Annotated in this window: 49 protein-coding genes, 3 pseudogenes and 1 other annotated feature (1 of these 53 running past the window's edge); of the genes and pseudogenes, 43 read left to right on the top strand and 9 right to left on the bottom strand. The window is 45.3% G+C overall.

Annotated elements, in window-relative coordinates; all coding sequences use genetic code 11:
- Nucleotides 1-440, bottom strand: a pseudogene (locus tag AN618_RS06735) (IS200/IS605 family accessory protein TnpB-related protein) (its annotated part extends 350 nt beyond the left edge of the window); the annotation flags it as partial.
- Between the two features lie 588 nt (nt 441-1,028).
- Here AN618_RS06735 and ilvB (AN618_RS06730) point away from each other — a divergent pair.
- The 11 genes and pseudogenes from ilvB (AN618_RS06730) to AN618_RS06680 all read left to right on the top strand — a co-directional run bounded on the left by ilvB (AN618_RS06730) (nt 1,029) and on the right by AN618_RS06680 (nt 13,491).
- Nucleotides 1,029-2,699, top strand: coding sequence for a biosynthetic-type acetolactate synthase large subunit (ilvB, locus tag AN618_RS06730; RefSeq protein ID WP_245628435.1), 1,671 nt, complete (start codon nt 1,029-1,031; stop codon nt 2,697-2,699).
- A complete protein-coding gene (gene ilvN / locus AN618_RS06725) occupies nt 2,671-3,171 on the top strand; it encodes an acetolactate synthase small subunit (protein ID WP_066353382.1) in 501 nt (166 codons plus the stop codon). Before ilvB (AN618_RS06730) ends, ilvN begins: the two co-directional genes overlap by 29 nt.
- Nucleotides 3,172-3,230: 59 nt before the next feature.
- A complete protein-coding gene (ilvC, locus tag AN618_RS06720) occupies nt 3,231-4,223 on the top strand; it encodes a ketol-acid reductoisomerase (protein ID WP_066353381.1) in 993 nt (330 codons plus the stop codon).
- A 20-nt stretch (nt 4,224-4,243) separates the two neighbouring features.
- Nucleotides 4,244-5,770, top strand: a complete 1,527-nt coding sequence (locus AN618_RS06715) for a 2-isopropylmalate synthase (RefSeq protein ID WP_066353379.1) — start codon at nt 4,244-4,246, stop codon at nt 5,768-5,770.
- 33 nt (nt 5,771-5,803) lie between these two features.
- Nucleotides 5,804-7,072 (top strand): 3-isopropylmalate dehydratase large subunit, encoded by a 1,269-nt coding sequence (leuC, locus tag AN618_RS06710; RefSeq protein ID WP_066353377.1) that lies wholly within the window; start codon nt 5,804-5,806, stop codon nt 7,070-7,072.
- Nucleotides 7,069-7,569, top strand: a complete 501-nt coding sequence (leuD, locus tag AN618_RS06705) for a 3-isopropylmalate dehydratase small subunit (protein WP_066353375.1) — start codon at nt 7,069-7,071, stop codon at nt 7,567-7,569. Before leuC ends, leuD begins: the two co-directional genes overlap by 4 nt.
- A 40-nt stretch (nt 7,570-7,609) precedes the next feature.
- A pseudogene (leuB, locus tag AN618_RS06700) lies at nt 7,610-8,637 on the top strand (3-isopropylmalate dehydrogenase).
- Nucleotides 8,638-8,694: 57 nt separating this feature from the next.
- Nucleotides 8,695-8,957: a binding site (T-box leader), on the top strand.
- A 68-nt stretch (nt 8,958-9,025) separates the two neighbouring features.
- On the top strand, nt 9,026-10,705 hold the full coding sequence (gene ilvB / locus AN618_RS06695) for a biosynthetic-type acetolactate synthase large subunit (RefSeq protein ID WP_066353372.1): 1,680 nt from the start codon (nt 9,026-9,028) through the stop codon (nt 10,703-10,705).
- Nucleotides 10,706-10,803: 98 nt separating this feature from the next.
- A complete protein-coding gene (locus tag AN618_RS06690) occupies nt 10,804-11,877 on the top strand; it encodes a M24 family metallopeptidase (RefSeq protein ID WP_066353371.1) in 1,074 nt (357 codons plus the stop codon).
- Between the two features lie 182 nt (nt 11,878-12,059).
- Nucleotides 12,060-12,686 carry a molybdenum cofactor guanylyltransferase gene (gene mobA, locus AN618_RS06685; protein WP_066353370.1) on the top strand — a complete coding sequence of 209 codons (627 nt, stop codon included), beginning with the start codon at nt 12,060-12,062 and terminating at the stop codon, nt 12,684-12,686.
- Between the two features lie 37 nt (nt 12,687-12,723).
- On the top strand, nt 12,724-13,491 hold the full coding sequence (locus tag AN618_RS06680) for a tRNA (adenine-N1)-methyltransferase (protein WP_066353369.1): 768 nt from the start codon (nt 12,724-12,726) through the stop codon (nt 13,489-13,491).
- A 49-nt stretch (nt 13,492-13,540) separates the two neighbouring features.
- Here the strand turns inward: AN618_RS06680 and AN618_RS06675 are convergent, their stop codons facing one another.
- Nucleotides 13,541-13,834, bottom strand: coding sequence for a putative Se/S carrier protein (locus AN618_RS06675; RefSeq protein WP_066353368.1), 294 nt, complete (start codon nt 13,832-13,834; stop codon nt 13,541-13,543).
- A gap of 411 nt (nt 13,835-14,245) precedes the next feature.
- On the opposite strand from AN618_RS06675, the gene selD reads away from it, so the two are divergent.
- The 13 genes from selD (at nt 14,246) to dhaM (ending at nt 26,404) form a co-directional block, all read left to right on the top strand.
- The gene (selD, locus tag AN618_RS06670) at nt 14,246-15,304 is read left to right on the top strand and encodes a selenide, water dikinase SelD (protein ID WP_083515095.1); all 1,059 of its coding nucleotides are present in this window, start codon (nt 14,246-14,248) and stop codon (nt 15,302-15,304) included.
- 100 nt (nt 15,305-15,404) lie between these two features.
- A complete protein-coding gene (plsY, locus tag AN618_RS06665) occupies nt 15,405-16,001 on the top strand; it encodes a glycerol-3-phosphate 1-O-acyltransferase PlsY (protein ID WP_066353363.1) in 597 nt (198 codons plus the stop codon).
- Between the two features lie 259 nt (nt 16,002-16,260).
- A complete protein-coding gene (locus AN618_RS06660; protein ID WP_066353362.1) occupies nt 16,261-16,827 on the top strand; it encodes a glycerol-3-phosphate responsive antiterminator in 567 nt (188 codons plus the stop codon).
- Between the two features lie 168 nt (nt 16,828-16,995).
- Nucleotides 16,996-17,394, top strand: coding sequence for a Lin0368 family putative glycerol transporter subunit (locus tag AN618_RS06655; protein ID WP_066353361.1), 399 nt, complete (start codon nt 16,996-16,998; stop codon nt 17,392-17,394).
- A complete protein-coding gene (locus tag AN618_RS06650) occupies nt 17,394-17,744 on the top strand; it encodes a Lin0368 family putative glycerol transporter subunit (protein WP_066353360.1) in 351 nt (116 codons plus the stop codon). The genes AN618_RS06655 and AN618_RS06650 overlap by 1 nt, the downstream gene beginning before the upstream one ends.
- A gap of 30 nt (nt 17,745-17,774) precedes the next feature.
- Nucleotides 17,775-19,268, top strand: coding sequence for a glycerol kinase GlpK (glpK, locus tag AN618_RS06645; protein WP_066353358.1), 1,494 nt, complete (start codon nt 17,775-17,777; stop codon nt 19,266-19,268).
- A gap of 139 nt (nt 19,269-19,407) precedes the next feature.
- Nucleotides 19,408-20,877 (top strand): NAD(P)/FAD-dependent oxidoreductase, encoded by a 1,470-nt coding sequence (locus AN618_RS06640; RefSeq protein ID WP_083515094.1) that lies wholly within the window; start codon nt 19,408-19,410, stop codon nt 20,875-20,877.
- Nucleotides 20,867-22,147 carry an NAD(P)/FAD-dependent oxidoreductase gene (locus tag AN618_RS06635; protein WP_066353356.1) on the top strand — a complete coding sequence of 427 codons (1,281 nt, stop codon included), beginning with the start codon at nt 20,867-20,869 and terminating at the stop codon, nt 22,145-22,147. The genes AN618_RS06640 and AN618_RS06635 overlap by 11 nt, the downstream gene beginning before the upstream one ends.
- Nucleotides 22,140-22,496, top strand: coding sequence for a DUF1667 domain-containing protein (locus AN618_RS13985; RefSeq protein WP_066353386.1), 357 nt, complete (start codon nt 22,140-22,142; stop codon nt 22,494-22,496). The genes AN618_RS06635 and AN618_RS13985 overlap by 8 nt, the downstream gene beginning before the upstream one ends.
- A complete protein-coding gene (locus AN618_RS13870; RefSeq protein ID WP_281176814.1) occupies nt 22,468-24,195 on the top strand; it encodes a sigma 54-interacting transcriptional regulator in 1,728 nt (575 codons plus the stop codon). Before AN618_RS13985 ends, AN618_RS13870 begins: the two co-directional genes overlap by 29 nt.
- Nucleotides 24,196-24,333: 138 nt before the next feature.
- Entirely contained in the window at nt 24,334-25,332 is a 999-nt protein-coding gene (dhaK, locus tag AN618_RS06620; RefSeq protein WP_066353353.1) for a dihydroxyacetone kinase subunit DhaK, read from the top strand.
- Nucleotides 25,333-25,353: 21 nt separating this feature from the next.
- Nucleotides 25,354-25,992, top strand: coding sequence for a dihydroxyacetone kinase subunit DhaL (gene dhaL, locus AN618_RS06615; RefSeq protein ID WP_066353352.1), 639 nt, complete (start codon nt 25,354-25,356; stop codon nt 25,990-25,992).
- 16 nt (nt 25,993-26,008) lie between these two features.
- The gene (dhaM, locus tag AN618_RS06610) at nt 26,009-26,404 is read left to right on the top strand and encodes a dihydroxyacetone kinase phosphoryl donor subunit DhaM (protein WP_066353351.1); all 396 of its coding nucleotides are present in this window, start codon (nt 26,009-26,011) and stop codon (nt 26,402-26,404) included.
- Between the two features lie 77 nt (nt 26,405-26,481).
- On the opposite strand, the gene AN618_RS06605 is transcribed toward dhaM, so the two are convergent.
- The 3 genes from AN618_RS06605 to AN618_RS06595 all read right to left on the bottom strand — a co-directional run bounded on the left by AN618_RS06605 (nt 26,482) and on the right by AN618_RS06595 (nt 28,330).
- Nucleotides 26,482-26,721, bottom strand: coding sequence for a thioredoxin family protein (locus AN618_RS06605; protein ID WP_066353349.1), 240 nt, complete (start codon nt 26,719-26,721; stop codon nt 26,482-26,484).
- A gap of 90 nt (nt 26,722-26,811) precedes the next feature.
- Nucleotides 26,812-27,984, bottom strand: coding sequence for a permease (locus AN618_RS06600; RefSeq protein ID WP_066353347.1), 1,173 nt, complete (start codon nt 27,982-27,984; stop codon nt 26,812-26,814).
- Nucleotide 27,985: 1 nt separating this feature from the next.
- On the bottom strand, nt 27,986-28,330 hold the full coding sequence (locus AN618_RS06595; RefSeq protein ID WP_066353346.1) for an ArsR/SmtB family transcription factor: 345 nt from the start codon (nt 28,328-28,330) through the stop codon (nt 27,986-27,988).
- Between the two features lie 491 nt (nt 28,331-28,821).
- Here AN618_RS06595 and AN618_RS06590 point away from each other — a divergent pair.
- Both AN618_RS06590 and AN618_RS06585 read left to right on the top strand, forming a co-directional pair.
- Nucleotides 28,822-29,070, top strand: a pseudogene (locus AN618_RS06590) (arsenic resistance protein); the annotation flags it as partial.
- 304 nt (nt 29,071-29,374) lie between these two features.
- Nucleotides 29,375-30,007 (top strand): TetR/AcrR family transcriptional regulator, encoded by a 633-nt coding sequence (locus AN618_RS06585; protein ID WP_066353344.1) that lies wholly within the window; start codon nt 29,375-29,377, stop codon nt 30,005-30,007.
- A gap of 1 nt (nt 30,008) precedes the next feature.
- Here the strand turns inward: AN618_RS06585 and AN618_RS06580 are convergent, their stop codons facing one another.
- Complete coding sequence (locus AN618_RS06580; RefSeq protein WP_066353338.1) at nt 30,009-30,254, bottom strand: hypothetical protein; 246 nt, start codon at nt 30,252-30,254, stop codon at nt 30,009-30,011.
- Between the two features lie 376 nt (nt 30,255-30,630).
- Here AN618_RS06580 and AN618_RS06575 point away from each other — a divergent pair, with 376 nt between their 5' ends.
- The 10 genes from AN618_RS06575 (at nt 30,631) to AN618_RS06530 (ending at nt 45,467) form a co-directional block, all read left to right on the top strand.
- Nucleotides 30,631-33,405, top strand: coding sequence for an S-layer homology domain-containing protein (locus AN618_RS06575; protein ID WP_066353336.1), 2,775 nt, complete (start codon nt 30,631-30,633; stop codon nt 33,403-33,405).
- Between the two features lie 124 nt (nt 33,406-33,529).
- On the top strand, nt 33,530-34,012 hold the full coding sequence (locus AN618_RS06570) for a MarR family winged helix-turn-helix transcriptional regulator (protein WP_066353334.1): 483 nt from the start codon (nt 33,530-33,532) through the stop codon (nt 34,010-34,012).
- 6 nt (nt 34,013-34,018) lie between these two features.
- Nucleotides 34,019-35,398: a TolC family protein gene (locus AN618_RS06565; RefSeq protein WP_066353330.1), complete on the top strand. Its 1,380-nt coding sequence runs from the start codon at nt 34,019-34,021 to the stop codon at nt 35,396-35,398.
- Between the two features lie 18 nt (nt 35,399-35,416).
- Entirely contained in the window at nt 35,417-36,460 is a 1,044-nt protein-coding gene (locus AN618_RS06560; protein WP_066353329.1) for an HlyD family secretion protein, read from the top strand.
- A 23-nt stretch (nt 36,461-36,483) separates the two neighbouring features.
- The gene (locus tag AN618_RS06555) at nt 36,484-37,659 is read left to right on the top strand and encodes an ABC transporter permease (RefSeq protein WP_066353328.1); all 1,176 of its coding nucleotides are present in this window, start codon (nt 36,484-36,486) and stop codon (nt 37,657-37,659) included.
- A complete protein-coding gene (locus tag AN618_RS06550; RefSeq protein ID WP_066353327.1) occupies nt 37,641-38,780 on the top strand; it encodes an ABC transporter permease in 1,140 nt (379 codons plus the stop codon). Before AN618_RS06555 ends, AN618_RS06550 begins: the two co-directional genes overlap by 19 nt.
- Nucleotides 38,781-39,129: 349 nt before the next feature.
- Entirely contained in the window at nt 39,130-40,419 is a 1,290-nt protein-coding gene (locus tag AN618_RS06545; protein ID WP_066353326.1) for an efflux RND transporter periplasmic adaptor subunit, read from the top strand.
- Nucleotides 40,420-40,443: 24 nt separating this feature from the next.
- Nucleotides 40,444-43,590: an efflux RND transporter permease subunit gene (locus AN618_RS06540; RefSeq protein WP_066353325.1), complete on the top strand. Its 3,147-nt coding sequence runs from the start codon at nt 40,444-40,446 to the stop codon at nt 43,588-43,590.
- 66 nt (nt 43,591-43,656) lie between these two features.
- A complete protein-coding gene (locus AN618_RS06535) occupies nt 43,657-44,856 on the top strand; it encodes a TolC family protein (RefSeq protein ID WP_157081653.1) in 1,200 nt (399 codons plus the stop codon).
- A 29-nt stretch (nt 44,857-44,885) separates the two neighbouring features.
- Nucleotides 44,886-45,467, top strand: coding sequence for a TetR/AcrR family transcriptional regulator (locus tag AN618_RS06530; RefSeq protein ID WP_066353323.1), 582 nt, complete (start codon nt 44,886-44,888; stop codon nt 45,465-45,467).
- A 45-nt stretch (nt 45,468-45,512) separates the two neighbouring features.
- Here AN618_RS06530 and hydF read toward each other — a convergent pair whose 3' ends face one another.
- A complete protein-coding gene (gene hydF, locus AN618_RS06525; protein ID WP_066353321.1) occupies nt 45,513-46,757 on the bottom strand; it encodes a [FeFe] hydrogenase H-cluster maturation GTPase HydF in 1,245 nt (414 codons plus the stop codon).
- A 147-nt stretch (nt 46,758-46,904) separates the two neighbouring features.
- Here hydF and AN618_RS06520 point away from each other — a divergent pair, with 147 nt between their 5' ends.
- From AN618_RS06520 to AN618_RS06490, 7 genes are all read left to right on the top strand, one after another.
- A complete protein-coding gene (locus AN618_RS06520) occupies nt 46,905-47,750 on the top strand; it encodes a DUF8173 domain-containing protein (RefSeq protein ID WP_245628431.1) in 846 nt (281 codons plus the stop codon).
- 75 nt (nt 47,751-47,825) lie between these two features.
- Nucleotides 47,826-48,647, top strand: coding sequence for a diadenylate cyclase CdaA (cdaA, locus tag AN618_RS06515; protein WP_066353320.1), 822 nt, complete (start codon nt 47,826-47,828; stop codon nt 48,645-48,647).
- Nucleotides 48,640-49,845, top strand: a complete 1,206-nt coding sequence (locus AN618_RS06510; protein WP_066353319.1) for a CdaR family protein — start codon at nt 48,640-48,642, stop codon at nt 49,843-49,845. The genes cdaA and AN618_RS06510 overlap by 8 nt, the downstream gene beginning before the upstream one ends.
- Nucleotides 49,846-49,878: 33 nt before the next feature.
- On the top strand, nt 49,879-51,219 hold the full coding sequence (gene glmM, locus AN618_RS06505; RefSeq protein WP_066353318.1) for a phosphoglucosamine mutase: 1,341 nt from the start codon (nt 49,879-49,881) through the stop codon (nt 51,217-51,219).
- 330 nt (nt 51,220-51,549) lie between these two features.
- Nucleotides 51,550-53,379 (top strand): glutamine--fructose-6-phosphate transaminase (isomerizing), encoded by a 1,830-nt coding sequence (gene glmS, locus AN618_RS06500; protein ID WP_066353317.1) that lies wholly within the window; start codon nt 51,550-51,552, stop codon nt 53,377-53,379.
- Nucleotides 53,380-53,526: 147 nt separating this feature from the next.
- A complete protein-coding gene (locus AN618_RS06495) occupies nt 53,527-54,024 on the top strand; it encodes a hypothetical protein (protein ID WP_222926374.1) in 498 nt (165 codons plus the stop codon).
- 93 nt (nt 54,025-54,117) lie between these two features.
- Nucleotides 54,118-55,767 carry an NAD(P)/FAD-dependent oxidoreductase gene (locus AN618_RS06490; RefSeq protein ID WP_187694891.1) on the top strand — a complete coding sequence of 550 codons (1,650 nt, stop codon included), beginning with the start codon at nt 54,118-54,120 and terminating at the stop codon, nt 55,765-55,767.
- 87 nt (nt 55,768-55,854) lie between these two features.
- On the opposite strand, the gene AN618_RS13530 is transcribed toward AN618_RS06490, so the two are convergent.
- The gene (locus AN618_RS13530; protein ID WP_222926372.1) at nt 55,855-56,328 is read right to left on the bottom strand and encodes a PilZ domain-containing protein; all 474 of its coding nucleotides are present in this window, start codon (nt 56,326-56,328) and stop codon (nt 55,855-55,857) included.
- 69 nt (nt 56,329-56,397) lie between these two features.
- Complete coding sequence (locus AN618_RS06485) at nt 56,398-57,519, bottom strand: HD-GYP domain-containing protein (protein ID WP_222926370.1); 1,122 nt, start codon at nt 57,517-57,519, stop codon at nt 56,398-56,400.
- Between the last annotated feature and the right edge of the window lie 152 nt (nt 57,520-57,671).

Genomic DNA, 57,671 nt, shown 5'->3' with positions numbered 1-57,671 from the left:
CTAAGTACTGCACCATTTTCATCTATCTCGATTCTCGTATTCAGATTTCCTTTCTTGCTCTTATCTCCCCGTGAGTAGAGATTGCCTTTTCTTCTTTCTTGCCACTCTTGTTGCAGTTTCTTATATGCATTTCCGTTTATGTGCCGCTTCTTGAGCTTTTCAAACAAACTCCTGCCACCGAAAATAACCTTGCTTGGATTTTCTCCTCTTTCTTTGCATGACTCAAGAACGCTTTTTGCCTTAATTATCGCATCATCTACATACCTCGAATTTAAATTGAAAATCCCTTGAAGTTCTCTTTTGAGTTCATTTCTGCTTTTACCTTCTAAAAGCCTGTTATATGCGAATCTTGCGCAGGATGACCATCTTCTCATAAGGTCTAATACTTCCCGCTTATCTTCGGTGCTTTGGAAAATCAACTTTGCCTGAATTGTTAACATGCCTTTACGCACCTCATTGTCCGTTATTACCGCTATAAGATCTCCTGGTAGTGCCGTATATTGTTTTCTTTTTTACACACTCAATAGTGTTAATCATCATCTAATTGAAACTATACCCTTTTGCATTACTATCTTCAACTGTTGTGAACCTCCCTGCATCGTGAAATTTCAAAATAAAAACGGAATAGGACATTTTTTGATATTATATGAAACCAAGGAAAGCCTGTCAATAAAGTAATTTTTATAAAAAAACATTAAAAATTATAAAAACCCCCTTGACAAAAAAGAATTTAAGATGTTAAAATAACGCTCAAAATATAAAATAGCCAATTGTGATGAAGGAGAGCAGGACGGCTGGCCGGTCAAAGAGAGCCGGGGAAGGTGAGAGCCGGTACCGAGCTGGCGTTCTTTCTCGCTCCTGAACAGCCCGGGTGAAAAAAAGTAGCCCGGAGCCGCTTTAGAGCGTTAAAGAATGAGGCCCGAAATAGAGCGTTTCGGGTAAAGCAGGGTGGTAACGCGAGGAAAACCTCGCCCCTGATACGGCATGTATCGGGGGCGGTTTTTTTTTACCAAAAAAGGGGTGGGAAGATGATGCGGATTACGGCGGCCGAAGCTTTGGTAAGGAGTTTGGAAGAAGAAAAAGTGGAAGTGGTCTTCGGTTATCCGGGAGGAGCGGTGCTAGAAATATACGATGCTCTGTTTTTTAACAAAAAAATAAAGCACGTGCTCACCCGTTCAGAACAGGCGGCAGCCCATGCGGCTAGCGGATATGCCAGAGTTTCCGGTAAGGTGGGAGTCTGTATAGCTACATCGGGGCCCGGTGCCACCAACCTGGTGACGGGCATAGCCACGGCCTACATGGACTCCATCCCAATCGTTGCCATAACCGGCCAGGTGCCGTTAAGTCAAATCGGCGGTGACATGTTCCAGGAAGTGGATATAACGGGAGCTACTGCTCCTTTTACCAAACACAATTACCTCGTTAAAAACGCCGGCGATATACCCAGGATAGTTAAAGAGGCTTTTCACATAGCCTCCACAGGTCGGCCGGGGCCAGTTCTCATAGATTTGCCTCGGGATGTGGCCCGGGAAAAAATAGACTTTACTTATCCCGAGGAAGTGTCTTTGAAAGGCTATAAGCCTACGCTGCAAGGCCATCCGCTGCAAATTGTCAAGGCTGTGGAGGCCATCAATAGTGCGAAAAGGCCGGTAATATTGGCCGGCGGCGGGGTGATATCCTCCGGAGCTCATGACGAGCTTATGAGACTTGCCGAAACCGCCGATATTCCTGTAACGGTTTCCCTGATGGGAATAGGCTCCTTCCCCTCGGAGCACCCTCTGTTTTTAGGAATGGCGGGCACCCACGGCATGCCGTGGGCGAACGAAGCTTTGAAAAAGGCCGATTTGATAATTGCTTTAGGTTGCCGGTTCAACGACAGATTAACCGGTGGGGCCGGCGGATTCAATAAGAATACAAAAATAATCCACGTGGATGTAGACCCTGCCGAGATTGGAAAGAATGTAAAGGTCGATATCCCCATCGTGGGAGATATAAAAAACGTCCTCTGCGAACTTTTAAAGAGAATAGAAAAGCGGTCCAGGAAAGATTGGAAGGATTATCTGGAAGGATTAAAAGGCGAGGATGTTGTGGAGGGCTGCGGTGATATTTCACCCTTGGACATAATCGGTGAACTTTACAAACAAACGAGGGGCGAGTTGATAGTTACCACTGACGTGGGAGCTCATCAGATGTGGACAGCCAGGTGCTATAAATTTAAGCACCCCAGAAGCTTCATAACCTCCGGTGGGCTCGGCACCATGGGTTACGGCCTTCCGGCGGCTATAGGTGCGAAAATCGCAAACCCCAACAAACAGGTGATTCATATCACGGGCGACGGCAGCTTTCAGATGAATTTTGCGGAACTTGCGACGCTCAGGGAAAACGACCTTTCGGTGAAGATAATACTCTTCAACAACAGGGGTTTGGGGCTCGTAAAGGAACTGCAGGACATTCACTGCGGGGGAAGGTATAGCCAGGTGCATTTCGGATTTCTTCCCGATTTTGTAAAGCTGTCCGAAAGCTACGGAATAAAAGCGTTAAGAGTCGAGAGCAAGAAGGAACTTGAAGAAGCGATTTCCACGATGCTTGAAGAAGAGGGTAGTTTTCTCTTGGAATGCATATTGACGATGGATGTACGGGTAAAGAGTATGCTAGGGAAGGAGGAGGCTTATGAAAGCCACGCTGGCAGTCTTGGTTGAAAACCATCCTGGGGTCCTCTCCAGAGTGGCCGGCCTTTTTGCCCGGCGGGGGTTCAACATCGAAAGCCTCGCGGTCGGCCCTACGGATAATCCGGAAATTTCCAGGATGACGATTGTGGTGGATGGGGATGAGAGGGTAATCGAGCAGATAAAAAAGCAGCTCAACAAACTGGTGGATGTGATAAAGGTGAGTTTCATAGAACCCGAAAATTCTGTGAGCCGCGAGCTTGTGATGATTAAAGTGAACACGGAACCCGAAAAGAGGTCCGAAATAATCGGCATAGCAGAAATTTTCAGGGCAAACATCATCGATGTCAGCAGGGATTCGATGATTATCGAACTTACCGGGGATAAGGATAAAGTCAATGCCATGGAGGAGATATTGAGGCCTTTCGGGATAAAGGAGCTTGTTAGAACCGGAATAATAGCGATGAACAGGGGTAGTAAGTGCATCGAATCTCCAGAACAGTAAAGGCGCGCCTGAAAAGGCGCAGAACATAAATCATAAAAAAATTTAGGAGGGGATTACTCATGGCGAAGATTTATTACGACAGCGATGCGGATTTAAAGGTCCTGCAGGGCAAGAAAGTGGCGATAATAGGATACGGGAGCCAGGGACACGCCCATGCCCTTAACTTGAAAGAAAGCGGCGTGGACGTGATTGTGGGGCTCTATGAAGGAAGTAAGTCGTGGAAGCAGGCAGAACAAGCGGGACTTACAGTGAAAAATGTGGCAGAGGCGGCTAAAGAAGCGGATATCATCATGCTTCTTGTGCCCGACCACGTCCAGCCAAAGATTTACGAAGAGCATATAAAGCCGCAGCTGAAGGAAGGCAAAGCCTTAGCTTTTGCCCACGGCTTCAACATAAGGTTTAACCAGATCGAACCACCGGAATACGTGGATGTATTCATTGTGGCGCCTAAAGGTCCCGGGCACCTTGTGAGGAGGATGTACGAACAGGGAGCGGGAGTTCCGGCACTGATTGCAGTCCACCAGGACTACAGCGGAAAAGCCCTGGAAATAGGATTGGCTTATGCAAAGGGAATCGGGGCCACAAGGGCCGGAGTGATAGAGACGACCTTTGCCGAAGAAACAGAGACCGACCTTTTCGGCGAGCAGTGCGTGCTCTGCGGAGGACTCACCGAACTCATCAAAGCCGGTTTCGAAACCCTGGTGGAAGCGGGATATCAGCCTGAAATTGCGTATTTTGAGTGCCTCAATGAGATGAAATTGATAGTGGACCTTATATACGAGGGCGGCATAAAATGGATGAGGTATTCGATAAGCGACACCGCCAAGTACGGAGACATTACGGTCGGAAAAAGGATAATAACGGAAGAAACCAGGAAAGAAATGAAAAAGGTATTGGAGGAAATAGTGAGCGGGGAATTCGCAAAAAGGTGGATTTTGGAAAATCAAGCGGGAAGGCCCGTCTACAAGACACTGCTTGCAAAAGATGCTGAACATCCCATCGAAAAAGTGGGCGAAACCCTCCGCAGTATGATGCCTTGGTTGAAAAAATAAAACGATCTGGGGGTCTTATTATGACCAAGAGGGTATGGATATTCGATACGACTCTGAGGGATGGAGAACAAACCCCCGGTGTAGCGTTAAACGCGAGGGAAAAACTGGAAATAGCAAGACAACTTGCGAAAATGAAAGTGGATGTAATCGAAGCAGGGTTTCCGGTAGCTTCAAAGGGGGATTTTGAAGCGGTGAAGGGGATCGCGGAAAACGTGAAGGGCCCGGTTATAGCGGCCCTCGCCCGGGCGAATTTCAGGGACATAGACACGGCCTGGGAAGCGTTGAAGAACGGCGAAAATCCGAGGATACACACATTCATCGCTTCTTCCCCCATACACATGAAATACAAACTCAAAATGACACCGGAGCAGGTGCTCGAGGCGGCAGCTGAGGCTGTAAAAAGGGCCAAAAGCTACACCTCTGATGTGGAGTTTTCCGCCGAAGATGCAAGCAGGTCCGACTTGGAGTTCCTTTGCAGGCTTTTTTCCACTGCCGTGAAAAACGGCGCGACGGTGATAAACATCCCCGATACAGTGGGTTATTCAACCCCTGAGGAATTCGGTGAACTGGTAAGGGTGCTCAGGGAGAGGGTGCCGGAACTCAACAACGTGATTGTAAGCGTACACTGCCACGACGATCTGGGAATGGCGGTGGCCAATTCCCTCGCGGCGGTGAAAAACGGGGCAACCCAGGTGGAATGCGCGGTTAACGGCCTTGGTGAAAGGGCGGGAAATGCGGCTTTGGAAGAAATTGTCATGGCTCTCGTAACCAGAAAGGACGTCTACAAAGTGGATGTGGGAGTGGATACCAGACAGATTTACCGCACCAGCAAACTGGTGAGCTCTCTTACCGGAATATACATCCAGCCCAATAAGGCGATAGTAGGTGCCAACGCCTTCGCCCACGAGTCGGGCATTCACCAGCACGGGGTGCTCGCCGAAAGGTCCACCTACGAGATAATGACGCCGGAATCGATTGGCCTTCCCTCCAACAGAATAGTGCTCGGAAAGCACTCCGGGCGCCATGCCTTTTTCCACAGGTTAAAGGAATTGGGCTATGACATTCCAGAAGAAGAAGCTTTAAAAGCTTTCGAAAAATTTAAGGACCTTGCGGACAAGAAAAAGGAAGTCACCGACGAGGATATAGAAGCTATTCTTGGAGAACAGGTGGTCAAGATTCCAAAAGTAATCGAACTTGAATACTTTCTGGTTTCCTGCGGCAACCAGTCTATTGCGACGTCCACCGTGCGCGTAAAAAAAGAAAACAAAGTAGTGGAGGAAGCGTCCACCGGAGATGGACCGATAGACGCCACGTACAAGGCTATTGACAGGGCTTGCGGCATAAGCTGCAAGTTGGTGGACTATTCGATAAAGGCGGTTTCCGGCGGAAAGGATGCCATGGGTGAGGTTGTGGTAAAAGTGGAAAGGGATGGCAGGATTTTCACCGGTCGCGGCCTCAGTACTGACATTATTGAGGCAAGTGCGTTGGCATACGTGAATGCCCTGAACATAAGCTTTATGAGCAATGGGGAATCCAATTCGCAGTGAATGTGAGACCGGCAAAAAACGGAGGAGATATCTATGAAGATGACCATAAGCCAGAAAATAATAGCATACCACTCGGGAAGAGATTACGTCGAGCCGGGAGAGTTCGTCTTTGCCGATGTGGATCTGGCTCTGGCCAATGACATAACGGGTCCCGTGGCCATTTCGGAATTTAAAAAGGCAGGGGGAAGCGAGGTTTTCGATAGGGATAAAATAGCCCTAATTCCAGATCACTTCACACCGTGCAAGGACATAAAGTCTGCCGAACTTTGTAAGGCTCTTCGCGAATTTGCAAGGGAGCAAAGAATCACCCATTACTACGAAGTGGGCAGGATGGGAATAGAACACGCGCTTTTGCCCGAAATGGGACTGGTGCTCCCGGGGGATTTGGTAATCGGAGCTGACTCCCATACGTGTACCTACGGCGCCTTAGGTGCTTTTTCGACGGGAGTGGGGAGCACCGATTTGGCCTTTGCCATGATGACGGGCAAATGCTGGCTGAGGGTGCCTGAATCGATGAAGTTTGAATACGTGGGAAAGCCGAATCCCTATGTCACCGGGAAAGATTTGATATTGTACACCATCGGGGATATAGGGGTGGATGGAGCACTTTATAAATCCATGGAATTTGCCGGGGAAGCCCTGAAGTTTTTGTCGATGGATGAAAGATTTACAATGACCAACATGGCTGTGGAGGCGGGCGCAAAAAACGGTATAATGGAGCCCGACGAAAAGACGCTGGAATACGCGAGAAAAAGAGGAAAAAGGGAATTTAAAGTATTGAGAAGCGATGAAGGAGCGCCTTACGTCGATATCAGAACTTACGATGTATCGCAGATAAATCCGCAGGTGGCAAAACCCCACTCTCCGGACAACGTGGTGGACGTATACGAACTTGCCGATGTAAAGATAGACCAGGTGGTGATAGGTTCCTGCACCAACGGAAGGCTTGAGGACATGAGGATGGCGGCCCGGGTGTTAAAAGGAAAAAAAGTTCATCCCGAGGTGAGGTTGATAATTATTCCGGCTACGCAGGAAGTGAGCCTTCAAATGGTGAAGGAAGGCATAACGGAAGTATTTCTGGAGGCGGGAGCGGTGGTGAGCACACCCACTTGCGGGCCCTGCCTGGGCGGCCACATGGGAATACTGGCGAAAGGAGAGAGGGCTGTGGCGACCACCAACAGGAACTTCGTAGGGAGGATGGGGCATCCCGAAAGCGAAGTGTACCTTTCCAACCCGGCGGTGGCGGCGGCGTCGGCGGTGCTGGGGCGGATAGCCCATCCCGAGGAGGTAGTGAGAGGATGAAGTTTACCGGAAGAGCCTGGGTATTCGGCGACAACGTGGATACCGACGTTATTATTCCGGCAAGATACCTGAATACCGTGCAGCCGGAAGAACTTGCCCTTCACTGCATGGAGGATATCGACCCGGAATTTGCAAAAAAGGTGAAAAGGGGCGATATAATCGTCGCCGGGAGAAATTTCGGCTGCGGAAGTTCAAGGGAACATGCGCCTCTTGCCATAAAAGCTGCTGGTGTGAGCTGCGTAATCGCCAAATCCTTCGCCAGGATATTTTACAGAAATGCCATAAACATAGGACTTTCGGTACTGGAGTGCGAGGAGGCAGCGGAAAACATAAAAGAAAATGATCTGGTGGAGGTTGACTTAGAGAGAGGAATCATAAAAAACCTGACTTCTGGCAAGGAATTTGCCGCAAAGCCTTATCCTGACTTCATCGAAGAGATAATTAGAGCCGGAGGCCTTTTGAATTACGCCCGCCGGGGAGGTCAAGGCCGTGTATAATGTGGTCCTCCTCCCCGGGGATGGTATTGGCCCCGAGGTGATGGCGCAGGCGAAAAAAGTTTTGATGGCCGTTTCAGAAAAATTCGGCATAGCGTTTAACCTGAAAGAGGCGCTGGTGGGGGGAGCTTCGATTGACGAAATGGGGGTTCCCCTTGCTGATGAAACCTTAGAACTTTGTATGAAATCCGATGCTGTTCTTTTCGGTGCGGTGGGAGGTCCCAAGTGGGACCACCTCCCAATGGAACTGAGGCCCGAAAGGGCCATACTGGGACTAAGAAAGGAACTGGACCTTTTTGCAAACCTGAGGCCCGCCTTTTTAATTCCGTCGCTTGCCGCGAAATCACCGCTGAAAGGCGAAATTCTGTCGAAGGGCGTAGACATTCTCGTGGTTCGGGAGCTCACGGGTGGTCTTTACTTCGGGGAGCCTAAGGGCATAAAGGTCAGGGATGATAAAAGGATAGCTTACGATACACTGGTGTATACCGAGGATCAAATAAGAAGGGTTGCAGAAATAGGTTTTAGAGTTGCCCAAAATAGGAAAAAAAAGCTCTGCCTTGTGGATAAAGCCAACGTACTTGAAAGTTCCAGGCTTTGGCGCGAAGTGGTTTCGGAAGTCACAAAAGAGTTTCCGGACGTGGAGCTTTCCTATATGTACGTGGATAACTGTGCGATGCAGCTTGTGGCAAATCCAGGCATGTTTGACGTAATCCTCACGGAAAATACCTTCGGAGATATTTTGAGCGATGAAGCGGCGGCCATTATTGGCTCCATAGGACTCATGCCTTCGGCCAGCCTGGGAGATAAAAAGCCGTATCTTTACGAGCCGGTTCACGGTTCGGCCCCCGACATAGCGGGAAGGGGCTAGCAAATCCTATAGCGATGATACTTTCTGCAGCTATGATGCTTGAGCTGTCATTCGGATTGAAAGAGGTTGCCGTAAAAGTAAAGGAGGCAGTGATAAGAGCCCTAGATGCAGGATATGCTACGTCTGACATAGCTTTACCCGGATCCAAAATTGTATCTTGTGAAGAAATGGGAGATATCGTGGTTTCTTTTCTTGCAAAATAAAGATTTTTGTTGTATAATCAGACACAATAAATTATCTATAATATTTATGATAGAGCATAAACGGCGATGAAGAGGACAGTAGGTAACTTCCCGAGGTTACAGAGAGTCGGGCAAGGTGAGAGCCGATACCGAGGGATTTACCGAAAATCACCTCCGAGCTGCCGGGGTGAAACTGAGTAGCTCCGGTCGGGGCCCTTTTGTAGGGAATAGGCACCCGTTAAAGTGCCGGGTATCGGACCGTGAGGTCCCGTACCTGCCGAGGTCCGCACCGTGAGGTGCGGATGAAGAGGGTGGTACCGCGAAGGCCCTTCGCCCCTTATTTTATAAGGGGCGAAGGGCCTTTTTAATTTGGCAAAAACTTAAACTTTTTTAAGAGGTGGAAAAAGAGATGACTGGAGCGGAAGTACTTTTAAAAGCCCTTGAAGAAGTAGGGGTTGAGGTTATATTCGGATTTCCGGGAGGAGCTGTGCTTCCCATATACGATGCGCTTTACAATAACAGGAAGATAAAGCATGTAAGGACTGTCCACGAACAAGGGGCTGCCCATGCAGCGGACGGTTACGCCAGGGCGACAGGCAAAGTAGGGGTGGTTATAAGCACTTCCGGACCGGGTGCCACCAACCTGGTGACGGGCATAGCCAACGCGTACATGGACTCCGTACCTATGGTAGTGCTAGCCGGTCAGGTTTCTACCGATTTGATAGGGAAGGATTCCTTCCAGGAAGTGGATATCTGCGGAATTACCCTGCCGATAACAAAGCATAGCTTTATGCTGAGGGATAAAAGGGAAATTTTGAAAACCGTGAGGGAAGCTTTTCGCATAGCAAAATCGGGTAGGCCGGGCCCTGTCGTCATAGAACTGCCGAAGGATATTATGGCTTCGGAAACTAATATGGAAGAACAAAAAGAGGATTTTGACTTATCCTTTAGGGTTCTTTCTGAAAAGATAAATTCTTCACACGATGAAAAAGAAAACCTGGAAATAGCTGTCGAAATGATAATGAAGTCGGAAAGGCCGGTAATTTATGCCGGCGGCGGTGTGAAATTATCAGGCGCTTCTTCGGCTTTGAAAACTTTTGCAGAAAAAATATGCTGTCCCGTCACAACCACCCTCATGGGGATTGGGTGTTTTCCGCATAATCACGAGCTTTACCTTGGGATGCTGGGGATGCACGGCACTCCCTGGGCGAATCTTGCGGTTAGCGAATGCGACCTTTTGGTGGCGGTAGGAGCCCGATTCGACGACCGGGTGACGGGGAAGACAGATGAATTTGCAAAAAACGCAAAAATAATCCACATCGACATAGATTCAGCAGAAATAGGCAAAAACGTGAGGGTGGACCTTTCTCTGCACGGGGACGCTAAGGAGCTTTTGTCGAGACTCATTGAAATTGTTCCCGAAAAACGCCACGGTGACTGGCTAAAGAGGATAGAGTATTTTAAAAACAAGTATTTATTAAGAGATTCTAGAAGAGAATTGACCCCCAGATATGTAATAGAGGAGATAAACGAACTCACCGAAGGCAAGGCGATAATAGCGACGGAAGTGGGACAGCACCAGATGTGGGCTGCTCAATATTACAAATTTGAAGATTCTTCGAGTTTCATAACATCAGGGGGCCTCGGGACCATGGGCTTTGGGCTCCCTGCGGCCATAGGGGCAAAAGTTGGAAGACCGGATAAGGTTGTTTTCGATATAGCGGGTGACGGAAGCTTTGAGATGAACTGCCACGAGCTTTTGACCGCACTGAGGTACGATATACCGGTAATAGTAGTGGTTTTTAACAACAGGAGCCTCGGGATGGTCCGGCAGTGGCAGGAGATGTTTTACGGCGGCAGGTTTTCCCATTCGGACTTGGGGGATGTGGCCGATTACGCAAGAATTGCCGAAGGTTTCGGTGCCGCCGGATACAGGGTTACGAGGAGTGACGAGGTGCGCGAGGCAATAAAAAGGGCGATAAATGAGGAAAAACCGGCGGTGGTTGAGGTAGTGATAGATAAGGACGAAAAGGCCGTTCCCATAGTCCCTCCTGGGAAACCTATATACCAGATGCTGGGAATAGATTGATATGATAGAAAAAAAATTGATGTAATTGAGAAGGTTTCTGATATAATTAAACTGTCGGTATAGTGAGAAAAAAATAAAAGTACAAGGAGGGATATTTTTTGAACGAGGAGCGACTCAAAAAAATTCTAAAAGAGATGGAAAGGCAAAACGTACCGCAGCTTGTAATCTCCGAGCCCGCTTCGATATTTTATCTTACGGGAAAGTGGATACATCCTGGCGAAAGGATGCTTGCGCTTTATATCGACGCCGGTGGAGAGTGCAAGCTTTTTCTCAACGAGCTTTTCCCCGTCAGCGAAGATTTGGGACTAGAAAAAATATTTTTTAACGATGTAGAGGACCCCGTGGAGCTTCTCTCAAAGCACGTAAAAGAAGGGGAAACTTTGGGTGTGGACAAAAACTGGCCTGCCCGGTTTTTATTGAGGCTCATGGAATTTAAGAAGGGCTGCAAATTTGTCGTGTCGGATATAGTCGACAGGGTGAGAATGAGAAAAGATCCGTCGGAAATAAACTTGATGCGGGAATCTTCGAAAATCAACAGCGAAGCTGTAAAGAAAATTTTAGAACTGATACCGGGAGGGCATACCGAAAAAAAGATGGGACGGATGCTCCTTAAAATTTACGAAGATTTAGGGGCCGACGGCTTTTCCTTCGAGCCCATTATCGCCTACGGTGCGAATGCTGCAGACCCCCACCATGTCCCAGGGAACTCTACCGTAAAGGAAGGGGACTCTATCATAATAGATATCGGCTGCGTAAAGTATTCCTACTGCTCCGACATAACCAGAACGGTGTTTTATAAGAAGGTCTCAGAAGAAGCAAAAAAGATATATAATATAGTGCTGGAAGCCAACATGAGGGCGATTGAGGCGGTAAGACCCGGCGTGAGATTTTGCGATATAGATGCCGCTGCGCGAAACTGCATCGAAAGTGCAGGCTACGGCCGATATTTTACCCACCGAACGGGGCATTCCATAGGGATAGAAGTTCATGAGCCGGGAGACGTTTCTGCAGCGAATATGGAGAGGATTGAGGCCGGCATGATATTTTCGATAGAACCGGGGATATATATTCCGGGAAAGCTTGGGGTAAGGATAGAAGACCTCGTAGTCGTAACCGATGAGGGATGCGAAGTGTTGACGATGTGTGATAAGAATCTTACCGTTATTGAATAATTATTGACATCGGCTATAGTGGAGCCTATTGGGTTTACATATTTTCGAGAAAAAGACCTTTAAGTAAGAAAAGGGCGGGTACATACCCGCCTTTCGCCGTTTGGTCTTGAGCTTAGATAAGCTATTTTTTTCGGGAATATCTGCTATAATATAATAGAAGCTCTAGATAAAGGAAGGTGTCTATGGGGGAATATTCGGCGATTGTGTTAAACGGTGGGGAGTCATCGCGCATATCGGTGCAGAACAAAGGGCTGTTGAAACTTGGCGGAATTACTATACTGGAAAGAATCGTAAATGTGCTAGCACCACTTTTTCGCGAGGTACTGGTCATATCCAACAATCCCTGGCAGCTCGGTTTTCTAAAAGACCGGTGCCTTATATTTCAAGATGAGATAAGGGGATTTGGTCCGCTGGGAGGGATATATACCGGCCTTAAAAAAATGCAATCTGAGGTTGGTTTTTTTGTGGCCTGTGATATGCCCTTTTTAAATCCGGAGCTTATAAATTTTTTACTGGAAAATTCCCCGGGTTTCGATGCTGTTTGTCCGCGATGCGGCGAGTTTATCGAACCGCTGCACGCTGTTTATACAAAAAATTGCGTTGATTCCATTGAGGCTCTTATTAAAAGGGGAGATTCCAAAAGGGTCAGAGACCTGCTTTATATGGTCAGGACGCGGTATGTCGATATTGAGCCGGAGAAGTTTCATCTTGAATTTTTCAATATAAATACGTGGGAAGACTATAAAAGAGCACTGGCAGGTCCGATATTGTCGAATGATGCAAGGGGTAAAACGGTTCGCGAGATTTGAAGATATGGTTTATTTCGAGTAAGGAAGGAGGCGCAAAATGCAATCGGGATTTTCAACGAAAAGAGTCATAATTGGACCTGAAGGGTTCAAAAAAGTGGTCGATGTGTCATCGCCGAATAAAATAGGGCTGCCGAACGGCCAGATAGATTCCATGGAACTCGCCGATATTAAGCCGGGGGGCAGTTTCGAGGTAAAAGGCACGGTTTACCACGTCCTTACCTGCGATACGTTCGATTACGTCATGCACTACCTTAAGCGCCGGACCCAGATAGTCTATCCCAAAGAAGGGGCCTACATAATGATGAGACTTGATATCTCCCCGGGAAAACGCGTGGGCGAAGCAGGGACGGGCTCGGGGGCTTTTACGGTGTGCCTTTCCCGGGCGGTGGGACCGGAAGGGCGCGTATATACCTACGAGCAAAGGGAAGAATTTTATAAACTTGCCGAGAAGAATATAAAGGGTTTTTCTGAGTTTGATAATGTAATAATGCACAATAAATCCATCGCCGAGGGAATAGAGGAAAGGGATTTAGATGCCTTTTTCCTGGACGTAAGGGAACCGTGGGAAGTCATAGGCGAAGTAAGAAAAGCCATAAAACCTGCAGGGCACTTGGGAATCATTGTTCCCACGACAAATCAGGTGACCCAAACCATGGAATCTCTGGAAAACAAAGGGTTTTATATCGCCGAAGTCGTTGAAATAATGATGCGAAAGTACAAACTGGTCCCGGAAAGGCTTCGGCCCGAAGACCTTATGGTAGGACACACGGGGTATCTTATTTTTGCGAGAAAACTGGGCGAGTGAAAAAGGGCAGTTCAGGAAAACTGCCCTTTTTTACATGGCCCCCAGCGCGTTAATTACTCATCCCTGAGCGATCCTCCCACCTTTTCACCAGACGGGGCTTTTCTTTGGGTCGGTCGTAAATGTAAATCGAGTCGTATTCTAGCTGAAAATTGTCAACGGTATCGATTAAAACGCTTTCCTTGACAAAGTTAACTCTGGCCGCCACACCGCAGCTAGAGCTTATTTCCCTCGGCACTGGTACCAGCTGAAAGGATATGCCGGTCCCTTTCATCCTGGACTCGAACCTTAAGGCATGGTGAACCGAAGGAAAGGTTATCATGAAAAAGGGATAATTTTCCATCATGACTACCTACCTCGATATTCGAATTGTGAAATCGTTGCCTGAAATTATTATTTCCACATTGTAGCCCTTAGTCCATGAAAATTACCTCAAAAACTTGTGACAATATTCACTACATCTTAAGGAAATTATATTAAAGTTACGGAATGAAAACCAATAAGAATTAAAAATGATAAATTGATACTCGATAGAAAATTTCTATGACAATATTGTGCAGGTTTTTGCACAATTGGAACGACAAAAATTGAAGTTTTCGGTCGGTTTGGTATAATCAACATAGCGGTGATGCGTCCGACTTCTTTGGGCAGAGGCTATGGGAGTGCTTAAATACCGCCTGCTGGGAATGAGCACTCTCTGAAAGGGCGGAATACAAATAGCCCAGCCTTCTAAACTGGAGAGTTTGTCACAGTTTAGATGACCAGGTGTAAAACGGTGGAAAAGAAAATAAAACTTACAGAACTCACTTGTAGTTCGGGATGAGCTGCTAAACTTTCGCCTCTGGCGCTGTCGCAGGTGCTGCGGCAGTTACCCATAATGAAACACGAAAATCTGTTGGTGGGTCTTGAGACCTCCGATGACGCGGCGGTGTATAAAATAGACGACGAACTTGCCATTATCAACACCGTCGATTTTTTCACGCCTGTTGTGGACGATCCGTACCTTTTCGGGCAGATCGCGGCCTGCAACGCCTTGAGCGATATCTACGCAATGGGTGGAAAACCCCTGCTCGCCCTGAATATCGTCGGTTTCCCCGAGGATTTAGTGGAAAACGTGCTGCCGGTGGTTCTAAAGGGCGGGGCGGACAAAGTGATTGAGGCGGGAGCCATAATAGCGGGAGGCCATTCCATAAAAACTCCCGAGCCGGTATACGGCCTTTCGGTGCTGGGCGAGGTGCATCCCGCCAGAGTGCTGACCAATGCCGGGGCGAAGCCTGGCGACGTACTGGTCCTGACGAAACCACTGGGGACTGGCGTATTTGCTACGGCTGCCAAGGCCGGGATGGTTGATAACCGGGTCGAAGAGGAAGCGCTTGGGATTATGAATACCCTTAACAAAGCCGCTTCGGAAGCCGCAGTCCGGGTAGGTGTAAGTGCCGTAACCGACGTAACGGGTTTCGGACTATTGGGCCATGCGTACGAAATGGCGGCAGCTTCTGGGGTCACAGTAAAAATAAGGGCGGAAAATGTTCCGGTTATTTCAGGGATACTGGAATACGCAGCTATGGGACTTTTGCCAGCGGGCCTCTACGCCAACCGAAAGCACCTGGCGGATAAGGTGGTCCTATCGGAAGGTATCGGGGAAGAATTGGTCGACGTTCTTTTCGACCCCCAGACCTCGGGAGGACTATTGATTTCTTGTCCGGAACAAAAGGCTGCCTTTTTAATGGAAGAACTTGAAAACAACGGCGTGAAATGGGCGGCAATAATAGGACGGGTTGAAGAAAAATCCGATAAGGATATAATAGTGGAGTGAAAAATGGGTTATACTTTTATAGAAGATAACCCATTTTTTTTATTTTCTTAAATCAATATAATATGGTAAAATAGAAGTAAAGACGGGAGGTGGATACCGATTGCTTAAGTATGTACTTGCAGGAATAATAAGTTACTTAATAGGGTCCATATCCTCTGCACACTTGATTTGCAAAAAATATTACGGCATTGATATAAGGAAATACGGCAGTGGCAACCCGGGTACCACCAACGTGCTCCGGGTGGTTGGCGGGAGAGCTGCTGCAGCGGTGTATGCGGCCGACTTCCTGAAAGGATTTCTTGTTGCCACACTGGCTAAGTTAATCGGAGGCGACACACTGGCGCTTTTCAGCGGCCTTTTCGTCATTGTGGGTCACGATTGGTCTTTATTCCTAAATTTCCATGGCGGCAAGGGCATAGCCACCAGCATGGGCGTTGTGTTTGCCTTGGCTCCTAAGGCAGCGCTGTTTTCTTCACTGGTGGGAATAACTGCGATTATGCTGACGAGATACGTTTCCCTAGGGTCTATTCTCGGCAGTGGATCCTTCCCCTTGTTCCTTATGATTTTTGTTTATCCGCCCAAATACATTGTGTACGGAGTAATAATAGCAGCGATTGCGATTTACAGGCACAGGGCTAATATAGAAAGGCTAATGGCTGGCAAGGAGCATAAGTTGGGCGAGAAAATCAGGCCTTAAGAACGCGTATGTATATTTAAAATTAACCGAATATAAATAAGAGGTAATTTTTGTAGTAATAATTGACGAAATTCTGAAAAATTTAATTGAGGTAAGGTATCTTGGTAGAAAGTATCTACTGTATTCTATGAACTTGATACTTTTTCCCAACAGGATCGTCAATTACTAGGCCTTGCTACTGGCACAAATTTTGCAATTTAAAATAGACAGGAAAAGTAAGAATTTTAATTAGATTAACCGCAAATCGGGAGTGACATCGTTGAAGGATATACTGGCTGATCTGAAGGCTTATCCAGTTATAACGGCTGTAAGGGATATCGATGCTGTGGACCTGGCCCTAAATAAACCCGTTCGATGCATATTCATGCTTACAGGCGACATCCTCAATATAAAATACCCCGTTACCCATATAAAAAAGGCGGGGAAAAGGGTTTTTCTTCACATAGATTTGCTGGAAGGTGTAAGCAAGGACGCCGCTGGCTTGAGATACGTAGCAGAAGAAATAAAGCCCGACGGAATAATCACGACTAGGAGTAATTTGATTTCTTCGGCGAAGAGCGAGGGCATTTTTACCATTCAGCGAGCATTTTTCCTGGACAGCCAGGCAGTTGATACCGCAGTCCGCACCATACGGCAAGTAGACCCCGACGCGGTAGAGGTTCTACCGGGGGTAATACCGAAGATCATAAAGAGGATGCACAAAAACGTCCATCACCCGTTGATAGCCGGAGGCTTGATCGAGGACATAAAAGAGGTAACCGATGCTCTTGAAGCTGGAGCCTGGGCCGTATCCGTCAGCAAGGAGGACCTTTGGGATGCCTTCTGAAAAGCAATAGTTGAAAGACGGAGGACTCGGAGATGTGGAGAAGTCCTCCCGGAAGGTAATGCATTTGCCTTTTCCGGGAGGATTTTTATTTCAAATAGAGGAGGTGATAAAAATAATAAGCGAGACATGCTTTTTCACATGAAAATTTTAATAGGAGGGGTTTAAAGAATGAATTTAAGGCGGATTCTCATGGGCATGTGCACAGGGGCCTTTGCAGGCTTCGGAGTATTTACAATATGGCCCTCAAGTCTGGCTCGGTGGAACTGGCTGGGCGGTTGGCTCGCAGCCGGAATCATAATAACCACGGCCTGGTTGGTCAATCATTACGCCGGCAGTATGCCCAACAAGGGCAGCGGCGCTTGGGTGGATATGGCCCTGTCAATATGGCTTTCGGCCCTGCTCGGCGGGACCGTGGTATTGGATCCGGTAAAGGGCCTCGTCAGGGGGGCTTACGGTCTGTTGCACGGTGCGAACTTGGGCGGTGCACTGATGACCATAATCCTGCAGCTCGCCGGAGCGACGCTGGCTGGATATCTCCTATATGCTGCGAGAAGGAGTGATGTCTAATGTGGACATGGCAGCATGTGCTGACCACCGTCTTCGGGGGTCTTATTTTCCCGCTGGTAATCGGCCTGGTATGGGGCAAGCTGGCCGATGAATACAAGAGCTTTGGAGGAGTTCTGGCTGGTTTCTTCATAGTTGGTACCATATGGCTATTGAACCACGGCATCGGGCTGATGTATGAGCCCCAAATGAGCGGGAGTTTACCGGGTCCATGGAGCGATATGGCTCTGGCGGCCTTCTGGGGGCTCTTTGTAGCAGATCTGATGGAAGGCAAGAAGATAGACTGGGAACCGGTCCTGAGTGGTATCCTGGGCGGGGTGCTCGGGGGACTTTTGCTGTTTGCAATGGTTTAAAATTTTATTAAAACAGGGAGGGTATATTTTATGGCGAGATACGTGATGGCCCTGGATCAGGGGACTACCAGCTCAAGGGCGATAATTTTCGACGAAAACGGCTCCATAGTTAGCGTAGCCCAGAAGGAATTTACCCAGATATATCCCAAGCCAGGCTGGGTAGAACATGACCCAATGGAGATCTGGGGCACCCAAATAGGTGTCGCCAGGGAAGCCTTAGAGAAGGCGCGAATAGCGCCGGATGAAATAGCTGCTATAGGCATTACCAACCAGCGCGAAACCACCATTGTTTGGGATAAAAACACCGGTAAACCCGTGTATAACGCCATTGTATGGCAGTGCCGCAGGACAGCTCCCATATGCGATGATTTAAAAGCGAAAGGGTTGGCTGAAGTAATCCGCAGCAAAACTGGCCTGGTAGTAGATGCGTATTTCTCGGGTACCAAGATTAAGTGGATTCTGGATAACGTCGAGGGCGTGAGGGAAAAGGCGGAAAGAGGAGAGGTGCTTTTCGGCAACGTAGATACGTGGTTGATATGGAACCTCACCGGCGGCAAGGTTCACGTCACTGACTATTCCAACGCGTCGAGGACGATGATTTTTAACATCCATACCCTAGATTGGGATGAAGACATACTCAGGGAACTTGGAATACCTAGGGCGATGCTCCCCCAGGTAAAACCATCGAGCTTCGTCTACGGGCATACTGACCGCGAAATTTTTGGGGCCGAGGTTCCAATAGCCGGCGATGCCGGTGATCAGCAGGCGGCGCTCTTTGGCCAGGCTTGCTACAAGCCCGGTATGGCCAAAAACACCTATGGCACTGGCTGCTTCATGCTAATGAACACCGGGGAAAAGGCCGTGGAATCTCAAAGCGGACTTCTGACCACCATAGCCTGGGGCGTTAACGGCAAGGTTGAATACGCCCTCGAGGGGAGCATATTTATAGCCGGCGCCGTGGTCCAGTGGCTTAGAGACGAGCTCAGAATAATAGATAATTCGGCTCAGAGCGAGGAGTACGCTACAAAGGTAGAGGATACCAATGGTGTATACTTGGTGCCGGCCTTCGTCGGTCTGGGAGCGCCCTATTGGGATATGTACGCCAGGGGTGTGATAGTGGGGCTTACCAGAGGAACAAAGCGCGAACACATAATAAGGGCGGCTCTGGAATCCATTGCATACCAGACCAGAGATGTGCTTGAAGCCATGCAGAAGGATTCCGGCATAACGCTGACGAACCTGAAAGTTGACGGCGGCGCCGTTGCCAACAACTTCCTAATGCAGTTCCAGTCTGACATTCTTGGCGTTCCGGTTTCCAGGCCCAAGGTAACGGAGACCACGGCTCTGGGGGCGGCCTACCTGGCGGGTCTTGCTGTAGGCTACTGGAAAGACATGGACGAGATCGCAGCTAAATGGCAGATTGACAGGGAATTTAAACCGGCCATGGCGATGGAAGTCAGAGAAAAACTTTACGCCGGATGGAAGAAAGCAGTTAAAAGAGCCCTGGACTGGGAGAAGGAATAATTGAAATTTTGTCGAAATACTACATCAAAAAAATAAATTACTATTGAAAGTTGTGGTGGAGAAGAGGAGAACCACACCTTTAGGTGTGGTTCTCTTTACTTTTTTAAAGAGGTCACTTCAATTTAAGGAGGTCATTCAAGTGGTAGACGTGGTCATAATTGGCGGGGGTGTCGTAGGATGCATGATTGCCCGCGAACTGTCCAGGTACCAGTTGAAAACGGTACTTCTGGAAAAGGAGGACGATGTGGCGAGCGGCACCAGTAAGGCCAACAGCGCTATCATCCACGCCGGCTACGACGCAAAGCCCGGCACCCTGAAGGCGAAGTTAAATGTGAGAGGCAACCCTCTTTTTGACAAAATTTGCAGCGAACTTGATGTACCTTTTAAGAGGATAGGCTCTCTCGTAGTGGCTCTAAACGAGGAAGAGATCAGGGTACTTGAAGAATTGATGGAAAGAGGGAAAACGAACGGTGTTCCAGGCCTCGAAATTATAAGCCGGGAAAAACTGCTGGAAATGGAACCCAATATCAACAGGCAGGCTCGGGCAGCGCTTTACGCGCCCACCGCAGGCATCATATGCCCCTACGAGCTGACGATTGCCCTGGCTGAAAATGCATGTCAAAACGGGGTAGAAATAAAGCTGAATTCCCCAGTTCTAGGTATAGGAGTGGAAAACGAAGGGGTGCTGGCCGTCAGGACCCCGGGAGAAACTATTTACACCCGGTATATTATAAACGCCGCGGGTCTTTTCGCCGATGAGATATCGAGGATGGCGGGGGCGGAAGACTACCGCATAACGCCGCGGAAAGGAGAATATTTGATCTTTGACAGAAGGTTCGGCGGCATCGTAAGCAGAGCAATATTCCCAACACCTACAAAAATATCCAAGGGAATTCTCGTATGCCCAACGGTGGACGGCAACTTTTTTATCGGTCCCAATTCCAACGATGTCCGGGAAAAAGACGACGTCGCCGTTACACAACAGGGAATTGAAGAAATAATAAAAGGTGCCCGCAAGCTAGTTCCCGACCTACCGTTAAAGCACGTGATAGCTTCTTTCGCCGGATTGAGAGCCGTGTCGGATACCGATGACTTTGTCATAATGGCATCCAAGAAAGTAAAAGGCTTTATCAATGTGGGAGGTATCCAGTCGCCAGGGCTATCCTCCGCACCCGCCATCGCCGAAATGGTTCTGGAAATTTTGAAAGAAGAGGGATTGGAGCTTAAAGAAAAGAGCGACTATAATCCCGAAAGGCCGCGAATTTTCAAATTCCGCCATCTCAGCAGTGAAGAAAAAAGGGAACTGATAAGAAAAAATCCGGCGTACGGCCGGGTAATTTGCAGGTGCGAGACGGTGACCGAAGGTGAAATAATTGATGCAATCAGAAGGCCGGTAGGAGCCCGGAGTCTTGATGCCGTAAAGCGCCGAACCAGAGCAGGGATGGGCAGGTGCCAGGGAGGTTTTTGCTTGCCCAGAGTGGTGGAAATCTTGGCCAGGGAGCTCGGCATAAGTCCCCTGGAAGTCACCAAAAGCGGTAGCGGCTCTGAAATATTGAAGGGAAGGACGAAAGAATTTATTGAGACTGGTGGTGTTGTCGATGCAAAATAGAGAACTTGTTATAATTGGTGGAGGGCCTGCCGGGCTGTCTGCTGCAGTAGAAGCCCGTAGGCTGGGGATAAAAGATGTGCTCGTCATAGACAGGGAGTCGGAGCCGGGCGGGATACTGAAGCAGTGCATTCATACCGGGTTCGGACTACACGTCTTCAAGGAGGAACTCACTGGCCCTGAATACGCTGAGCGCTTTATAAGAGAAGCCGAAAACCTTGGCGTGGAAATAATGCTGGACACTATGGTGATAGAGCTTACAGCGGACAAGCGCATAGTCGCAGTTAACAGCCGGGAAGGGCTGGTAGAAATCCAGGCGAAAGCGGTTATCCTTGCTATGGGATGCAGAGAGAGGACGAGGGGTGCCATCAATATTCCAGGCTTCCGGCCGGCGGGCATTTTTACCGCAGGCACGGCGCAGCGGTTTGTAAACATCGAAGGCTATATGCCCGGGCGGGAAATAGTAATATTGGGTTCCGGAGATATAGGGCTTATAATGGCAAGGCGTCTCACCTTGGAAGGAGCCAAGGTCCAGTGTGTTGTGGAAATAATGCCCTACTCTAACGGCCTAACTAGAAATATAGTGCAGTGTCTGGAAGATTTTGACATACCCCTGCTATTAAAGCATACGGTTGTCAACATTCACGGTAGAAAAAGGGTAGAAGGGGTTACCATCGCCGAAGTCGACGACGACGACATGAAGCCAATCATGGAGACCGCGAAATTTGTACCCTGCGATACGCTGCTTTTATCCGTCGGACTGATACCGGAAAACGAACTCTCCAGGATGGCTAATATTCAAATCGACGAGGTCACCGGAGGTCCGGTGGTAAACCAGCGGATGGAGACGTCGGTTCCCGGAATTTTCGCGTGCGGCAACGTGCTGCACGTCCACGACCTAGTGGATTACGTCACTCGGGAAGCAATGCTGGCTGCAAAGGGAGTCGCCTCGTACCTCGCCGACGGAGGTAAAAAATACGAGCACATACCCGTTTCTCCGGGGAATGGATTGAGATACGTGTTACCCCAGAGGATAAACGTAGACGCGATGCCGGAGGAAAGGCAGAACTTCTTCATGCGGAGCGTCAAACCCATGGCGAAGGCAAGGCTTTTTATTGAATCGGAAAGGGGCGTAATAAAATCCAGGGTAATGAGATACGTCAAGCCCAGCGAAATGATAAGTGTCCAGCTGGATCGCGATGAAATGAAGGGGATTAAAATGTTAAAATTCAGCCTTCAGGAGGAAGGTGACAGCGTTGAGCGCGGTGAGTGAGGAAAAGAATGTAACCTGTATAGTATGCCCTAGCGGGTGCAGGATCAAGGTGAGTATAGAAGGAGGTGAGATAGCCGGGATCAGCGGCAACCTTTGCAAGAGGGGCGCCGATTACGCTAGGGCTGAAGTGACCCAGCCTATGAGGGTGCTTACAACCACAGTACGCCTAGAAGACGGTCACCTGCTACCCGTGAAGACAGCGCGCCCAATACCCAAAGCTTTGATCTTTGAAGCACTAAAGGAACTGAGCGGCGTGAGGGTTAAAACACCGGTAGAAATCGGCCAAGTGGTTTACTCCAACGTGGCCGGCACCGGTGTCGATGTGGTGGCTACCCGGAGTTGGAACTAAGATACCGGCGGTGATGAGGGTGTTTAAAAAGGAGGTCCTTTTTAAAAACAAGAAAGGTCTCCATATCAGAGCAGCCGCTATGCTGGTCCAGAAGGCCCACGAAATGCAAAAGGAGCTGGACGCCAATATTTTTGTGAGGAATCAGAGGGGCCACGAAGTGCCTGCAACGGCTCTCATGGCCCTTTATTCCCTGCACATAAAACCAGGAGATAAAATTACGGTGCTTGCTACAGGCGCCGATGCGGGGACGGCGCTGGAGAGGTTTTCGAGATTGCTGGAAGGCGATTTAACGCCCAAAGACCTCGATGAGAACGATAAAATAGACTCCATACTAGAAGAAAACGCTCTAACATCCGATGTAATCCTGGACAGCATAACCGACGGCCTCATCGTCGTGGACGCGGATTGCACAGTTACAGTCTTTAACAGAGCCGCGGAAGAAATTACCGGGATGTCCAGGGCGCTGGCTGTGGGGAAAAATCTCAATTTTCTGCTACCGGGAACCGGAATAGAGAAGATACTGGCTGGCGGAAAAGGCGAGTACGAAAGGAAAAAGGTCTTCAATGGTCGGCCGGTAATAGCCGACCTGGTGCCGATAACAATAGATAAGAAAATAATAGGGGGAGTGATAATTTTTCAGGACATTTCCCGCATGGAGAGGCTTTTAAGGGAAATGAAGGACTTCAATGAAGCCGTAGCTCGGGCCGAGTATCTGGAAGAGGAGCTCATAAGGAGTAAAAAGCTTGACAGGGCCTTCGACGAGATAGTGGGCAGGAGCGGGAAACTATTGGATGCTCTGGCTGTGGCCTCTAAAGCCGCCGCCACGACTTCTACGGTTCTCATAAGGGGCGAAAGCGGCACGGGGAAAGAACTGGTAGCCAGAGCCATCCATTGTGCAAGCAAGAGGAAGGACGGTCCGTTCATTCGGGTGAACTGTCCAGCTATTCCCCAGACGCTGTTGGAGAGCGAGCTCTTCGGCCATGAGAAAGGTGCTTTCACTGGAGCGCTATACCAAAAAATAGGCAAGTTCGAACTGGCCAACGGAGGCACGATTTTCCTAGACGAGATCGGTGAAATGGGCAAGGACATGCAGACCAAACTTCTGAGGGTACTCCAGGAAAAAGAGTTCGAAAGGGTTGGAGGAAATCAGACCATAAAGGTGGATGTCAGAATCATTGCAGCCACCAACAGGAACCTCGAGGAAATGGTAAGAAAGGGAGAATTCAGAGAAGACCTCTACTACAGGCTCAATGTGGTCCCCATTTTCCTACCCAGCCTCAGGGAGAGAAAAGAGGACATACCCCTTCTGGCGGAACATTTTAGGGAAAAATTATCAAAGGCACTGGGTAAAAATGTGACAACCATAACGCCCAGAGCTATGAAGTGCATGATGAGTTACGATTGGCCTGGAAACGTGAGGGAGTTGGAAAATATCATTGAAAGGGCTATCAACCTCACCGATGACGGAGAGATCGACGTGGACGACCTACCTTCTTATATAAGCGGGCAGGAGAGCAGTGATTCCGGCCACCTCATAAACTTGAGTGGAGACGGTGAAATGGCACCCTTCGAGGAATACGAAAAAGAGATTATCAGAAAGGCCTTAAAAAAGTACAAGAGCTTCAATGCTGCGGCTAAAGTACTGGGCATCACCCACAAGACCGTTGCCGCCAAAGCCCGTAAGTATGGGCTGGTATAGGCTTGGTAAAAAGGATCAACAATGAAAAAAAGCCGGAATGGATAACCCTGCGGAATCAGGCAGCGGGGTTATCCTTATTTATTGGCATGAGTTTTGCAAATAAAAAACTTTAAAAAAATACTTATGGAGGTGGACCGGATGAAAAAATTAATAAACAATCCCGAAGTCGTCGTTGAGGAAATGCTGGAGGGTATGGTCAGGGCATTCCCACAGTATGTTAGAAAACTTGAAGGCTACAACGTGATAGTGCGGGCCGATGCTCCAGTAAAAGGAAAGGTGGCGCTGGTTTCCGGCGGAGGTAGCGGCCACGAGCCTTCACATGCTGGGTATGTAGGCAAAGGAATGTTGGATGCGGGCGTAGCAGGTGCCGTATTTACTTCTCCTACTCCCGACCAGATATTCGAGGCGATTAAAGCTGTCGATGGAGGAGCTGGAGTACTCCTAATAATAAAAAATTATACTGGTGATGTAATGAATTTTGAGATGGCAGGAGATATGGCTAGGGATGAAGGTATAGAAGTTGCGAGCGTCATAGTAAATGACGATGTAGCTGTGGAAAACAGCACATATACAGTGGGAAGAAGAGGTATAGCAGGTACAGTCTTCGTGCACAAAATAGCCGGGGCTAAAGCTCAGGCCGGAGGGACACTGGAAGAAGTTAAGGCTGTGGCAGAAAAGGTTATCAAAAACGTGCGCAGCATGGGGATGGCTTTGACTCCATGCATAGTGCCAGCTGCAGGGAAGCCTACTTTTACCATCGGCGACGACGAAATGGAGATAGGTATGGGCATTCACGGAGAGCCTGGTACCATGAGGACAAATATAATGAAGGCTGACGAGATCGTGGATCACCTCATGTCGAAAATCCTTGCCGATTTGCCTTTCGAGTCGGGAGCTGAGGTTGCAGTTATGGTAAATGGCCTAGGAGGCACCCCACTTATGGAACTTTTCATATTGAACAGGAGAGTTAGCCAGATTCTCGACGAGAAGGGAATAAAAGTATATCGCACCTATGTGGGAGAATTTATGACTTCCCTGGAGATGGCAGGGGCATCAATTACGCTCTTGAAGTTAGACGATGAACTCAAATCTTTGCTGGATGCGCCTGCTGACACTCCTGCGTTCAAACAATTATGAGTAATTGAGAGGAGATGTAAAATGGCGGTGGATTCAGCAAAACTCGTTGAGATAATCAAGGCTATTTCAGAGAAGATAACAGAGAACAAGGAATACCTTACTCAACTAGACTCAGCAATAGGAGATGCCGATCACGGGATAAATATGAGCAAGGGGTTCAGAGCAGTGGTAGAAAAGATATCGGGTATGGAGGGAAAGGACTGCGGCACGATACTGAAGACCGTAGGTATGACGCTGATCTCAACTGTGGGCGGAGCTTCAGGTCCACTTTACGGTACGGCTTTTATGAAGGCAGGGCAGGCAGTAACAGGTAAAAGTCATCTGGATTTCAACGACCTAATTACTCTGATGGAAGCAGCTCTGGAAGGAATAAAATACCGGGGTAAAGCAGAGAAAGGTGAAAAGACCATAGTGGATGCTCTGGAACCTGCGGTAGAAGCTCTGAAAAGGCACAGAGAAGAAGGCGTTGAAGTTGCATTGCGGGAAGCGGTAGAAGAAGCAAAAAAAGGTATGGAATACACTAAAGATATTATAGCCAAAAAAGGAAGGGCCAGTTATTTGGGGGAGAGAAGTCTAGGCCACCAGGACCCTGGTGCTACCTCGTGTTATATAATGCTTGAGACCATGGCCGCCCAGCTACTGGATGGCAAGAAATCCTAAGGGGGGGGGCGGTTTTATGGTGGGCATAGTGCTCGTATCCCACAGCCCCCGTATAGCCGAAGGGACGCTGGACCTCGTCAAGCAGATGGTGGGCGATAAAGTGCCCATTGAAATTGCCGCAGGTACGGCCGACGGCAGGCTGGGTACCGACGCCGCGGCGATAGAGAGAAAAATAAGGAAAGTCCACGAGGGCGATGGAGTACTGGTAATGGTAGACCTTGGAAGTGCAGTATTGAGTGCCGAATTTGCCATTGAAAACCTGGGAGAACCGCTCAAGTCAGCAACTGTTATAGCCGATGCACCCTTCGTGGAAGGCACGGTGGCGGCAGCCATAGAGGCCAGTTTCGGGAAGAGCCTGGCCGAAGTCAGAGCTGCAGCCGAGGGGGTAAAGGCGTACAGCAAGCTGGGCTGAGTTTTATCACTACAAATAGACGTCCCTTTACAGGACAAAAAAAGAGGCGGATTATCAATATCCGCCTCTTTCGATTTTTAAACACACTGCCGCAAGATTTCTTTAATCTCCTCTTTTGACGGTACTTTGCCCGCCACCTTTATTTCGCCATTAACGACTAATCCTGGGGTGAACATAATGTCGTATTCCATAATTTTGTTTATATCCTGGACCTTTTCGATGTCTGCGGTAATACCTAGTTCCTGAAGAGCTTCTCTCGTATTCTGTTCAAGAGCCTTGCATTTGGGACAGCCTGTGCCTAAAATTTTAATTTTCATGATTTTTACCTCCTTGAATTTTTGATTTTTTATCTTCTTTAAACCGGCGTAATTATTCTATCATTTGCCGGTTATTGACGCTCGAGAGTTTTATGCCAATGCGCCAAATGCATAGCCCGTCAATGTGGCCATTATAATTACCAAAGATACATAGGTTATAGTCTTTTTTGGACCGAGCACGCTGTTAATGACCAGCATACTGGGAAGGCTCAAAGCGGGGCCGGCAAGCAGCAGGGCGAGAGCTGGGCCTTGCCCCATGCCAGAGCCAAGAAGACCTTGAAGTATAGGAACTTCGGTGAGCGTGGCAAAGTACATGAACGCTCCTACGACCGATGCTATGAAGTTGGCCAAAAGTGAATTGCCACCTACAACCGACGAGATGTACCTGGCGGGTATTATTCCCGCATCTACATCCGGACGTCCCATGAGAAAACCGGCAACAAGCACTCCGCCGAAAAGCAGCGGTGCTATTTGTTTTGCAAAGCTCCAGGTTGATCCCATCCAAGAGACGAGCTCTTCCTTTTTAAACCAGCTGTATAGGATGATCCCTAGAGTTACCAGCAGGAATGCGGTGATGTACCATTTTACGGTATAAACGGTGCTGAAAAAGCCCACCGGCTGGGCGGGTTTTCCCCACGCGGCAAAAATCAAGATTAAGACGAGATTGAGAAAGAAAATTGCTTCCTGATATAATGTTCTCCCTTTTTCCTCATCGGAAGGAAGGTTCATACTGATCTTTTTAGTCCTTTCCTTATCTTCCTTGCCGAACAATAGCTCCATTATAAGTCCGATGACCACGGCAAAAACTACAGCACCTATTGCCCTGGCAACTCCCAATTTCCATCCGAGAACGCGGGCGGTCATGATTATTGCAAGCACGTTTATAGCGGGCCCAGAGTAGAGGAAGGCCACGGCGGGTCCTATTCCCGCACCCCTCTTATAAATTCCTGCAAAAAGGGGAAGCACCGTGCAGGAACACACCGCCAAAATTGTGCCCGATACCGAAGCTACCGCGTAGGACAGCCACTTTTTGGCCTCACTGCCGAAATACCTTATGACCGCAGCATGAGAGACGAAGTTAGCTATGGCACCCGCTATGAAGAATGCCGGGACAAGGCATGTCAGGACGTGAAGCCTTGCGTAGTCCTGAAGCATATAAAGCGATTCGAGAACGGCACCGGTGAACCTGGGATTTGAAAGGGGCATGAAGTAGGCGAACAGGAAAACTCCAACTATGAGGAGAAACTTCTGCCATTCCTTCATTTTATTTTTCCTCCTTTATTTCAGCAATCATCTTGCGCGATAAAGCAAATTTATCATTGAGGTCTGCCTTAATGACCTCATTGGCGCATCTTAGAAAATCAACAACACAGGGCATCCTGATTTTGTAATTTACCGTGAGCCCCTGCTTTTTGCTTTCTATAATTCCTACGTTTTTCAGAACGCTAAGGTGTTTGGAAACCGAGGGCTGGTCTATGTTCAGTTTTTCGCCGATATTGCATACGCACATTTCGCCGTGGGTTGCAAGAAGTTCTATTATCTTTAGCCTTGTCGGATGGGCCAAAGCTTTGAATATTGAAGCGTACATATCGTATATATCATTGGACATTATGTTTACCCCTTTCTCGAGCTTTATTCCTGATTAACTATATTCCAATATTAGCATATAGGAAAAGATATGTCAAGTGCATTCAAAAATTTGTAAAAAATATTGACGTAACTGAAAAAAGTAATTTAAAAAAGATTTCAGCGGGGGTTCTTGACAGCGGGGATTTAGAGGAAGAAATTAAAAGACTCGAATATCTTGAAAAGCATCCGATAGTCAGTTGTAAAAGACCTACGGTTTCACGTGATAAGGAATGAACTATGATATATCACGATTTTATGGGGGTGATTTTGTGGCAGAACATAAGGTGGAAAGAAAAGAGCGGGACTTAGATTTTTTGAAAAGTATCTGACGATATGGGTAATCCTATGCATTATTGCGGGCATATTTATCGGTCAGAAATTCCCAGCATTTCCGGAATTTTTGTCCAGATTTACCTATGCCCAAGTATCGATTCCGGTGGATTCTTATTTGGTTCATGATATACCCGATGATGGGTAAAGCTTTGGAAGGTGGATAGATCCGTGGCAGCGCCGGCAGCGATGATAGGCGCGAGCAACTTTTTCGAACTGGCGGTAGCTGTGGCTGTATCCCTTTTCGGATTGGAGTCGGGGGCTGCCGTCGCGACAGTGGTGGGTGTTTTGGAAGAAGTACCGATAATGCTAAGCCTTGTGGCCATAGCCAACAGGACGAAACACTGGTTTCGCGAAGGGGAAAAAACTAATAGTGTCGATAATTTGTAAAGTTTCGTGCGTGGTTTTATTTATTCTGAAGCCCTACTACCAGGGCTACCATATTGCCCATCTAAGTTGACAAGAGTTCTTTTGAAAGATATCATATAGAATGAGTAATTGTTTTTTTATTATATGATTATTCTTTCTCTTAAACGAGAAAACAACATATTAGTGAAAAGTGATTTCCATTCATTTTCTTTTAATTAATAATACTACATTCCTTTTGGCTATCCTATGGGTTTTGAAATGGTGTGTCGTTGGGGATATAACGAGTTCTAAAAATTTCTAAAATATTTGTTCAAGCGAGGTATTAATGGCAATGGAATCAATCCGTGAATCTAGAGAGGCTGAGAAGCTAACAGAAAAAAGGAAGAGGCAGATATTAGAGGCAGCAATCGAAGTCTTTGCTGAAAAAGGATATAATGGGGCAAAAACAAAGGAAATCGCCGAAAGGGCTGGAGTTTCTGAGGGAACGGTATTTAAATATTTTAAAACTAAAAAGGATATTCTTTTAAGCCTATTAAATACTTCCACTATAGATACTCTGAACCAGATGGTGTTAGAGGCAGAAAGTGAAGGAAAGGATTTGCAGGAGGTACTTGAATTATTATTAAGGAAATATGCCGCTTTTGTTAAAGACAATTTTGAACTTATGAAACTTATATTTTACGAAAGTCAGTTCCATAAGGATTTGAGGATAGGATTATTGCAAAAAGTTTATAAAAAAATATTACGTTTATTCGAAGATTTAATAAGCCAAAAAATAAAGAAAGGAGAATTTAGACAGGTAGATCCAAAGGTTGCTGTTAGAGCTTTTATAGGGATGGTTATGGCCACGTTATTGTGGGTAAAGATGATGAGTCCGGAGGAGGGTAATATTATAGATGAGGAAAAGTTAATTCACCAGTTTATAGATATATTTTTTAATGGAATAAGGAAAAAATAGATCAATTTGCTTTCTGATTTTTTATGCCATTTAACCATAGATTTGCCAAATCCTTAATTTCTTTCTCATCTGGTACCTCACCGTATTCCAACTTTTCTAAAAGCAAATAAAAAAATGCACCGCTTAAAAGGAAAGATGCAAAAGAGATTTCGTTTTCCTTCCTACTTATGCTACCCTCTTTTTTTATGTACTTTCCAATAATCTTACCCATTTGCAAGATTAGACGTATAACAAACTCATTGTCCATCCTTTTTCCCCCAATTTTTTGGAAAATAAGTAACTACTTACTCATTGTAGCTAGTTTATATTTTACAAAATTGAATTTTAACTAGTCAACATAGCTTTTACGTAAATATTACAAATAAATTACAAATCAAAAAACATATTGACTTAAAACAAAGAACCTAGTATATTAAAAAGTGAGCACTTACCTAATAAGTAAGTGCTCACCCAAGCTTCATACCCAAATTCTCCTTATTTGCCCCCTCCCCTCATGAGGGGAGGGGATCTTTAGAGTAAAAACCATCTGATAAGGTAATTTCTAAGGAGGTGAAAATTGTCAAACACGATATGCTATTACCAATAAATTAAAACAAAGAACAATTTAATAAGGAGGTTAGTCTATGTTAAAAGGTCAAAGAGCAAAAAGATTGCTCGCGATGTTGACCGTATTCTTCTTCATCGCCGGTAGCGTTTTTGCTGGAGCTGCCACTAAATCTAAAGTAGCATACGCCGCCACAAAAAATGAATTTCCAGCTGTAGACTTGACCAAGCTCACATCAGATGTATCAGACAAAAACACAAAAGATGCCGTAATGAGGCTTGCAGCATTCGGAATTGTAAACGGCATGGAAGACGGTAAATACCATCCCGATGAAAAGGTCACGAGGGAACAGTTTGCAAAGCTTTTAGTAACTGCACTGGGCATGGAATCGGCGGCTAAGGCTGGAGCAGGGCATGTAAGTTTTAAAGATGTTGCACCGTCTAGGTGGTCTGCCGGATACATAAGTGTTGCGGCGGGCCAGGGATTAATCAAAGGATACCCCGATGGCACCTTCAAACCTGATAAAGAGGTTAGCTACGCTGAAGCTATAACAATGCTTGTGAGGGCTCTAGGTTACAAGGATGAGTTCCTGCCGGGGAAATGGCCGGGCAACTATCTTGCAAAAGCTGCTGAAAAGGAAGTAACAAAGTACGTAAAATTTACTGATGTAAACGGCTTTGCAAACAGAGGAGAATGTGCGATATTAGTGAACAACACCCTCGATGCAAAGGTTGTAAAAGTAGATACCTATGAAAGTGGAAACGTAAAATACTATGAATCAGAAAAGACATTGCTTGAAGATAAACTTAATATTACAAAACTTGAAGATAAGAGAATAATTGCAAACAACAGGCTTGATGATTCGCTAAATGAAGATAATAATGAAGTTACTGTAGTCGATGCAAAAGACAATAGCAATGCAAAAGATTATGATGTTGTAGCAGGTTATAATGTAGAGCCAGTATTGGGTGAAGAAGTAACCATTTACTTAAACGACGATGACGAAATCGTATACGCTGAAAGAGAATATGAAGACAAAGCGATGTTCGACTATGCTTCTTCCGCTAATGATGATAAAACATTGAGCCTCGTTAAATTTGATGATGACTATAAGTTTGACGAGAATGCAGTAGTATATGTTTCTGACGCTGATGGTGCTATTAAATACGAAGGAGAAGATGAGATAAATGCCAACCTATCAAAGTTAGTTGGCAAACCCGGTAAATTTGTAGTCAAAAACAGCAAAATAGTATTTGCCGATTTAATCAACCCCGATCAAACCGATGACGGCTGGATGGTAGTAACGGAAAACAACAGCGGTGTTATCAAGGGTATTACTCCAAACACCGACAAACTTGACAATGTAAGCGAAATAGACTTAAGAGAAGATGAAACCTTTGACAAGGTAGTAGTCCTTGATACCAACGGCAATGCCCTTACAGTTAATGATATCCAAAATGGCAATGTGATTTACGTAGGAAAACAGGACATTGATGGCGATACCTATGCTGTAGTAAGGGTTGTAAAGGATAACGTTATAACCGGAGAATTTACAGGATATAAGCTGAGCAGCTCTGAAAGGAAAATTGGAATAGACGGCAAATATATAAAGGCATCTGTTCATGAAGCCAAATACAGCACAAATGGTGGCGATGATATCAAATATTTCAATACTACCAATAGCGATGTAGATAATGACATGGAAGACTTAGATGAAGTAAGTATAACCGCATACCTCGATGGAGCAGGAAGGATTGCATACTTTGTTGGAAGCACCACAGAGTCTTCAGGCTATAAATACGGTATCGTTACAAAGATTTACGAAGAGAGCGAAAAGATTAAGATTTACACCGTTACAAACGACGGCGAAGGCGACGAAATCGTATATCCTGTAGAAGAAACAAAGAATCTGACAAAAGATAAAAACGGTAATCCAATAGCAGCAGGTAGCCTTGTAAAATTCAAGCTCAACAAAAATGGTGAAATTGCTGAAGACGAAATTTATGTAGTGGATCTCTCCAATTATTATGTAATGGATGACGACTTTGGCAAAGACAGTATTAAAACAACAAGCGGAAAATCGATCTCTGTTGACAGCAAGACGGTAATATTTGATTTGAGAAATGTTAAAGCATATACAGACATAAACACCGATACTGATTCAATCAATGAAGTAGTTTATTCTAAAGATGCTACAAGATATAGCTTAGATATAACAGCTGCAGATACAGACGATGACTTTGATGTGGTAAAATGGAGCGACCTTGCAGAGGACGACAAGGTTGATGTACCGTTCTACGTAATCCTTGACGACAACGGCGTAGACGCAAAAGCTATATTCTTCGTAAGCAGCACCAGCACAGGCGTAACAGATTCTTCAAGCGATGAAATACCTGTATACGTTGTAGACATGTGGAAGAAGTCCGGAGATGTATATGTAACTATTCATCCGTATGGTGAAGGCACAAAAGACGTAAAAGTTGATTCCACGTGGAAGAACAGCATTGAAGATGAAAGACCATATGTAGTAAAGATTCAAGCTGACGGAGAATTAGAGATTGTAACAAGCAGCAATGACTATGAAGAATACTACGGAGTAATTACAGCAAAATCTGGTGACACAGTAACTGCTGATGTTTATAAAGTTGGTACTTCAACATTAGAAACAAAGAAATTCAAGCTGCCTGCAAATGCTATCGTCTACGAAGAAGACGAGAAGAAGTCTGCTTCAAGCATCCATACTGGAGATGCAGTATACTTCATAGTTGAAGACGGTGTGAACATTAGAGTAATCGAAAGATTAATTGATGATGAAGCAAAAGCTGTTTTAACTGACAAAAAGAGTCCATATTAATCAAAAATTAAGCGGATGGGGAAATTTAACCCCATCCGCTTACTGCTTAAACAAAAGGTTAATATGTTAAATATCCACATATTTAAATTTAATTAGTTTACGACGCTTTGCTGGAGATGATTGCATGGGTGAAAACCTTACTTTCAATGCCGTTTCTCCTAATGATAGAAATTCAAAGGATTCAGACGACATATTGGTGGAACTCAGTAATTTTTTCAGGGTTATTGTGGAGTCCTTCGATAAAATATTTAAAAAATACGGTGTTTCGAGGACAAAGTTCAACGTGCTTTTAATTTTGGGAAAAGGGAAGGAAGAAGGTCTCAGCCTTTCTCAAATAGGAGAAAGGATAAGGGTGAGCAAAGCAAATATAACAAAACTCATAGACAGGATGGAAAAAGAAAATCTTGTGGAAAGGAGGTACGATAAAAAGGATAGGAGAATAGTGAGGGCAAAGCTCACTTTGAAGGGGGAGGAGCTTTTTAAGGAAATTTTCCCTAAGTATAAAGAACAGTGGCAGAAGATAATTTCTGCTCTGGAAAATGAGGAAAAGGATCATTTGATAATGATACTAAGAAAAATAGAAAAAAGAATATTTGAAAACGGGTGATAAACGATGAAAACGAGAAAATGCATTCAAAGGATTTTAGCATTTATTGCTTTAACCATTTTCACAATCGTAGGAACAAGCGCAAAGGCTTCGACTTTACAGCCGCCTGACGAAAAATTAGAGAAGCTGAGCCTTTTAAAGTGCATAGAAATGGCATTGAAAAATAACATAAACCTCAAATTAGTTCAAGATGAGCTCGATATGGCCAAGCTGCAGGAGGAAAAAGCGGATTTTATGTCAAGAAAATTGGGAAGTGGGGAAGATACAATTAGCGAGGGCAAAGAACAGCTTTCGGAGGCGAAAGAACAGCTTTCTGAAGTGGAAAAAGAATTAGAAGACCCGAACCTTCCTCCCGAAAAAAGGGCTTATCTTGAAGGAATGAAAAAACAGCTTGAATCTGCCATAACGGAAGGCGAAGCCCTTTTAGAAAAAGGGGAGGAACTACTGGACAAATCCCTTGACCAGATTATAGCGGGTTTAAACAATGTTAAGTCAGCGCAGGATTTGATAAATATAAAAGCGGGAGTGACGTTGGATGTAGCGTCTACTGCAAGATCCCTTGCAGACAGGCAGATAGCGCTTCTGGTGCAAAAGCAGTACTACGACGTTTTAAAGGCTCAAAAAATCCTCGAGGTGAAACAAAAAGCATTGGAAAGGGCGGAAGGGCAGCTTAATATTGCCCAAGCAGGGTATAATGCCGGGATGGTGGCAAAGGACGACGTGCTGCTTGCCAAAACACAGGTCTCCTTAATGAAAGCTGACCTGGAAAAGGCAAAGATGGATTTAAGCAAGGCAAAAATTGAGCTTAAAAAGAGTATAGGATACCCTTTGGAAAAAGATATAGAGATAGAGGATGTTTTCACGACAGAAAAATATTTTCCAAATTTGGAGGAAGGGATAAAGCAAGGGCTGAACAACAGGCTTGAAATAAGAAAAGCAAAAGGAGAGTATTTGGTTTACAAACTCAACTTTGACATAGTAAAAAGGATTTACCCTGAGAATACTTTTCAGTACCGGGAAGCACTCTTGCAGGTAAATAAAGCGTGGGACAACTACCAGAAAGCCATTATTGATGTAGAAGGCGATATTAGAAACGCTTACGATTCCCTTATGTACGCCCAAAACATGCTCGATTATATTCAAAACTGTGTAAAGGATGCCCAGGAAGTATTAAAAATAGCGGAGTACAAGTACCAAAAAGGCTTTCCTTATCCAACCAAGAACCTTAAAACTATGGATCTGGAAGATGCATCCGGCACAATACTAGAGGTCCTGGCAGCCCAGGAAAGGCTTGCAGATGTAGAAGAAAAAGTAGTGGAAATAGTGCATAGCTTCAACCTGGCAAAGGCGAATTATGACAATTCCATAGGGCTACCTTTAAAATAAAGCGGGAGAGTAGGGACTATGGGGAGGAAGTTAAAAATAAGGAAGTTAAAAATTTTTACGGTTTTAATTTTAGTTTTTTCTCTTGTGCTTCAGGGATGCTCGACAAAAATCAACGAGAACAATTCTAAGGCAGACAGCCTTGAAATAAGAGGGACGGTAGAAGCAAAAGAAGTGGATATAAACACAAAAATACCGGGGAGACTTGCTAAGATTCTAGTTGAGGAAGGCCAAAAAGTAAAGGCGGGACAGGTTTTGGCAGTAATTGAAAGTGATGAGCTCGTGGCCAAAAAGGCTCAAGCAAAAGCTTTAGCCGATGCTGCAAAAGGACAGGTGGATATGGCTTATGCTGCTCTAAAAGCAGCAGAGGCAACCCTTGAAAAGGCAAAAAACGGTGCGAGGCGTCAGGAAATTCAGGAAGCCCAGGACTATTATGATCTTACCGTGAAAACATACGAAAGGGTTAAAGACCTCTACGAGCATGGGGCAGTGCCTGCACAGAAGCTGGATGAGGCCTTGACCCAGATGAACATAGCAAAGCAAAAGCTTGATATGGCAAAAGAAGGAGCGCGAAAAGAAGATATAGAGGCGGCGCAGGCAGTTGTGGAACAGGCAAGGGCTGCCTATGAAGCCGCAAAAGACAAGTACCAGCAGGCTATCGCAGGGGTTCAGGAAGTAGACAGCTATCTCAAAGATACAAAAGTATTGTCACCAATAAATGGTACAGTAACGGAGATTTATTGCGACGAAGGTGAAATTGTTTCTACAGGGATGCCAATTGCAACTGTTACAAACCTTGATGATGTTTGGGTGAGGGTGAATGTCAGCGAAAAGGATTTATCAAAGGTGAAAGTAGGTCAGGAAGTTGTGGTAAGAGTCATTGCTTATCCTGAAAAATCTTTTAAGGGCAGGGTGAAAAGAATAAGTGAAAACCCCGATTTCGCAGTAAAAAGAGCAACAAATGACAACGGATCCCAGGACATCATGACTTTTGAAGTAAAGGTTGAATTATTGGAAGGCAGAGAATTGATGAGGCCAGGGATGACAGCCTTTGTGAGATTTTAATGGATTCCAGGGGGTTATTTGAGTTGTTATATTTTATAAAAAGTTTAAAAGAAGAATTTTTGAGGATATTTAAAGACCCAAAATATATTTTGATAGTCGTTTTAATACCCACTTTGGTTTCACTGGCACTCTGCTACATGTATCTTCCCGGTGTAGTAAAGGGTGTAAACACAGCAATAGTTGATATGGATAATACTTCGCTCAGCAGGAAGATAATATGGTATTTTGAAAATAATGAGACTTTTAAAGTGAATTATTACCTTAATGACGATAAAAATTTAGAAGGTCTAATAAAAGCCGGGAAAGTGGATGTGGTTGTTTTTATCCCTGAAGGCCTTGAAAAAGATGTAAAAAATCAAAAGTCGCCAAAAGTTCTTTTAGTTGTCAATGGCACAAATATGTCTGTCTCCAGCATTTGCATTGAAAAAAGCGCAGAAATCTTGATGACGGTAAATGCCGAGATCACGGTAAGTTATTTAGAGGCAAAAGGTGTACCGCCGGATAAGGCAAAAAATTTTGCATTGGGGCTGCCCTTTGAAAAAAGGATATGGTACAATCCGACCCGAAATTACGGGAAGTTTTTAATGCCCGGTGCAATAGCTTCACTTTTTCAAATTTCTATTGTTTTAGGGGCAGCCACTTCAGTTAATGGTTCAAAATACAGCGTATTTTCGAAAGAAATGTCGTTTTTAAATAGGCTTTCCTTTATTATGGGAAAAATCATTTTTCACGGCCTAATAGGAGCGTTCTTCTTGAATATGACCTACTTCCTTTCGATGAAATACTTCTTCCTTGGCAGAATTGAAGTATTAAAAAACGTAGCCATACTGTCCTTACCCTTTGCCTTAACCATCTCTGCTATTGGAGTATTTTCATCCCTAATCTTGCGCGAACAAATTGCCTCAACAGAAATTGCTATGTTTTTGGTGCTTCCCACCTTAATTTACTGCGGGTACACCTGGCCGACCCTTTCAATGCCTCCCTTACTCGCTAAAATTGCAAGGCTAATACCTTTATACTATTTTGCCGATCCTGCCAAAAGCATCATGATGACAGGAGCAAGTCTTAAAACATATTTTTACAACTTTAACGCCCTTTTAATATATTTTTGTGCAATTTTTACGTGCATTTGTATTGTTTTGATTTTCTGCAAAAGGAATAGGAAAGCGGTGATAGAACAATGCTTAAAAGAGAATTGATGCAGTTAAAGAAAGATAAATTGCTGTTTGCCGCACTTATCTTAGCGCCTGTTTTCTTCACAGTGCTTTTTTCATGGTACTACAGCTCTGGTGTTGTAAAGTCCATTCCTACAGCGGTTCTAGACTTTGATAATTCTTCATTGAGCAGGATGATCATAAATTATTTCGAGAATAATGAAAAATACGATGTAAAGTATTATGCAAAAGATGAGATTGAGCTGAAAAATTTGATAGAACAGGGTAATGCGAGAATGGCTTTAGTTTTTCCACCCGATTTTTCACGCAAAATAAAAAAAGGTGAGGACACGAGAGTGCTTGTGATATGCAATGAAACCAATCTAATTGTGGGCAACAACGCCCTTACAAGGGCCTCCGAAATATTGCAAAGCTTAGGAGTAGGGATTCTTATAAAAAAAATTGAATCCCTCGGTTACCCGCCTGAATACAGCGATAATTTGGCAATGCCTCTTGGTTTTGCGACAAGGGTTCTCGGAAACCCTGCATACAACTATAGTTATTTCCTGATTCCCGGTCTTATAGGGGTAGTATTCCTCGAAATATCGATTCTAAATATGGCAAGGACAGTTGCTGTCGATGCTTTGAAGGAAGAAAATGTTAAAGAACTTTTAGGAATTTACATAACAAGGATGTTTTTATATCTCATCTTGCTATTACTTGTCTTTATAATTTGTATTTTTGCGGTCAATAAATTTTTTAAAATTCCTATTCGAGGAAAGATGACAGATGTTATTGCGCTTGCGATTCCATTTATAACCTCATGCATTAACATAGGCGCATTTTTGGGAATTGTCACCAAAAATCCTCTATTTTCTGTTCAAGTTACAGCTTATTTGTCAATGCCGACTTTTCTTGCATCTGGTTTTACCTGGCCCTACCATATGATGCCCGAACCGATAAAAAAATTTGCAACGTTTTGGCCTTTGTATTCCTTTATAATTCCCCTTCGGAACATTATGTTGCTCGGCTCATCAGGAGAAGAAATACTGTTGGCTGTAAAGCAATTGGGCTTAATAAGTGTTTTTGGGTTTTTACTGAATATATTTATGATTTTACTTCGTTCAGGCTTCTCAGAAAAAGCAGGAATTGCTGGTGGTGAGTGATGGTGTAATGCGGTTCTGTAATGTTTTTTTTATTTTGAAAGAGTAATGTGATCGAAACTCTGGATTATCTATATTATAGCTTATTGACATGCGACTTTTAAATTGTTATTATGAAGAGTAAGCACTCACTCAATTTTCTTAATCCCCTCCCAAGTGATTAGCATAAATAACGAGGCAAGCCGAGGAGTGCATATTACCTCGGCCTGCTTTTTGCGATAACTGATTTATTGTTTGAGCAATCAAAGGGGGGATATTTTTTAAAAAGACAAATAGACCGAACGGTCAGTACTATTCTAACTAAAAAACAATTAAGAATGACAGTTGCGCAAAAGTAAAAGGGGTGCATTTTATGAAGTTTTGCAGAAAAAACACCAAAATAATAGCTTCGTTGTTTCTGATTCTCTTTGTGGCATCAATATTCCTTCTTGCTGGATGTTCAAAAAAGAAAGAAGAAGCAAAAAATGATACAGCAGTGCCGGTTAAAGTGATGAAGACAAAAAAGGATAAAATAGAAGACATAGCGACTTTTACAGGTCAGATTGAGGCAGGCGATGAGGTTAAAATTGTAAGTAAAATTTCTGGAAGGGTAAAAGAAGTCAATTTTGAAGTAGGGGACTATGTAAAAGAAGGAGAGCCACTAATAATACTTGAAACTGAAGAATTATACGACCAGCTTTCCCAGGCGGAGGCTGGTTTAGCACAGGCGAAGGCCGCCTTAGCATCGGCAAGGGCCAATCTTGCAGCCAATGAATCTGGGGCACTGCCGCAGCAACTTGAGCAGGCAGAGGCAGCGTTTGAGCAGGCAGAGGCAAACTACTTAAACACAAAGGCTGATTACGAGAGAATGAAGGCTTTGTATGAGGCGGATGCAATTTCAAAACAGGCATTCGACAGCATGGAACTGAAGTACAAAGTAGCAAAAAGCCAGTATGAAAGCGCAAAAGAACAATTGAGGTTGACTAAAGAGCGGTTGCCAAAAAATATTGAAGCCTTGAGGGCTCAGGTTGCTCAGGCGCAGGCTCAGGTTGCTCAGGCGCAGGCTCAGGTGGAGCTTATAAAAACAAATATAAGAAATTCGGTAATAAAGGCACCTATATCGGGCGTGATTTCATCAAAGCAGATAAATCCAGGCGAGATGTGCCAGGCAGGAGCAGCGCTAGGTTCAATAGTTAATATAGATAAAGTTAAGGTAGTTATTGATGTTCCAGAAGAGGATATTAATAAAATAAAGGATGGGCAGGAAGCAACAGTGAATATAGATGCCCTTGAGAATGAAGGTAAAATAAAGGGCAAAATAAGTAGTATTTCACCGGCATCGGGCCCAAGCAGGCTTTTTAAGGTAAAAATTGAGATGGAAAACAAAGATCACAAGTTAAAGCCTGGCATGTTTGCAAGTGTGAATGTCGTCAGGGGTATAAAGGAAAATGTGATTACGGTTCCAAAAGATGCTGTCCTGATTAGAAAACATGGTAATGTAGTTTATGTAGTAAATGAAGGTAAAGCCGAAGAGAGACTTGTAAAGATAGGAGTTACAAACGGCGATAAGGTGGAAATAACGGAGGGCCTGAAAGAAGGAGAGACGGTTATTGTAAGCGGCCAAAACATGCTGATGGAAGGGTCTACGGTGAAAATCCAGTGAAGATTTAGCAAGGGGGGTGAAATCATGAGAATTACGGAGACAGTTGTAAAAAGACCTGTTGCAACATTAATGGCTGTGCTTGTCATAATTATCCTCGGATTTGTTTCCTTGAGCAAGATGCAGGTTGATTTGCTGCCGGATATACAGCTTCCGACGGCTGTTATTGTGACAACATACCCTGGGGCAAGCTCCGAAGAAATAGAGACAATGATAACAAAGCCGATTGAAAAAGAAATAGCCGGGGTAGAAAACATAAAAAGCATATCTTCATCAAGTGAAGCCAATGTTTCCATGATTACGGTGAATTTCAACTGGGGAACAGACCTTGATACAGCGGTGACGGATATAAGAGAGAAAGTAGATATGGTTAAAAAAAGATTGCCGGACGACGCAGATGAACCAATTGTAATTAAGTTCGACCCATCTATGATGCCGGTGCTTATTTACGGCATGACAGGCGACAGGGATCCGCTTTTGATGAAGCAGATTGCTGAAGATATGATAGAGAAAAGGCTTGAGAGGGTAGCGGGAGTTGCAAGCGTCCAGGTTACAGGTGGAGTAGAGCGCCAGATAAGGGTCCTGCTTTCACCACAAAAGATGAACGGGTACGGAATCAGCTTTTCACAGGTTATACAGGCACTTGCAGCAAATAACCTGAACCTGCCAGGCGGAACTGTGGACTACGGCAGTAGGGAGCTTATAGTGAGGACTACTGGCGAATTTGAAAATGTGGACGAAATAAAAAACCTTCCTGTAGCTAATAGGCAGGGAGCTATAGTTAGATTAAGCGATATAGCCGATGTAAAAGATGCTACGGAAGACGTAAAAACCCATTCCAGAATCAACAAGTACGAAGGATTAAGAATACTTATACAAAAATCCAGCGACGCTAACACAGTGGCTGTGGCAAATGGAGTAAAAAAAGAACTCGAAGCGATTAAAAAAGAGCTTCCAAAAGGAATAGAACTGTATCAAATATTGGATCAATCGGACTTTATAAACAGGTCGATAAACAACGTGATATCAAGTGCAATACAAGGCGGTTTACTTGCGGTAATAGTTCTCTATCTTTTTTTACATAATTTCAGGTCAACAGTTGTTATTGCAATTTCCATACCGATCTCAATTATAGCCACATTTGTTGTAATGTATTTCAGCGGCATTACGCTGAACCTCATATCCCTCGGCGGCCTCGCCCTTGGGATAGGTATGCTGGTGGATAGCTCCATAGTTGTACTTGAAAATATATATCACCACAGGGAATTAGGTCTTGGCGGCATGGAGGCAGCGTGTGTGGGGGCAGAGGAAGTTACCCTCGCCATAGTAGCATCGACACTGACTACAATTGCCGTATTTTTGCCGATAGTCTTTGTAAAAGGTATGGCGGGAATATTGTTCAAGGAAATGAGCCTCACCATCACATTCTCTCTTCTGTCGTCCTTGATCGTCGCGATTACACTCGTACCTTTGCTGAGTTCCCGTCTGGTCAAAGTGACCTCTGCTGAAGAGAAAAAACAAGGGTTTCTTGCCAGAATATTCGAGGGAATGGACAGGTTTTACGACAGTGTAGATGAAAAGTATGGGAAACTTCTTGCATGGGCCCTGAGGCACAGGAAGATAGTAATACTTGCCATTGTTGGACTCCTTGTCATAAGCGTAATGGCGGTTCCTTTAGTGGGTACAGAATTTTTCCCGGAGACAGATGAAGGCAGGATATCGATAAAGATCGAATACCCTCTTGGTACAAAGGTGGAGAAAACCGACGAGTTGGTTAAATCTATAGAAAATATAGTTGCTTCAATACCAGAAGTTCAGATGTATTCGTCACAGGTTGGAACAGATACAAGAAGGAGCTTCCTCGGGACGACCGGAAGCGGCGAAATGGCCAGCATAGACGTGCGACTCGTTCCGGTCAGCGAAAGGAAGAGGTCAACTAAGGATGTAGTTGAAGAAATCAGGCAGAAAATTGGTGAAGTTCCCGGGGCAAAGATCGAGATAAACAGCGCGACCACTATGAGCACTATAGGGTCTGTTTCGGGGATGTCAGGAAGCAGTAAACCCCTCCAGATTGCTATAAAGGGGGACGATTTTGCTATACTTGAAAGCCTTGCTGAAAAAGTTAAAACTGTAGTCAAAAAGGTGCCGGGTACCAGGGATGTTGAAACATCCGTAGATGAGGGAAGACCGGAAGTCCGGATAAAAGTAGATAAGGACAGGGCTTCATACTACGGCCTGGATGCAAGCCAGGTGGCGCAAACAGTAAGAATTGCAATAAACGGCGTTGAAGCGACAAAATACAGGGTTGCCGGGACAGAGGTGGAAGTAAACGTCCAGCTCGATGAGCTTTCAAGGAAGACACTGGAAGACCTTGAAGGAATGACATTGATGTCTCCGTCTGGCGTCAATGTGCCGCTTAGAAGCATAGCTGAATTTACGATTACCGAAGGTCCAAATGTGATTAATCGTGTGGATCAGAAAAGAGTAGTATATGTGACGGCCGATATTTATAAGAGGAGTTTGGGAGAAGTAACAAATGACATCAAGTTAGCACTTTCTTCAATCAATCTGCCGGAGGGCTACAGTATAAGTTTTGAAGGCCAGAATAAAGAGATGATGGAATCGTTTGCGGATCTATTCCAGGCGCTGCTTCTTGCGGTTTTCCTCGTTTATGCAGTAATGGCAGCCCAGTTCGAGTCGCTCCTTCATCCATTTACCATAATGTTTGCAATACCGTTCTGCACGACGGGCGTTGTATTTGGCCTCCTGATAAGCAGGAGGGCGTTCAGCGTGCCTGCATTTATCGGTGTTATAATGCTGGCCGGTATTGCGGTTAACAATGCCATTGTACTGGTGGATTATATTAACCAGTTGAGGGCAAAAGGCAAGACGGTCAGAGAGGCGATAGTTGAAGCCGGCCCAAGAAGGCTCAGGCCCATCATGATGACAACACTTACGACAGTTCTCGGCCTTTTACCCCTTGCTCTTGGAATTGGTGAAGGCAGTGAAATCCAAGCGCCCCTTGCTGTTACCGTAATGGGAGGATTGTCCGTCTCAACCCTTTTGACCCTGGTGGTTGTGCCTGTGCTTTATTCAATATTTGAAGACCTGTCGGCAATGGTGGTAAGAAGAGTAAATATATTTAAGCAAAAACTCGGCAGAAATCTCATTTAATCGTAACAAAAAGCAGGGCGTTTTAATAGGAGGTCAAAATTGATAAAACTAGGGAGGGTCCTGAAAATGAGGAATAGAAAAATCATATCTTTCCTTGCAGCTGTCTTATGTTTTTTAATGCTGCTTGCAGGCTTTGCGGAATCCAAAGCTCGTGGAGATATTTCTGCTAATACGACCGAAATCGCAAACAGTGCATCTAAAAGTCCTGCTGCTGAAGAAAAAGTAAGCTTTTCACTTGAAGAATGCATAAATACTGCTCTTCAAAACAATATAAGCTTGAAAATTTCTCGGCAGGAATACGAAAAAACAATAGTGGAGCGAGAAGAAGCTGAATTTCAAGCAAAGAAGATAGAAGAGATTCGAGATGATAAGATATTGAGAAATTATGTCCCAACGGCTTTCAGTTTTGAGGGAGCACAGATCAAAGACCTCGCTCCCAAGTTGAAAGAAGCCAATGAACTGATAGTGAAAAAGAACCTTGCTCTCGATGAGCAAAACCTGAGGATAGAGGTAGAAAAAGCCTATTTTAATGTGCTTAAAGCTCAGGACAACCTGAAAAACGCAGAGGTACAACTTCAGCGAGCTAAAGAACAGCTAAAAAACGCCCAGGAAAGCTATAAGCAAGGTGTTGTGGCAAAAGATTCGGTTTTAATGGCAGAATCTGCAGTTGACAGCGCTGAAGCGAACAGAGTTTCGGCAGAAAAAAACCTCCAACTTGCAAAAATGAACCTCAACAAAATTATGGGCCGCAGCCTTACGGCTCCTCTGGAACTCACAACTACTTTCACTTATACACCTGCTGAAATCCCAGATGTTGAAGAAATGGTCAAAAGTGCCTTAGCGCTCAGGCCGGAAGTTATCAGTGTGAGAAAAATGAAGGAAGTTGCGGAACTCAACTGTAAGCTCGCACTAAAATACTACGCTGAAAACACTTTTACTTATAGAAAGGCAAAAATAGAGCTTGAAAAGGCTATATTAGGAGTAGAGGAAGCGGAAAACCAGATAGAACTTGCGGTAAGGTCGGCGCATTATTCATTGGTAGAGGCTGCAGAAAAATTGAAAGCTGCCCAAAAGGCTAAGGAGACAGCGCAGGAAGTATACAGAATAACAGAACTTAAGTATAAATCACAGGCTGCCACAATGGCGGAAGTGCTCCAGGCCATGGAAAATTTGAGGCAGGCAGAGCTTTTATATACAGCCTCAGTGTTCGATTATAATGTAGCAAGAGCACAGCTTGACAACTGGGCAGGCAAGGGCCTTGAATAGGCCTCTTAATTTTACAGAGGTGAAGTCCTTTGAATAAAGAAAAACAGGTAGAAAAGCGTTCATCGATACTTGAAGCAGCTGCTTCAATATTTTCCAATAAAGGCTATCCAAACACGAAAATGCAGGATATTGCAGAAAAAGCTGGAATAGGCAAGGGCACCATTTACCAGTATTTTAAGAGTAAAAAACACCTTTTCCAGCAGATAATAAAGGAAGGAATAGACCTTTACACGATTGGCCTGAAAAACGAGATAAAAGGTTATACCGGATTGGAAGAAATCCTTAAAAAGATTGTGAGATTCAGCTTTTCGTTTATGGAAAAGCACGGCGGTGTTTTGAAGATAATAGCAAGCCATCACACCCTGATTGACGAAAGTATGGTTAAATGGATATACGACAGGAAAACAAAAATAATAAACCTGCTTTCGAAAATAATCGATGAAAGCACTGAAAAAATCGCCCAAAACGCAAAAGATACAAATCTTGCCGCCTACTGCTTCTTCGGAATGATGATTTCCGTAATTGAAGAAAAGGTGTTCCACAACAGGGAATTCGATGTGGAAGAGGTTTCAGACCAGCTCGTCAAAATATTTTTATATGGGTATATGTGAAATGGGCAAGAAAGCCTCCCGCCTTATACCAGGCTGGGGGCTTTCTTAAGACTCCGATGAGAATAGCAAAGCAGCTTCCGGGATGGGCTCGAGAGCCCTTTCCAATATGCCCAGGGCGTATGCAATAAAGACCCCGTAGTTCACCACCGGGATGTTCCTGCGCTTTAAAAGCGAAAGCCTGTACAGCATCTCTTTTCTGTTTATCATGCACCCCCCGCAGTGAATCACCAGCTTGAAGTCCTCCAGGTTTTCAGGGAAGCCAAAGCCGCTGGACCATTCAAATTGTACATCAAAGCCAAGTATCTGCCTTAGCCACCTCGGTATCTTTACGGTGCCGATGTCGTCTTCCTGCCTGTGGTGGGTGCAGGCTTCGGCAATCAGTACCCTATCACCGGGCTTTAGGTTTTTTATGGCCTTCACGCCCTCCACGAGCTGCGCTAAGTCGCCTTTGTAGCGGGCAAAAAGTATCGAGAAAGAGGTCATGGGGATGTCCCTAGGTGTGTCCTGAGCCACTCGGGCGAAGGCCTGGGAGTCGGTCACGACTATTCGGGGCTTTCTGGCAAGGGAGGATAATGTATTTTTCAGCTCGGTCTCCTTGGTGACTACAGCAATGGCGTTGTGGTCCAGCACATCCCGTATAGTCTGCTGCTGGGGAAGGATTAGCCTGCCTTTGGGAGCAGCTTTGTCGATGGGCACCACCAATACCACGATGTCGCCCGGGGAAATAAGGTCGCCAATAAGAGGATGCTCCGAGATGCTCGATGGAGCTTTGTTTATTATCTCCCGCTTGAGTTCCTCTATGCCCTGCCTTTTCAGGGCGGACACTTCTATGAGGTTAATATTCAGCCTTTTTTCCCAGTTTTTCTTATCTTCAGGCGTGTATCCGGCAACATCGCACTTGTTTACAACTCCGACTACGGGTATGTTTTTCTCCCGGATCCTGCCCAGGATTTCCAGGTCATAGTCGGTAACTCCCGTCATGCCGTCTATTATTAAAACGGCAAGGTCCGTCTTATTGAGCACCTGGTAGGTCTTCTTCACCCGGAGTTCCCCGAGCTCGCCTTCATCGTCGATACCTGCGGTGTCGATTATGACGACGGGACCTATAGGCAAGAGTTCCATGGCCTTGAAAACCGGGTCGGTGGTGGTGCCGGCCACAGGGGACACCAAGGCTATATCCTGGTTGGTTATAGCATTTATTAAACTTGATTTGCCTGCATTTCTTCGGCCAAATATGGCAATATGGAGCCTGCTTGCTGTAGGTGTTTCGTTGAGGCTTGCTTTTTGCAATTTACATCGACCCCTCTACTAAGTAAATTATTACAGACTTTTTGCAAATCAATACTGCAAGTTAATTATATCACATATTGAGAATGACTACGATAAATGTTATTATCATATTAAGCAGCTTTTGTAATTTTCTGGAGAAGGAGGAGTTTGATTGCGGAAATATCTCGTTGCGCTCCTTGTGGTTTTTTCCTCTTTCCGGCCTTCGCCCGGGGAGACGGAGGTGAGATAACGCAAATAGGGGAGGATGTAGTGATAGGTGCCGGTCAGGTTTTAAACGGCGATGCGGTGGCGATTATGGGCGACGTGGTTGTAAATGGCAGGATTTCGGGCGACGCCGTAGCAGTAATGGGCGATGTGATTGTCAGCGGAATCGTGGAAGGTGACGCCACCGCTGTGGGCGGCAGGGTCATAGTCGAAGAAAACGGCAGGGTGCTGGGGAAGATAAACCAGGTGGGCATAGCAGGCGGCATCGGCGAAGTTTTGAGGAATCCGTGGAAGTACGAGTTTTACTGGAACCCCAAAATGCTAGCTCCCCGATCTATGGTATTTTATTTTTTACGATTCTTGGGCATTCTGGCCCTTGGAGCCCTGACGATAGCCCTGTTTCCCAACAATGTGGAAGTGGCCGCAAATGCCGTGGATAAAGACGCTGTCGGTAAATTAATCAAAGGGCTTGTTTTAATGCTGCTCATGCCGGTAGTTGCGCTGCTTTTGGTGTTCACGCTCATAGGCATTCCTTTGATACCAGCTGTCATGCTTTTGGCGGCTATAGCCGGATTTTTCGGGTATCTTGCCATAAGCGTGTTCCTGGGGAGAAAGTTAAATGTACACCTCCGCATAAATGAAAGTCTTTTTGCTGAATACCTGCTCGGGGCTCTGGTGCTCTGGCTGATACAGCTTGTGCCTTTCGCTGGAGGTATTGTTTCCCTGGCGGTCTTCATACTGTCCCTGGGCATCACTGCCGATACCAGATTCGGAACAAGGCAGGTATAGAAATTTCGTTAAAAATATAATTATTTTATTGCAACATGTTATAATTATTGATAGATTACGTCATGAGGTGGAAAAATGTCCTTACAGATTATTGAACTTTTCAAAGGCTTCAGGTTGATGGACCTTCTTGACATAGCTATAGTGGCTTACGTATCCTACAAGGCCATTCAGCTCATCCGGGGCACGCGGGCGGTACAGCTCATACGAGGAATCATAGTGTTCGTCGTTTTTACCAAATTGAGCGAATGGCTCGGACTATATACCATACACTGGCTTTTAAAAAATGCCATGACCGTAGGCGTCATAGCGCTCCTTGTGGTTTTTCAGCCGGAGCTCAGAAGGGCGCTGGAACAGCTAGGAAGGAGCAGGTTCTTTTCAAGCTCCCTTTTCGGATTGGGAGAAGAGGAGCTCAGCTTTCTCATAGATAATCTGGCACAAGCAGCGGAAGAGCTTTCGAAAAACAAAATAGGCGCTTTAATCGTATTGGAAAGGGAAACGGGCCTTAACGAATATATAGAAACCGGCATCAAGATAGAAGGGTATCTTACCGCAGAACTCCTTATAAACATCTTCATACCTAATACTCCCCTTCACGACGGAGCTGTCATAGTCCGCAACGATAAGGTAATGGCTGCGGGTTGCTACCTTCCGCTTACTGAAAATCCAAACCTCAGCAAAGAGCTAGGCACCAGGCACAGGGCGGCTTTGGGAGTTACCGAACAATCGGATGCGGTGGCCATAATAGTTTCGGAAGAAACCGGGGTAATTTCGGTGGCCAGGGAAGGCAAGCTCAGCAGGTACCTCGATGTAAAGACGTTGAAAAACGTGCTGAAGGAAGTCTACCAGATAGGTGATAAAAAAACAAATTTCCTGCACTGGAGGAGATTAAATGGGTAGGTATTTCTCCGGGGATGTTGCTTTAAAAATATTATCGGTGCTTGTGGCCCTAGTGCTCTGGTTGTACGTCATGAATGAACAAAATCCTCAGGTTACATATGTAGTGAGGGATGTACCGGTTCAGTTAAAAAATCTGGATGATACGAGCCTCGCGTTAAAAGACCCCTCGCAGCAATACTTTGTAAACGTGAAAGTCAGAGCCCGGCGAAGCATAATAACAGGCCTCAAACCGGAGGATATCGTTGCTGAGGTAAACCTGCGGGGCCGAATGGAAGGAGAAAATATGGTGCCTGTAAGCGTGAGCGTGCCGCCCAACGTTGAACTGCTGGATTTTTCCCCGAAAGAAATCGTGGTGGTCCTGGAGGCCGTAATTGAGGAGCAAATACCGGTTTACGTGGAAGTTAAAGGGGTTCCCGCCGAAGGCTTTGCCGCCAAAACACCTTTAGCCTCTCCTCAGGCGGTTTTGGTGAGGGGGCCAAGGAGCCTTGTGAATTCCTCGCGAAGAGCTGTAGTGGAAGCGGATATTAGCGATAAAAACAACATGGTGATCGCATCACTTCCGGTGAAGGTTGTGGATGCAAAGGGCAATGAACAAAAAGGGGTTACCTACAGACCCGAAACGGTGGAAGTGAGGATACCCATAGTGCCGGTGGCTACTGTCCCGGTCACGCCAAATATAAGAGGCAATCCCGAAGAAGGGTATATGATTAAAGAAGTGAGAGTCGAACCTTCGGTGGTTATGGTCACCGGCAATGTTGAGGTTTTAAAAAATATCAACCAAATTTCTACGGAACCGATAAACGTAAGCGGACTTTCCCAGAACATGTCGGTGGAGGCTGGGTTGCAGATGCCGCGCGGGGTTCAGCCTTTCGATGAGGCATTGAGCAAGGTAAGGGTTTTGGTGGAAATCGAAAGGGCCGACTTGAAAGCATTAAGTTTCACCGGCGATGATATCAGTTTCAGAAACCTGCAAGCTGGATTGAGGGTAGTTCCTGAGGATGGAGAATTTATGTTGACAGTTCGGGGACCGAACAGTATCATAGATAGAGTGGACATAGATTCGTTTAAAATATATGCTGATGCTGCGGGGCTTTCGGAGGGCGAATATATTCTAAAAATTAAAGCCGACGTTCCGGAACCTTATGAGTTAATCAGCGTAGAACCTGATACTGTAAAAGTAACTATTAAAAGACAATAAAATTTAGACAAAGAGTCTGGAGAGGAGAATTCCATGGGAGAAAGACTTTTTGGCACAGACGGAGTGAGAGGGATTGCCAATAAGGAACTTACCCCTTTGCTGGCCTATCGGCTTGGGAGAGCAGGAGCTCATGTGCTTTCTGAAAATCACCGCAGGCCCACGATAGTAGTCGGCAGGGATACCCGCATATCCGGGGACATGCTGGAGGCCGCACTTATAGCCGGGATTTGTTCTACAGGGGCGAACGTTTTAAAAGTTGGGATAGTTCCGACTCCGGCGGTGGCATATTTGACCCGTCATTTTGGCGCCGATGCGGGAGTGGTTATTTCCGCTTCCCACAACCCTGTGGAATACAACGGCATAAAATTTTTCAACAGCGAAGGCTTCAAATTGCCCGATGCAATGGAAGACGAAATCGAGGCTTTGTTAGAGGATTGCGATGACCGGATAAAAAGCCCAACAGGGCCGGAAGTGGGCAAGGTTTTCAGCGAAGATGGCATTTGTCCTTATGCGGAATTTATAAAATCCATAGCCAATCGTGATTTTACAGGTATTAAGATAGCTTTAGACTGCGCGAACGGTGCAGCATATAAGATTGCTCCGCTGGTATTCAGAGAGCTGGGGGCGGAAGTCTTCGTCATAAACGACTGTCCCGATGGGTGCAACATAAACGTTAATTGCGGTTCAACGAACCCAGAAGTTATATCACGCTTCATGAGGGAAGTCAGGGCCGACGTCGGCCTTTCTTTTGACGGCGACGCCGACCGGCTCATCGCCTGCGACGAAAATGGCGAAATTATCGATGGGGACCACATCATGGCCATATGTGCCGATTATATGAAAAGCCGCGGGATTTTGAAGAACGATACCGTGGTAGCAACTGTAATGAGCAACATGGGATTCGAGGTGGCGTTGAAAAACAGGGGGATAAAGACGCTAAGGACTAAAGTGGGAGACAGATATGTGCTGGAGGAAATGCTGAAAGGAGGCTACAATCTGGGAGGAGAACAATCGGGGCACATAATCTTTCTAGACCACAATACTACGGGAGACGGCATATTAACGGCGGTAAAACTGCTTTCGGTAATGGCAGAATCCGGAAAACCGATGTCGGAATTAAGGAATATAATGAAAGTGTATCCGCAGGTACTTGTAAATGTAAAAGTGAAGAACAAGTCCGGATACATCGAAAACAGAAAAATAAAGGAAGCTATTGAAGAAGCCGAAGCCCTACTGGGCGAAAACGGCCGTGTCGTGGTTCGGCCATCGGGTACCGAACCTCTAATCCGAGTGATGGTCGAGGGAGAGGACGAAAAAGTTATAAACGAACTGGCCTTGCGGCTAGCCGATGTGATAAGAGAAGAACTGTCTTAAACTGGACCCTTTTAAAGGAGGTGATGGAAGTCAAAAGGCACCGGTCGACACGGTTAAAGAAAAGAGAAAGGGGTGAGATATAGCATTAATAAGAATATGTGTTTTGACTTAAAAAATACGGAGACTTTAAAAAGCGCCTGAGCTCTCGGAGGAATTTTCTTCGGGAGCTGACGAGGATGGGGTTTATCGAACTTTCGGCGGATGCCCCACGGTGACCTGCCACCGTAAGAGGCCTACAAAACCGGCGAGCGATCGCCGGGACAAAGGGGTCTTCAGCAGGATTGAATTGCGTTGAACCTTGAAAATTAAAAAGAAAGGCAGGAAAAGGCTATGTGTGGAATTGTCGGCTATGTGGGAGACAGGGAAGCTGCTCCCGTTTTGATAGATGGGCTAAAAAGACTGGAGTACAGGGGATACGATTCGGCAGGTATCGCCGTGTACAATTCCTGCAGCATGAAAGTGGTAAAAAGCGAGGGCAAAATAAAAATTTTGGAAGAAAAGCTAGGAGGAGCTTATCCTGAAGGTCATATCGGCATAGGTCATACCCGGTGGGCTACTCACGGCAGACCCTCCGATGTCAATGCTCACCCCCATAGCGATTGTTCGGGAGATTTTATTGTGGTACACAACGGTATCATCGAAAACTTCCAGGAACTCAAGGAATGGCTAGAATCCCGAGGACATAGGTTTGAGTCCGAAACCGATACGGAAGTCGTGCCTCATCTGATTGAGCATTTTTACAAGGGAGATTTGTTCGAAGCGGTAAGGATGGCGGTAAAAAAGCTCGAAGGCTCCTTCGCCCTCGGGGTGATTTCCAGCAAAGAACCGGAGACATTGGTGGCTGCGCGGAAGTCAAGTCCGCTTATAGTGGGCCTCGGAAGCGGCGAGAATTTTGTAGCATCGGATATACCAGCCATACTTCAGTATACCCGTCGCGTCTACATCCTTGAAGATGGGGAAATGGCGAAAATAACCAAGACTGGCGTCGAGATTACGGATTTTGAAGGTAATCCCGTATCCAAGGAAGTATTTGAAGTAAAATGGGATGCAGTGGCGGCTGAGAAGGGTGGATACCCGCACTTTATGCTGAAGGAAATTCACGAACAGCCCAAGGCTCTGCGGGATACCATGACAGGGCGGCTTTACCCCGAAAGGGGAGAAGTAAGGCTGGATGATATAAAGATAACCAAAGAAGAGTTAGAAAATCTCAAGAAGATATTCATAGTGGCCTGCGGCACCGCTTACCACGCCGGCGTGGTGGGTAAGTACATTATAGAAAAACTTGCCCGCCTCCCTGTGGAAGTTGACTTGGCTTCGGAATTTCGATACAGGGAACCCATGGTCGGCAAGGACACGTTGGTGATAATAATCAGCCAGTCCGGAGAAACAGCCGACACTTTAGCGGCGCTTCGCGAATCCAAAAAACTAGGGGCTAGGGTGCTTGCAATAACCAACGTCGTGGGCAGCTCCGTTTCCCGGGAGGCCGACGATGTGCTATACACGTGGGCCGGCCCAGAAATTGCCGTTGCTTCTACCAAGGCGTACAGTACCCAGCTCGTTGCCCTGAATTTAATAGCTCTTCACTTTGCAAAACTTCTCGGGACCATTTCCGGTGAGGAATTCGCCGAAATCGCACTGGCTTTGAAAAAGCTGCCCGACCAGGCAAAGGTCATCCTTGATTCTGAAAGCGAAATCAAAAAAATGGCCGAAGAGTACGCTCAAAGAGAGCACATATTTTATATAGGCAGGGGTCTGGACTACGCAGTAGCTTTGGAAGGGGCACTGAAGCTGAAAGAAATCTCTTACATTCATGCGGAAGCTTATGCTGCGGGCGAACTGAAACACGGCACTCTGGCCCTGGTCACGGAGGGTGTGCCGGTTATATCCCTGGTAACGCAGGAGCATTTGTACGAAAAGACCCTGAGCAATATTAAGGAAGTCAAGGCAAGGGGTGCGGCCGTAATTGCCCTTGCCAATGAAGGAAACGAAGATATCGCAAAATCTGCGGATCGTGTAATGTACATCCCCAAAACCCACCCGATGCTGACGCCTGTACTCGCTGTTATACCCTTACAACTTTTCGCATATTACGCCGCCGTTGCTCGTGGCTGCGACGTGGATAAGCCGAGAAACCTCGCCAAGAGTGTAACGGTGGAGTAAGTGTAGAAAAAAGTGATTCCGTTTGGGGAGGCAAAAGGGAAGAGGTTTAAGGGTCAAGTAGCAATGAAATAGCAAAGGGATAAGTGGTAAAGCCTTGAGAAATGCGGGCTTTATGCTACTTATCCCTTTTTCCTACTGGGGAGAGAGATGGTTTTGTTTTTTAATAATGAGCAGGTTAACAGAGGCAGAAAAATTGTAAATACTGGTATAATTATTTTAATTCTTCTTTTGTTCGGAGATTTTACTGCTAATTTAATATCTAATGGTATTAAGGTATTAGCAGAAAAAATCATCATTAATGGGCTGGTTTTATTCAATATCTTTTTGTATTATAAAGGGAATAGAATGGCGTTTAAGGTAACTATGTTTCTATTATCAATGGTTTACATTTTAATCTTCGGTTTACTGCCTGTTTATTTGGTTTGGGAATTACTGCGTGTGTTAAATATTTTAGATGCTTTTGGGGGTGCTTTGTATTTAGTTATCTTAGCAATAATTATAATAGGAGTTAATATTTTGATATTTAAAATGGGATTTTATGACGATATTTTAGCATTCAAAAACTACTATTTCCATTCCCAACAAGGTAGTCAGAATTTTCGATTAGGAGGCGAGGCTTACAAAAAGAGAGCTCCTAGAAAATGACATGTATATTTTATACTGGTTTGAGGGATTGGAAACGGAAAAGGTTTTTTTAAATCAACAGGATGTAGAACCGACAACGGAAGGGAATGGTATATGATTGTAAGAGTGCACAACTTACGGCTGCACGTTGACGAAGAAGAAGCGCTGCTCATAAAAAAAGCGGCGCAGCGGTTAGGGGTAAATCCGGAGACCATCGAGGATCTGAAGATTGCACGCAAGGCCATCGATGCCCGGCGGGCCGAGGTGTATTTCACCTACCACGTGGATGTCAAGCTAAAAGGGGGTATGCGGCTTCCCCGTTCGATCTTTAGGGCCCCGGACATATCCTTGGTGGAGCCTGTCAGGGAAGAACCGCTTGCTTTGGGAAGTGAGCGGTTAACGTATTCACCGTTGATCGTTGGGGCTGGACCGGCCGGGCTTTTTTGCGCCCTCACGCTGGCTGAATATGGTTATAAGCCGGTGGTGGTTGAAAGGGGCAGAGACTTAAGGCGACGGGTCGAGGATGTCGAGCGTTTTTGGCAGTGTGGCGAGCTCGATCCCGAATCGAATGTACAGTTCGGTGAGGGAGGAGCAGGAACGTTTTCTGATGGTAAACTGACCACGCGCATCGGCGATGTACGAGTAGAGAAAGTGTTTAAGACGCTGGTGTCCATGGGCGCACCTCCCGAGATCGAATACTTGAAAAACCCGCACGTTGGTACCGACCGACTCAGGGAGATAGTCTACAATATGAGGCGGCGTATCCTGGAACTGGGTGGCGAGATATATTTCGAAGCGCGGCTCACGGATCTTATTGCCGAGGGTGGGCATATAAAGGGGGCGGTTATAAACGACGCCATCGAGGTCGATGCGGAGGTGCTGGTTTTGGCGGTTGGGCATTCGGCTCGTGATGTTTATCGCTTGCTTTACCGCAAAGGGGTAAGCCTTACTCCCAAGGCGTTTGCTGTTGGGGTGAGGATCGAGCATCCGCAGGCCCTGATCGATAGGATCCAGTACGGTAAATACGCTGGGCATCCGCGGCTTCCGGCGGCTGAGTACCGTATTACCTATCAGGACGAGGAGACGGGAAGGAATGTCTATTCATTCTGCATGTGCCCGGGGGGCTACGTGATTGCCAGTGCCTCGGGAGAGAATCAGGTGGTAGTAAACGGCATGAGCTACTGCGCTCGTGATTCCGGAGTGGCCAATAGTGCGCTCTTGGTTACAGTGAGCCCTAAAGATTGGGATGAAGATATCTTGGGAGGAGTTGCCCTGCAGGAAAAGATGGAGAAGGCTGCATACCTCCTGGGAGGAGGTGGCTATAGGGCCCCGGCCCAGAAGGTCGTTGACTTCCTCATGCGCCAGGAATCCTCAAGCTTTGATAGGTTGCAACCCACTTACCGTCCGGGGGTGATACCGGCAAATCTGGATCGGATACTTCCTGACTTCATTGCCGAGCCCTTGAGAAGAGCGCTCATCGACTTCGATCGTCGGATGCCCGGCTTTGCGGGCAAGGAAGCGGTATTGACGGGAGTAGAAACGCGTAGCTCGGCTCCTCTGCGGATTTTAAGGGGAGAAGACTTTCAGTCCGTATCGCTAAAAGGGTTGTATCCCGCAGGGGAAGGAGCCGGCTATGCCGGAGGTATTGTCTCGGCCGCCGTAGATGGGATTAAAGTAGCCGAACAGATCATACGGACTTACGCTCCCCCGGCAAAGAAGACGGTACTTAAGGACAACCGCCTGAGTGACGCGCGCAATCTTTAAAGGCAGGAACAGGTAGGCCAGGACTTTCCTCGTAGCAAGCCCGGTCACGAGAAAATAATTCCTCTGGTAATGGTACTTCCTAATTCATTAGGGAGAGGATCTCACATGTTTCCTTAACTCAATTTGTTTTCTAAAAATCTGCCTGAACAATTTATCTCTTGTTGCCTCTGGAATATTTACAAAGGTATATTTACAATAAATGCAATTATCAGATACAGGGTAACTGTAGGTGATTCTCCCGTTTAAAATTAATACTTCACCATCTTCAAATTGAAGCCTCATTTTGTAAGGATTTGCCATATTGAAAGTGTAAGAATTATCACATACAAATAACAGATAGTCGCCCGACAGTCTTTTGACTTTAACGTTTATATTCTTACCGTCTTGTGTAATTAAATATGCATCTAACTCCCATAATATGGATACATAGCTCTTTTTTTCAAGAAGCCTTATATTTGAAATTAGATAATTGTTTTCATCTATTGGAACTACATCAACTTCATACTCATATATTGAATTAAATTTTTCTATGACAAGAGAAGCTGAGATTAAATTCCACAAGTCTTCTATATCTTTAGTAGTATTAGTAGATTTAAAATAACTTTTCTCTTCATTAAGGTAAAAATATCCCTATAAATTAATTATATCTTTGTAAGTTTGTAGTGAAAGGTATGCTGGCAAAATTTTTTCGCCCACTGACTTTAATATATCCATCGGTAATATAATTCTTTCGTTAATTACTTCTAGTGCTGCATCTACAACTTCTGGATCAAAGTCTTTTTTGCTGCATCTTTTGAGTTCGGCAATTATTTTGTCAACGGAAACGGTTTGTTTATAGCTTCTTGGGGAATGCAAGACATCTATTACATCTGCGACCTTAATAATCCTGCTTGGGAGAGGGATATCATTACCTTTTAATCCGGTGGGGTAACCGCTTCCATCATACATTTCATGATGGTATTTTACCCATAAAGGGATCTCAGGATATATATCACCTAACAATTCCTTTGTAATTATATATCCATACTCTGCATGGCGTTTAACTTCCTCGTATTCTTCTTCTGTCAATGAGCCTTCTTTATTGATTATACTGCTTTTGATTCTTATTTTCCCAATGTCATGGAATAAAGCTGCGTAGTAGAGTTTTTCAAGGTCGCTCTTCGAGAAATTCAGTTTCTTAGCTATTTCAACAGACCAGAACGCTACATTGAAGGCATGCAGTCTTAAAGACGGCTGGTTAAATTTTATATTATCTTCAAGCACCATTAGAAGTCTTGAAATTCTTTCAATACCGATTAATTGGCTGTATTTTGAAAATGCGTAAGAATATATTTCAAATAGATTAAATTTACTGAAGAATAAAGATAGTAATTCTGCGATATCTTTAGTTTTATTAGTGAATCCAAAATACACGCAAACAATAATATCTTTATGTTTCTCTACTTTTATAGGGATACATACTTCTTCGATAAAATTTTTATTCATTGGAACAATAGTATCATCGTCTTCGATAAGATGATAAACAGGTTTTAAGCTCTCACATGCAAGACTCACAATATTATTATTTTGTAGGATTTTTAAAGAGAGGGCAGTATCAGTAATTTCGGTCCCAATTTCTTCGACATCATATATTCTTTTATTATCCACCAAATAAATACTTAAACAGTCTATATTGAATTCTGTTTTGAAGTTTGAAAGACTTTCAATCAAATCTAAATTAATTTTGGTATTATTATCAAAATATGTGAGCATTCTTGATGTCACTCCTTCGTTGCTCGTGCAATAAAAGCAATAGTTTTATTATGAATTTATTCTATAAAGAAAATTTAAATCCTTCTTACTTAAAAAAAAAAAAAAAAAAAAAAAAAAAAAAAAAAAAAAATAAAAAAAAAAAATAAAAAAAA

Origin of the sequence: Fervidicola ferrireducens, from assembly GCF_001562425.1 — a bacterium.
Lineage (GTDB): Bacteria > Bacillota > Thermosediminibacteria > Thermosediminibacterales > Thermosediminibacteraceae > Fervidicola > Fervidicola ferrireducens.
The sequence above is the reverse complement of the archived record's forward strand: the minus strand, read 5'-3'. Positions and strand labels throughout refer to the sequence as shown.

What these genes read in the sequence shown, in the direction of transcription:
- leuC (WP_066353377.1), top strand. Translation starts at nt 5,804, where the DNA reads ATGAAGATGACCATAAGCCAGAAAATAATAGCATACCACTCGGGAAGA.
- AN618_RS06545 (WP_066353326.1), top strand. Translation starts at nt 39,130, where the DNA reads ATGAAGTTTTGCAGAAAAAACACCAAAATAATAGCTTCGTTGTTTCTG.
- AN618_RS06575 (WP_066353336.1), top strand. Translation starts at nt 30,631, where the DNA reads ATGTTAAAAGGTCAAAGAGCAAAAAGATTGCTCGCGATGTTGACCGTA.
- AN618_RS06550 (WP_066353327.1), top strand. Translation starts at nt 37,641, where the DNA reads ATGCTTAAAAGAGAATTGATGCAGTTAAAGAAAGATAAATTGCTGTTT.
- AN618_RS06565 (WP_066353330.1), top strand. Translation starts at nt 34,019, where the DNA reads ATGAAAACGAGAAAATGCATTCAAAGGATTTTAGCATTTATTGCTTTA.
- ilvB (WP_245628435.1), top strand. Translation starts at nt 1,029, where the DNA reads ATGATGCGGATTACGGCGGCCGAAGCTTTGGTAAGGAGTTTGGAAGAA.
- AN618_RS06600 (WP_066353347.1), bottom strand. Translation starts at nt 27,984, where the DNA reads ATGAAGGAATGGCAGAAGTTTCTCCTCATAGTTGGAGTTTTCCTGTTC.
- ilvN (WP_066353382.1), top strand. Translation starts at nt 2,671, where the DNA reads ATGAAAGCCACGCTGGCAGTCTTGGTTGAAAACCATCCTGGGGTCCTC.
- mobA (WP_066353370.1), top strand. Translation starts at nt 12,060, where the DNA reads ATGGGGGAATATTCGGCGATTGTGTTAAACGGTGGGGAGTCATCGCGC.
- AN618_RS06715 (WP_066353379.1), top strand. Translation starts at nt 4,244, where the DNA reads ATGACCAAGAGGGTATGGATATTCGATACGACTCTGAGGGATGGAGAA.
- AN618_RS06580 (WP_066353338.1), bottom strand. Translation starts at nt 30,254, where the DNA reads ATGGACAATGAGTTTGTTATACGTCTAATCTTGCAAATGGGTAAGATT.
- ilvB (WP_066353372.1), top strand. Translation starts at nt 9,026, where the DNA reads ATGACTGGAGCGGAAGTACTTTTAAAAGCCCTTGAAGAAGTAGGGGTT.
- AN618_RS06510 (WP_066353319.1), top strand. Translation starts at nt 48,640, where the DNA reads ATGGGTAGGTATTTCTCCGGGGATGTTGCTTTAAAAATATTATCGGTG.
- AN618_RS06585 (WP_066353344.1), top strand. Translation starts at nt 29,375, where the DNA reads ATGGCAATGGAATCAATCCGTGAATCTAGAGAGGCTGAGAAGCTAACA.
- AN618_RS06485 (WP_222926370.1), bottom strand. Translation starts at nt 57,519, where the DNA reads ATGCTCACATATTTTGATAATAATACCAAAATTAATTTAGATTTGATT.
- AN618_RS13870 (WP_281176814.1), top strand. Translation starts at nt 22,468, where the DNA reads ATGTGGTGGCTACCCGGAGTTGGAACTAAGATACCGGCGGTGATGAGG.
- AN618_RS06595 (WP_066353346.1), bottom strand. Translation starts at nt 28,330, where the DNA reads ATGTCCAATGATATATACGATATGTACGCTTCAATATTCAAAGCTTTG.
- AN618_RS06535 (WP_157081653.1), top strand. Translation starts at nt 43,657, where the DNA reads ATGAGGAATAGAAAAATCATATCTTTCCTTGCAGCTGTCTTATGTTTT.
- leuD (WP_066353375.1), top strand. Translation starts at nt 7,069, where the DNA reads ATGAAGTTTACCGGAAGAGCCTGGGTATTCGGCGACAACGTGGATACC.
- AN618_RS06650 (WP_066353360.1), top strand. Translation starts at nt 17,394, where the DNA reads ATGTGGACATGGCAGCATGTGCTGACCACCGTCTTCGGGGGTCTTATT.
- dhaM (WP_066353351.1), top strand. Translation starts at nt 26,009, where the DNA reads ATGGTGGGCATAGTGCTCGTATCCCACAGCCCCCGTATAGCCGAAGGG.
- AN618_RS06605 (WP_066353349.1), bottom strand. Translation starts at nt 26,721, where the DNA reads ATGAAAATTAAAATTTTAGGCACAGGCTGTCCCAAATGCAAGGCTCTT.
- AN618_RS06675 (WP_066353368.1), bottom strand. Translation starts at nt 13,834, where the DNA reads ATGATGGAAAATTATCCCTTTTTCATGATAACCTTTCCTTCGGTTCAC.
- cdaA (WP_066353320.1), top strand. Translation starts at nt 47,826, where the DNA reads ATGTCCTTACAGATTATTGAACTTTTCAAAGGCTTCAGGTTGATGGAC.
- glmS (WP_066353317.1), top strand. Translation starts at nt 51,550, where the DNA reads ATGTGTGGAATTGTCGGCTATGTGGGAGACAGGGAAGCTGCTCCCGTT.
- glmM (WP_066353318.1), top strand. Translation starts at nt 49,879, where the DNA reads ATGGGAGAAAGACTTTTTGGCACAGACGGAGTGAGAGGGATTGCCAAT.
- AN618_RS06540 (WP_066353325.1), top strand. Translation starts at nt 40,444, where the DNA reads ATGAGAATTACGGAGACAGTTGTAAAAAGACCTGTTGCAACATTAATG.
- AN618_RS06655 (WP_066353361.1), top strand. Translation starts at nt 16,996, where the DNA reads ATGAATTTAAGGCGGATTCTCATGGGCATGTGCACAGGGGCCTTTGCA.
- ilvC (WP_066353381.1), top strand. Translation starts at nt 3,231, where the DNA reads ATGGCGAAGATTTATTACGACAGCGATGCGGATTTAAAGGTCCTGCAG.
- AN618_RS06560 (WP_066353329.1), top strand. Translation starts at nt 35,417, where the DNA reads ATGGGGAGGAAGTTAAAAATAAGGAAGTTAAAAATTTTTACGGTTTTA.
- glpK (WP_066353358.1), top strand. Translation starts at nt 17,775, where the DNA reads ATGGCGAGATACGTGATGGCCCTGGATCAGGGGACTACCAGCTCAAGG.
- AN618_RS06495 (WP_222926374.1), top strand. Translation starts at nt 53,527, where the DNA reads ATGGTTTTGTTTTTTAATAATGAGCAGGTTAACAGAGGCAGAAAAATT.
- AN618_RS06490 (WP_187694891.1), top strand. Translation starts at nt 54,118, where the DNA reads ATGATTGTAAGAGTGCACAACTTACGGCTGCACGTTGACGAAGAAGAA.
- dhaK (WP_066353353.1), top strand. Translation starts at nt 24,334, where the DNA reads ATGAAAAAATTAATAAACAATCCCGAAGTCGTCGTTGAGGAAATGCTG.
- dhaL (WP_066353352.1), top strand. Translation starts at nt 25,354, where the DNA reads ATGGCGGTGGATTCAGCAAAACTCGTTGAGATAATCAAGGCTATTTCA.
- AN618_RS06635 (WP_066353356.1), top strand. Translation starts at nt 20,867, where the DNA reads ATGCAAAATAGAGAACTTGTTATAATTGGTGGAGGGCCTGCCGGGCTG.
- AN618_RS06680 (WP_066353369.1), top strand. Translation starts at nt 12,724, where the DNA reads ATGCAATCGGGATTTTCAACGAAAAGAGTCATAATTGGACCTGAAGGG.
- AN618_RS06570 (WP_066353334.1), top strand. Translation starts at nt 33,530, where the DNA reads ATGGGTGAAAACCTTACTTTCAATGCCGTTTCTCCTAATGATAGAAAT.